The organism is Cryobacterium sp. TMT1-19, assembly GCF_004403055.1.
In the GTDB taxonomy this organism is placed as follows: Bacteria; Actinomycetota; Actinomycetes; order Actinomycetales; family Microbacteriaceae; genus Cryobacterium; species Cryobacterium sandaracinum.
This window is the reverse complement of the sequence record NZ_SOHB01000038.1, coordinates 1-55224: the sequence shown is the minus strand read 5'-3', so window position 1 is coordinate 55224 and position 55224 is coordinate 1. Positions and strand designations below refer to the sequence as shown.

The window sequence follows — 55224 nt, the reverse complement described above, 5'->3', positions numbered from 1 at the left end:
AGGCTGCCGAGTTCGCGCTGGCGGCGCTCGCGCGCCGCACGGGCGCCGGTCTCCCCGGCCGCATTTTGGCGCTCGACGTCGGTGAGATTGCGACGGATGGCGGAGTATTCGGTGAAGTCGCCCAGGTGGCAGACCATGGACTGTGCGAACCCGGTCAGTGACTCCTCCTGTTGGCGCACTTTGCGTGCCAGGTCGACGACCGCCCGATCGGCCTGGAACTGGGCAAACGAGGACTCGAGGACCTCACGCGTGCGTTCCCGACCGAACTGGTCGATCAGGTTGACGGCCATGTTGTAGGTCGGTTTAAAGCTGGAATTGAGCGGGTAGGTGCGTCGAGACGCGAGTGACGCCACCGTCTGAGGGTCGAGTCCGGAAGCCCACTGGATCACCGAGTGGCCCTCGATGTCGATGCCGCGCCGCCCGGCCCGACCGGTCAGCTGGGTGTACTCCCCCGGGGTGACCGGCACTCTCGCCTCGCCGTTGAACTTCTCGAGCTTGTCGAGCACCACCGTACGGGCCGGCATGTTGATGCCGAGCGCCAGGGTTTCCGTGGCGAAGACGGCCTTCAGGAGCTTCTTCTGGAACAGCTCCTCAACGACCTCCTTGAACGCCGGAAGCAGCCCGGCGTGGTGGGCGGCGACACCCCGCTCGAGGCCGTCGAGCCACTCGAAGTAGCCGAGCACGCCGAGGTCTTCGTCGAGCAGCGTACGGCAGCGCTCGTCGACGATCTGCCGGATCTCCTCGCGCTCCTGAGCGTCGGTCAAGCGCACGCCGGCCCGCAGTACCTGGCGGACCGCCTGGTCGCAGCCGACTCGGCTGAAGATGAAGAAGATCGCCGGGAGCAGGTGTTTGCCCTCGAGCAGCCGCACGATCTCGGAGCGGTCCATCCGCCCCGGTTCGAAACCGCCACGCGGCTGGGTCCCCCGGCCGCGGTCGCGGTCGCCGCCCCGGCGTCCGTTCGCCGAGCGGACGCCGGGTGCGCGCCCGCCCGCCTGGGCCAGCCGCACCAGCTCCGGGTTCACCCGGTGGGTCCCGGCCAGGCCGGCCGCGTCAAAGAGGTCGAGCATTTTGCTCTTGACCAGCACATGTTGTTCGAGCGGAACCGGTCGCTCTTCGGAGACGATGACATCCGTTTCGCCGCGGACGGCCTGCAGCCAGTCGCCGAATTCTTCGGCGTTTGAGACCGTGGCGCTGAGCGAGACCAGACGTACGTCCTGGGGCAGATGGATGATGACCTCTTCCCAGACGGCACCGCGGAACCGGTCGGCCAGGAAGTGGACCTCGTCCAACACGACGAAGGCAAGGTTTGTGAGGAGGTCCGAATCGGCATAGAGCATGTTGCGCAGCACTTCGGTCGTCATGACCACGATGCGGGCCTGGGGGTTCACGTTCGTGTCGCCGGTGAGCAGGCCCACGGCATCCGCCCCGTATTCCGCGACGAGTTCCTGAAACTTTTGATTGCTCAGCGCCTTCATCGGGGCGGTGTAGAAGACCTTCTTCCGAGAGCTCTGCATTGCTAGGTAGATCGCGAACTCGGCGATCAGGGTTTTGCCGGCACCCGTGGGCGCGGCGACGAGCACGCTGTTACCGTCCTCGAGAGACGCGCAAGCGGCCAGCTGGAAGGGATCCAGTCCGAAGCGGAGCCCGGCGCGGAATGACTCCAGGCGGGGCCGGCCGGCGCGGGCTCGGGAGGCGGCATAACGTTCCGCGGGCGATTCAAGGTTGGTCATCGGATGCGCTCAGAGCGCTAACTCCTGTTCGAGGGAACGGGCGCGGCGGGCGTGACGTCGATCGTGGAGGAACGCGATTCCATAGGCGGCGAAGTAAAGCACGACCATAGGGATGGCAAGAAGGAACATCGAGATCACGTCGGCAGCGGGGGTGGCGATCGCGGTAAACAGCGTGATCAGCAGCACGGCGATCCGCCAGGATTTGATGATCGACTGAGCACTGATCACTCCGGCCAGGTTGAGCAGAACGATGAAGACGGGGAGCACGAAAGCCACACCGATCGCGATCATGAGCTTCAACACGAAGTCGAGGTAACTTTGCGCGACGATGAGAGCGGCGTCTTCCTTGGGTGCGAAACTCGTCATCAGTCCGACGATGTTCGGCAGAACGAACCATCCCGCGGCGCAGCCCGCCAGGAACAGCGGAATGGCGGTGAAGAGGAAGCCGAAGGTGTACTGCTTTTCGATGCGGGTGAGGCCGGGAACCAGGAACGCGAAGATCTGGAAGAGCCAGACCGGGCTGGACACGACGAGCCCCACGTAGAAGGCGATCTTCAACTTCAGGTCAAAGGCACTAGTGATGTCTGGGTAGTTCAGCTGAGCCGTGCGGTCCTGCGCCTCGATGATGGCGTAGATCGGCTCGCGCAGGGCGTCCCACACGAAATCGGACAGGAACCAGCCGACGATCGCACCAACCAGGATTCCTGCCGCAGCGAGGAAGAGACGCTTGCGCAGCTCGAGCAGATGTTGCCCCAGCGACATTTTTCCATCAGTGGCCGTGCGCCGAGGGATTCGCCCCGCCACGGGACTTACGATTTCGTCGTCGGGTCGGCTGTGCCGGCGGCCTTCGAAGAGTCGTCAGCGCTGCCGGTGGTTTCGGCGTCTTCTTTATCGCTCTTGATCTCGTTCTTGAAAATCTTCATGGACTGCCCGAGGCTGCGGGCGAGGCCGGGAAGCTTGGGCGCACCGAACAGAAGCAGAACGATGACGAGGATGATCAGGAAGTGCCATCCGGTCAGGTTGTTAAGCATCAGTATCTGTCCTTTGGGTCAATGGTCGAGTTATAAACAGTTTACCTCTGGCGATCAAGGAATCCCGCCGCCGCTGTCGACGTTGCGCCCGGTCACGCTGAACCAGTTCGAGAGCGCGGTAGAGGTCGGCGGGCTTTGTGAAGACGGCCGGTTGGAACCGGACCTGCGGCGGCATCTCCTGCCTCCGGGTGACGTCAGCGACAAGATCGCCGAGTTCTTGAAGGGCCTCCAGTGTGGCCATGACCTTCTTGAACAGGGCGAACCCGAACCAGGCCAGCATCGCGAGCAGGCCGAGCACCAGGCCGATCCAGATCAGTGCCCACGACCACCACGGCATCGTCTACTCCCCCACGTCTGTCGGTTCGGACTCGTCGTAGCGGGCCACGCCGGCGGCCGCCCACTCGCGCACGACCGCGCGCGCCTCGGCCGGGTCAACCACTTCCACGACTCCGGCGAGGCCGGTGACGAGGCGTTTGAGGCCGTGATAGTGAGCCACTTTGAGTGTCCTCCGCACGCGGTCCCCGTGTGCGCCGGGGGCGCCGTATGGTGCGTAGTCTGCGAGCAGCGGAACGGCAGACGTCGGGAGTTCAACCGTCACATCCTGGTCGGACGCGGAGCCCTCGAAGAGGGTCTCGGTCGGCACAGCATCGGCGGACCGGGGGTTGGTCGGCACGTCGGTCACGTGCAGATCGCTCATTCGGTCGAGGCGAAAGGTGCGGGCCGCTTCGCGGAGGTGGCACCAGCCGCGCAGGTACCAGTCCCGGTCCACAGACTGGATGCGCCACGGGTCGACCCGGCGCAGTTCATTCTCGCCGCGGGCATTCAGGTAGTCGAACTCGATCTGTACTCCGCCGCGGACCGCGGCTTGCACGACCGCGATGCTGCTGCGGGCATCCGTGCCGGAGACGGCAACTTGGCTGGGAGCCGCTGAGGCGCTGCGGGTGAGTTTCGCCATCAGCGACGCGATCGCGTCGACGTCGGCATTCTCCGGTAGCGACGACAGGTATTGCAGGCCGGCGATCAGCGCGGCGGCTTCTCGGGCGGAGAAGCGCGGCGAGTCGTCGATGGCCACGAGGTGGGTGAGCACGATGAGGTCGTTCGTTTCGAACTCTTCCCAATGGATATCGAACAGGTCGCCGTGCAGGTACTGGCGGGTTTCCCCGGGGATGCCGGAAACCGCGATGAGGTTGACCGCGTCGCGCACCCGGTCAGGCGACACCCCGAAGTGCTCGGCGACGTCGGTCACGCTGATGCGGTCATGGTCCATCAGGAAGGGAACCAGCGCCAGGAGGAAGGTCAGCTTGTCGGATGCTCCGAGTGCCGGACCGCTGTTCATTCGTCTGCCGCCGTCGTGGTGTCCGGGTGCGCATTCAGATCGAAATCGGTGTGGGCATCCCGCACGGTGATCAGGCGGGACCGGACCGCCGTGCGCAGGGCCGCGGGCGAGTGCACCAGAACCTCCGGGCCGTAGCCGGCGAGCTCGTCGGCGAACACGTTGAGATCGGTGAAGTTCAGGTGGAGAGCGGATGCGTCCGCGTTCGTTCGAATCTCTCCCGGGGCGTCTCGCTTCGACAGCCTCACCGCGGCATCGCTGCCCGGCCGGGCGGCGATCACGGCGATGTTGGCGGTCCACAGCGCCTCGAGCTCGCTGAGCGCTTCCTGCCCCTGACCGTCACCGTGCGCCACGAACGAGGCTCCGGGGACCGTCACCACCGGGCCCACGATCCGGGAGAGCAGGTACGTGCGGGTTGCCACAGCATCCTGGTCGGTACCGAACAGGTGCCATCGTCCGTCGTGCAATACCACGGCGCGGGGCTCGACCTGACGGCGGCGCGCCGCCGCCTCGCCGGGCTTCAGATAGAGGAATGCGACAACCTGACCGCGATCCATTGCCTTGCTGAGCGGTTCGAAGGACGCCTCCCGCACGCGCAGGGACGGCGAGTAACCGAGCACGGGATCGCTCGAGTCGATGCCCAGCGCATGCAGTTTCGTCATCGCACGCCTGGACTCCGAAGACAGGGAGCCCTCCCGCCAGACCGTCGCGGCAAGCTTGAGCAGCATGAGCTCGTCCGGGCTGAAAGTCACGTCCACCGGAAGCTCGTAGAGTCCCTTGGGGATGCGGTAGCGCAAATGGTGGTTGCTCCCGGGATCGTCCGGCGGCTCAACCACCTCGAGCGGAATGCCCAGTTCGCGGATGTCGTCTTTGTCTCGCTCGAACTGCCGCTCCAGGCTCGCGTTGTCGCCGCCGGGGAGGTAGCGCTGGCGGTACCCCTGCACGGTGGACAGAATATCGGCCTTGGTCAACCCGACTTCCGTTGCGATGAGCGCAAGTACCAGGCTGAACAGGCGTTCTTCTACCGAAACACGGCTGTTCTTTTCAATGGTGGACGGCACCCTGCGAGTCTATCCGCCGCTTGCAGGCCGAGACTTAGTTCACGCCGAGGACATCGACGACGAACACGAGCGTTGAGCCTGCGGGGATCTTCTGCGAGGCCTCATCACCGTAAGCCTGATCCGCCGGGATGACGGCGATGACCTGCGAACCGACGGTCTGCCCGATGATGGCCTGGGCGAACCCGGGGATCAGCCCGCCCTCGGTCTTGGAACCGTCCACGATCAGGAACTCGGCCGGTTTCCCGGTCTGCCAGCTGGAATCGAAGACCGTGTTCTCGTTCCAGAGCACGCCCGTGTAGTGCAGGGTCGCGGTGTCGCCTTCCGCGACCTGCTCGCCATCGCCTTTCTTGAGGACGCCGATCTGCAGCTCGGTCGGCGGCTCACTCGACGGAATGGTTAGGCCGGGGGTTCCATCAGTCGCAAGGACAACGGACGGAAGCCCGCTCGCGACCGGCTGGTTGGCGCCGTTGGCCCGGAGCAGGTTGGCGCGCACGACGTCGATCACGAAGACCAGCGAGTCGTCGGCGCCGATGCCACTGTTGGGGTCTCCGCCGGCCGGGCCGAGCCCGTCGTCCGGGGAGACGATGAGAGCCAGCCGGGATCCGACCTGGGCGCACTCAAGGCCCGTCGCCAGGCCCGGGAGCGATTGCTCGTCGTCCAGGACGATGCTGGCCTGGTTGACCCCGTCGTACTCGCCCGCGCTGATCAACGCACCCGTCGTACCGTTGTAGAGGCTGAGGTCGAGCTTGACCAGCTGATCCGGGACGAGACCGTCACCCGTGCCGGCGATGATCTCACTGGCCTGGGTGGTGTCCGTCTTCAGCGGGGTCGGGAAGTCCACCGTCGGCGCGGAACCGAATTCGCCCGACACCGACACGAGCTTCGACGCTGCCCCCTTCGTGGCCGGCGCCTGGCAGTCTGCGGCGTCGGCGGGGGTGCTGCAGCCGGTGAGGACCGCGACCAGCAGGCCAGCGGAAGCGATGAGTGCAGGAGCTCTACGCACGGGATCTCATTTCAGTGTGGGGCAGGTGATTGTGCGGGACAGGGGCAAATTCGGGGCCGGATGGCAGGCCGACCCAATTCTAACGGGCGTTGGGTGCGAGGTCGTCGGGTTCGCCCGCGTCGAGCCCGCGAGCCTTAGAGATGGCCGCGCCTGTCTCGGCCATCCGCACGCGCTTGCGCATGACCTTCGAGCTGACACTGCGTTCGCCGAGAGCGCCCGGCGTCCAGGCCTCCACATCGGCATCGGAGAAGTCGGTCTTCGACGGACGGCGCTTCAATTCGGGAAGAATCGTGTCCGGGGCGAGACGGCGGGCCGTGATCAGGAAACCCGTGTGCCCGATCATCCGGTGATCGGGCCGCACGGCGAGACCCTCGACGTGCCACCCGCGAACCATGGTCTCGTTCGAGTCCGGGTTCGTGTAGAAACCGGTCGCACGGATGGCCTCGGCCACTCGCGAGAGCTGGGTCACCGTGGCCACGTAGCAGAGCAGCACTCCGCCTGGCTTGAGCGCGTCCGAAACAGAGCCCAGGCACTCCCAGGGCGCGAGCATGTCGAGCACGACCCGGTCCACGCTCTGGGCCGGCATCGTGTCGGGCAGGGTATCGGCGAGGTCGCCGAGCGTGATGCTCCAGTTGGCGGGATCAGACCCGAGAAAGGTCGCGATATTGTCACGGGCTACATCCGCGAACTCGCTGCGGCGTTCGAATGAGGCCAGCCTCCCGGCGGGGCCGATGGCGCGCAGTAGCCAGAGCGACAGGGCGCCGGAACCGACGCCGGCCTCCACCACAGTCGCCCCCGGGAAGATATCGGCCTGCGCGATGATCTGGGCGGCGTCCTTGGGATAGATGATGGCAGCACCGCGCGGCATCGACATCACGAAGTCGTTCAGCAACGGCCGCAAGGCGAGGTGCTCCACGCCGACGTTGTTCGTGACGACCGAGCCGTCCGGGACACCGATGACGTCATCGTGCGCCAGGATTCCCCGGTGGGTGTGGAAGACCTTGCCTGGTTCCAGGGTGATCGTGTTCAGTTTGTTCTTGGGTCCGGTTAGCTGTACCCGGTCGCCGATCCGGAAGGGTCCGCTGTTTTGGATGACCTGGTTGTCGCTCATGCGTGGGTTACGTCCTTGCTCTCGGGTCAGTGTGGGTCGGTCGGGGCCGGCTTGCGGCCGAGGGATCCGCGACGGGCGGTGTACAGCGAGGTGAAACCGTGCAGAGTGCGACCGGCGAGGGTCGGCCAGAGCTCGTAGTGCGCGCTCTCAGGCAGGGAGACCATGTGCGGGACGCCGACGACGACGGCCCCGGATGCCACGGCGGCCGCGATGCCCGGAATGGAATCCTCGACCGCGATGCAGTGCTCGGGGTCGACGCCGAGCAGCCCGGCGGCCGTCAGGTACGCCTCTGGATGCGGCTTGCTGTTCGTGACCATGTCGCCGGCGATAATGGTGTCGAAGGCGGTGAATCCGACAAGTTCAACGATCTGTCGTGCCATCCGCTGCTGTGACATGGTGACCAGCGCCATGGGGACGCCGGCGGTCTTGAGATCGGCGAGCAGTTCGAGCGCGCCGGGCCGCCACGGGGCACCGCAGGTTCTCAGGAGTTCCTGGACACGGCTGGTGAGCCGGTGCACGATGGCGTCGCCGTCCAGGTCGACGCCCCGATCCTGCAGGATGACCGCGGAACCCTCCAGGCCGGAGCCGACCAGCAGCATGGCGTCGCTGTGGGACCAGACGCCGCCGAAGGACTCGACCAGTTCCGTCTCGGCCCGCATCCAGTACGGCTCGGAGTCCACGATGGTGCCGTCCATGTCCCAGAGCACGGCCGCAGGCAGGGAGGAATTGATTCGGATCGCGTTCACGGAGTTCAAGTGTAGGGGGCACCGCCTATCCTTGATGGATGGTGCGCCGTGCGGGGCACCCCGTCGAAAGAGGTTTCGGACAGTGACAGAGGCTAATGGGTTCCTCAACGGTCGCCTCCTGGTGGTGGCGTTCGAGGGTTGGAACGACGCCGGCGAGGCGGCGACCGGCGCCGTGGGCACCCTGAAGGATCTGCTGGATGTCTCCCCGGTCGCGGAGATCGACCCAGAGATCTACTTCGACTATCAGTTCAACCGGCCCACCATTTCGGCCGGCGGCGAAGACGGCCGGCGCAAACTGGAGTGGCCGGGTGCGGTACTCTACGGACCGACGACCCCCGCCGAGGCCGGGGCTCCCCTGGCCGACGACGCGCAGCTGCGCGTCAGCGGCACGAACGCCGGAAACATCTATCTGCTCCTTGGAACGGAACCGTCCCGCAGCTGGAAGGGATTCGCCGCAGAGATCCTCGACGCCGCCCTCGCCGCGGATGTCGGCGGCATCGTCTTCCTCGGGGCGATGCTGGCCGATGTTCCCCACACCCGGCCTATCTCCATCTTCGTCTCCAGCGACAACCCGCAGGTACGGGCCGAACTTCAGGTTGAGCGCAGCACCTACGAAGGCCCCGTCGGCATCCTGAGCGTGCTCGCGATCGCCGCGGAGGAGGTCGGCATTCCGACCCTGTCGATCTGGGCGTCCGTCCCCCACTACGTGCACAATGCGCCGTCGCCGAAGGCGATGCTGGCACTGATCGACAAGCTTGAGGAGATCATCGATGTCGTCATCCCGCGCGGCGACCTGGTGAGCGAGGCCGATGAATGGCAGAGCGGCATCGACACGCTGGCGGCCGAGGACGACGAGATGGCGGCCTATATCGGGCAGCTCGAACAGGCTCGCGACACGGTCGATTCCCCGGAGGCCAGCGGCGAAGCGATCGCCCAGGAATTCGAGAAATATCTGCGCAAGCGCGGCGATGGCCGGGACGGCCCCGGCGAGGGGCGCCCGCCGCTCGACTCGCCCCGCCAGCCCTAAAGAGCCACGCCGAGCAGCGCGTCGACCGCGCGGGCCAGCAGTGCCGGCTCGTCGACTCTGTCGGAGTCGGCTGCGGCGGCGTCCACGACCGCCAGCGCGCCAGGGGTGTCGAGGTCGGCGGCGAGGGCGGCCCGCAGCCGTTCAATGACCGCGTGCGTGTCGAGGGTTCCGGCCGTGCCCGCTGTCCCGAAGGCCGCGGTCCAGGCCGTGAGGCGGGCCTCCGCTGCCCGAAGGTGCGCGTTCGTCCACTCCCAATCGGCGCGGTAGTGCTGGTCGAGCAGGGCCAGGCGGATTGCTCGCGGGTCGGTTCCCGCGGTGCGCAGTTTGGACACGAGCACCAGATTTCCGAGCGACTTGCTCATTTTCTCGCCCTGATAGGCCACCATGCCGGTGTGGCTGTAGACGCCGGCCAGCGGATGCCCGGATAGGGCTGCCGCGTGCCCCGCACTCATATCGTGGTGCGGGAAGATCAGATCGCTGCCGCCGCCCTGCACCGTGAAGTCCGTGCCGAGTTCCTTCAGTGCGATGACCGAACACTCAATGTGCCAGCCCGGACGGCCGGCGCCGACGCGCGACGCCCAGGACGGTTCCCCGGGGCGGGCCGAGCGCCAGAGCAGCGGGTCGAGGACGTCCCGTTTGCCGGGACGGGCCGGGTCTCCCCCGCGTTCGGAGAACAGGGTGAGCATGGCCTCGGAGTCGAGATTGCTCTCGTCGCCGAGCGTCCACGAGGTCGCGCGCTGCGCGGCCTCAATGTCGAAGTAGATGTCGGAACCGGCGGCCTCCGTCGGCTCGGGCGCGCCTGCGGCGGCCGCGTCCACGGGGACCGGGTACGCGAGGCCGGCATCCCAGAGCTGGGCAACGGCATCCGCAATCTCGTCGATGACCTCGGTGACGGCGACATAGTCGTTCGGCGGGATGATCCCCAGTGCCTCCATGTCGGTGCGGAAGAGGTTCACCTGCGACTCGGCGAGAACCTCCCAGTCGACGCCGGTGGCGGCCGCTCGCTCGAGGAGCGGGTCGTCGACATCCGTCACGTTCTGGGCGTAGTGCACCCGGTAGCCGCCGTCCAGCCAGACCCGCTGCAGAGTGTCGAAGGCCAGGTAGGTGGCCGCATGGCCGAGGTGCGTGGCGTCGTAGGGGGTGATCCCACACACGTACAGCCGGGCGACGTCATTGGGTTTGGCCTCGATCAGGGACGCGGTGGCGGTATCGTGCAGCCAGGGTGCGCCGGACTGACCGGGGAGTTGCGGAATTTCGGGTCGTCGCCAGGCACGCATTTTCCCAGCCTAACTAGGCGGAGATGGTGTTCGTCACCAGCAGACCGATCAGCACGAGGCCGAGCATGATGCGGTAGATCACGAACGGCAGGAAGCTACGTCTGGAGATGTAGCTCATGAAGAACTTGATCACGAACAGGGCGACGACGAAGCCGATGACCGTGGCCGCCAGGGTGTCCCACGGGCCGAAAATCTCCGGGGTGCAGTTTGTCGCACCCTCCAGGCAAGGCTTGACGATCGATTTGTACACCTGGAACAGCCCGCTGCCGAGAACGGCCGGGATGGCGAGCAGGAAAGCGTAGCGGGCGGCGGCGGCGCGCTCGTACCCCATGAACAGGCCGGCGGTGATCGTGCCTCCCGAGCGGGATACGCCGGGGATCAACGCGAGGGCTTGGGCGAAGCCGTAGACGATGCCATGGGGCACGGTGAGGTCGCCCAGCCGGCGGCGCTTGGCCCCGACGTAATCGGCGATTCCGAGCAGGACGCCGAAGCCGATCAGCACGCTGGCGGTAATCCACAGGTTGCGAAGCGAGGACTCGATCTGGTCCTGGAAGAGCAGGCCGAGCGCCACGATGGGCAGCGATCCGAGGATGATCAGCCAGCCCATCCGCGCGTCCGGGTCGGCGCGCGGAACCTTGCCGACGAGGGACTTGGACCACTGCCCGATGATGCGCACGATATCGCGCCAGAAGTAGATCGCCACGGCAGCCTCGGTACCGATCTGGATGATCGCGGTGAAGCGGGCTCCCGGGTCACCTCCGGTTCCCAGGAATTCCCCGACGATACGGATGTGGGCGCTGGAGGAGACCGGGAGGAATTCGGTCAGTCCCTGCACGAGTCCCAGGATGAGTGCGTCGATGAAGTTCACGAAATGCCCTTTTGCTGTTCAGTAGTTCGAGAGCAGGTCGGTCAGGACCTGCTTGCCAAACACTAACGCGTCGAGAGGCACCCGTTCGTCGACCCCGTGGAACATCGCCGGGAAATCGAGGTCGGCGGGGAGCTTGAGCGGGGCAAAACCGTAACCCTTGATCCCGAGGGTGCTGAGGGCCTTGTTGTCCGTGCCGGCGGAGAGCAGGTAGGGCAGCACCGGAGCGCCCGGATCGTGTCGGCCGAGGGTCTCGATGACCGCATCGACGAGGGGCCCGCCGAATTCTGTTTCGAGACCGATGTCGCGGTGCATGATCACGATCTCGATGTCGGGGCCGACCAGCGCGGCCACTTCGGCGAGTACGGAATCCTCGTCGCCGGGCAGGGTGCGGATGTCGATGAGCGCCTCGGCCCGGTCCGGGATGACGTTGTGCTTGTACCCGGCGTGCAGAACGGTGGGATTGGTCGTGGTGCGCAGACTCGCTTGGATGAAGCCCGAAGCCGTGCCAGTGGCGAGGGCCAGCTCGTCGGGACCGGCACGTTGGGGGTCGACGTCGAGCACCCGTGCCAGCTCCGCCAACAGCTGGGTGGTGGTCTCGGTCAGACGGATCGGCCACTCACGCCGGCCGACCTTGGCGACAGCCTCGGCGAGCCGGGTCACGGCGTTGCTACGGATCAGCCGGGACCCGTGGGCCGCCTCGCCCCGCGCCACAAGCTTGATCCAGATCAGCGCCTTCTCGCCCGTCTGGAGCAGGTAGGCACGCTGACCGCCGAGCGTGATCGAGTAGCCCCCGACCTCGCTGATGGCCTCGGTGGCGCCCTGGAAGAGCTCCGGACGGGTGTCGACGAGGTAGTGCGAGCCGAGCACTCCCCCGGCCTCCTCGTCGGCGAAGAACGCCACGATCAGTTCACGGGCCGGTTCCTGGCCGGAGCCGAGGATGTTTTGGAGCGACGCGAGCATCATGGCGTCCATGTTCTTCATGTCAACGGCTCCGCGGCCCCACAGGAGGCGGTCCTTGATCACGCCGGCGAACGGGTCCACCGACCAGGCCTCCGGGTCAGCGGGAACGACGTCGAGGTGGCCGTGGACCACCAGCGCCCCGCGGCTGCTGTCGCGACCCGGAACGCGCACGACGACACTCGTGCGGCCCGGTTCTGAATCGAACAGCTGCGGGGCGAGGCCGAGAGACCGCAGGTTCGCCTCGACGTACTCGGCGGCATCCGTTTCGCCGTTCGAACGGCCCTCGCCATAGTTGGTCGTGTCGAAACGGATGAGGTCGCGAGCGATCGTGGCCGTGAGGTCCAGTGCAGCGTCGGCCGGTGTGTTGTCAGCAGAGGAAAGCATGCGTGTCACGCTACCGGGCCTCGCCGCCGGCCGGCGACGGTGGGCGCGGCTGGAGGGCCTCGAAATCCGTGCTAGATTATCTATTCGGCGGCCGGGAACGGCCGCTGAAACACTCGGCCCGGGTGGCGGAATGGCAGACGCGCTAGCTTGAGGTGCTAGTGCCCTTATGGGCGTGGGGGTTCAAGTCCCCCCTCGGGCACAGAAATTAGATTTGGATCATTCCGAGTCCATGTGGAGATAGGTCGCGACAATCGATACCGGTTGCGCGGCCTATTTTTTTTCCATGGTCGAACGTGCCTCCGGCTGGAACGCAGTCTCCTCGCCATCACCCCGTATCGGAGGTCCGCCGGCGGCAGCTTCACCGCCGACATGCTCGGCGCCGCCCACTTTTCCCGCAGGCAGTCGCCAATGAAGAACTGATTCATGCCACCATCTGTCAACCGTTCATCGGCCCATCTCCCGTGCGCGCCTACATCGCACACCTCATGCCGGCGATCCTCGACGGGACCGCCAATCCCGGTAGAATCTTCGACCGCTCGGTGAACCTCGACGCAGTCCCCGTCGCCAAGCGTGACAGGAGCAACCGCGAAGCCCTCACGATCATGATCGCCCTCTGACCGGCCGCGTCGCGGCCAGAGGTCAGCGACCGAGGGAAGATCGTAGGGGCTGTGCTCGCAGTTGCCCGAGGTCGCGGCTTGGCAGCCTATTCCTCAAACGTCACGTTGCCGCGGCAGGCTTCGCCCGGGCTGGGCACCAGATCCTTGAAGCCGTGGCTGACGAACCGCCCGTAGCTCTGCACGCGCCCGTCCGTGACGAAGTCGTCGTTGAATTGGGGCGGCTGGTTTTCCTCAGCATCGGGGAGGTCCCGGCCCGAATAGGCGCACGCCGAACTCGCGTTCGTTGCGCCCGGGACCGGACTGCCATTGCCACTGGTCTCGCCAGCCTGGGCCGAAGTGGCGCCGACGAAAACAAGTCCGAGTGCGGCAACGCACCCCAGTGCCATGCGTTTCATGAGTAATCCTCTCAACAAGGGACGACCCGCCTGGCATCGGGTGAGCCAGCGTCCCGCCCCACCTTCGCGGACGATACTCCTCGGTGGCTATCTGGACAACGGGCGGAAGACACATTCGGAGAGCCATCCATGACCGCGCGAACCGCTCGTTCCCCCCAGGCAGGCCAAGAGCCGCATCCGCATCCGACTTCGAGGAGTCGGTCGCCGGGCTTCGGCCGCAATTTCTCGACCACGAGCCGGTATTTGTTCTCCTACACCTCGTCAGGGATGTACCGGGACGCGGAAAGCACGGGCGGAGGTAGATCATCGACGGCCCGAGCACCAACTCGTGGAAGGCATCCGCCACGTCGTCGTGGCGGTGGATCGCTTGGGCGTCGAACCGCCGCGCGGGGCTAGACCGCTTCGGTGAGGGCCCCGGAGAGAACCTCGTCCAAAGCCAGGACGGTGTCTTCCGGCGATGTGCCGAGCGCCAGCGCCAGCTCAGACTCCAGGAGTTGACGGGACTTGGCGAGCATCCGCTTCTCACCGGCGGACACGCCGCCGTCCTGTTCGCGGCGCCACAGGTCCCGGACGACTTCGGCGACGCGCGTCACGCTGTCACTCGCCATCTTCTCTTGATTCGCTTTGAATCGGCGGCTCCAGTTCGTTGCTTCCTCCGTGAACGGCTCGCGCAGAACCTTGTAGACCTCTTCCAGCCCAGCGGCATCGATGACGTCACGCACTCCAACAAGCCCCGCATTCGCGATGGGAAGTTGGATTGTGAGCTGCGACGAATGCACGCGCAGCGTCATCGCCGGCTGGGCGACGCCCTTCAGCGTTATGGTGGAGAGCTCGGTAAGGGTGACCGCACCGTGGTGCGGATAGACGAGGGTTTCCCCAACGATGAACTTCAAACTGACTCGATTCAGATCGTGCTGCATGCGGCGTCCCGGTGGCGCCGACTAGCCGAATTCCCGGTGGCCAACCTGTCAATCGTGCCACAGTCCCCTGAACGTTCACCTTGCGGCAGCAAGCGTGGCGCGGCGACTACCCGGCCGATGGCTGCTGCTGGGTGATGCAGTGGATGCCGCCGCCGCGCGCGAACAACGGCCGCGCCTCGACCGACACGACCGTTCGGCCCGGATACGCCGCGGCCAGGATCTCCCGGGCGACCTGGTCGGCCCGTTCCTCGCCGAAGCCGCAGGCGATCACGCCGCCGTTGACGACGAGGTGGTTGACGTAGTTGTAGTCCACGAAGCCGTCCTCGTCCGTGAGTGCGGCCGGTGCCGGCAGGTCGACGATGGTGAACGGCCGGCCCGCCGCATCCGTCTCCTCGGCGAGAACGGCGCGGAGCTGCCTGGTCACGGCATAGTCCGGGTGGGCCGGGTCGTTCTGCGCGTGCATCAACACCGTTCCGGGCGACGGGAGGGCGGCCACCATATCGACGTGGCCGCGGGTTCCGTAGCGCTGCTGGTCCCGGCTCAGGCCGCGCGGCAGCCAGACCAGGCGGGTGGCGCCGAGGGTACGGGCGAACTCGGCCTCGATCCTCGCCCTGTCGACGTAGGGGTTCCGGCCCGGATCCAGTTGAACGGTCTGCGTGGCCAGCACCGTTCCCGCGCCGTCGACGTGAATGCCGCCGCCCTCGTTCACGAGCACCGAGGAGATCGCACTCGCGCCAGAGGCGGCGGTGACGAGCCTGCCTACCTCCATGTCTTTGCCCCAGCGCGCCCAATCCTGGGCACCCCAACCGTTGAATGCCCAGTCCACCGCCCCCAGCTGCCCGTCATCACCCAGCACGAAGGACGGGCCGATGTCGCGCATCCAGGCGTCGTCAAGTGGTGCCTCGATGATTTCGATCTCCGCGGAGAGGTACCGCCGAGCGGTCGCCACCTCGGCCGGGTCGACGACCATGGTGACGGGTTCGAATTCGAGGACCGCGTGGGCAACCGCGGTCCAGGTGCCGCGCGCCTCGTCGGCGGAATACGCATCCGTGCCGAGCGTGTAGCCGTCCACCGGGAATGCCATCCAGACCCGGTCCTGCGGCGCGGTCTCCGCCGGCATCAGCCAGGTCACGACTCCCCCGACGTCACCATCGCACCGAACGGAAGAGCCGGGTCGACCGGCGTGGTCAGCCCCGCATAGCTGTCCGGCCGTCGGGTGGCCAGGAAGGGAAACAGTGTGAGCCACTCCTCCCGTTGTGCTAGGTCGAGGTCGGTAACCAGCACCGCGGACTCATCACGGGGAGCCTGCACGAGCACACGACCGTAGGGGTCAGAGATGAAAGAGGAGCCGTAAAAGGTCAGGTCGCCCTCGTCGCCGTGACGATTGGGCACCACCATGAAGAGGCCGCTGGTGATCCCGTTGGCCACGATCACCTGCCGCCAGAGCGGTTGGGTGTCGAACGTCGGGAAGCCGGGCTCCGAGCCGATCGCCGTGGGGTAGACCAGCAGCTGGGCGCCGCCGAGGCCGTACAGCCGCGACACCTCGGGGAACCATTCGTCCCAGCAGGTGGGCAGCCCGATCCGGGCACCGCCCAGTTCCTCCGGCGCATAGACGGGATACGCGTCCTCGGCTGGGCCCGGTCGGAACCAGGTGTCCTCGTAGTAGCCCTCGGTGACCGGGATGTGCAGTTTGCGCGTGCGACCGAGTAGCCGACCGGTCGGCGAGACCAGGATGGCCGTGTTGTAACCGCGCGGGTCCTCCGGTGCATCCTCTGCGTCCGGTTTCTCGTAGAGGGAGGCGTGCACGACGATGCCGTGCAATTTGGCCTGCTCAGCCGCGAAGGCGAAGGTCGGTCCAGTCAGCAGGTCCTCGGCCGTCAGCTTCGGCACACCCTGTGCCCGTGCGTTGCCGGGGTATTTGCGCAGCGTCAGCTCGGGCAGGAAGGCTACGCGGGCACCCTGGTCGGAGGCCAGACGGATGCCCTCGGCCAGCTCCGCGCGCAGCGCGTTTTCGTCGACGTGCCAGCGGTGCTGCACAAGCCCGACCCGGAGCGGCGGCCGGGCCTCGCTCGACGTTCGGGTCAGCGGTTCGGCGATGCCGGTCGCGTTGATCACGAGCATGACGAGACCTCCCTGCGGAATAATTGATCACTTGATCAATAACCGTTGGCTAAAGATATATAGACTCAGGTTTCATGTCAACCGATCCGAGCGCATCGCGGCGCAAAGCACCGATCGAGCGGGCGGCGGAAATCGCCCGCGCCGCCCGCGAGATCGCCCTTGACGAGGGCTTGTCGGCCCTCACACTGCGTGCGGTCGCCTCCCGGATCGGGGTGACCCCGGCCCTGGTCAGTCACTACCAGCCGAGCATGGACTCCCTGGTGGCTTACACTTTCGGGGCGATCGTAGCCGCCGAGATCGGCGAGGTGGCGGAGGAGCTGGCGCCCTGCGAAACAGCCGTGGCGGCCCTGCAAACGCTGATCGACACTCTGCTCGGACCCGAACGCAGCACCGTGACCGCGGTCTGGCTCGACGCCTGGAGCCTCGGCCGACGCCACCCTGCGCTCGCCGTGGAGGTGGGCGTTCAGATGGACGCCTGGCAGGCGTTCCTGGCCGTCCTGCTCAACACCGGCTGCGCGCGCGGCGAATTCCGGGCGATCGACCCGGACGCCGTCGCCTGGCAGCTTTTGGCGATCATCGACGGGCTGAACGCGCACGCCATCGTGCGCTACGGCCATGCACAGCGGCTGCGCGGTCTCGTGCGCACCGTCGCCGAACACGAGCTGGGGCTGCGCTCCGGGGCCCTCGGGCCCGGGGACGACTCCGGCCGCCGACCCGAACCTGACCATCCCCCGGCACCGATTACTGTGCCTGTATGCTGAGTACAGACTTCCGGTCATGGTTCTGCTGTGAACGGACGAGCGCTGGTTGAGACAGTGCATGAGGCCCCGGCGATTCGTCGCCGGGGCCTTTCCCGTTGCGGGACCGCCACTGAACCCTCGACGTTCTCCGCTGCGGGACGGTCGCTCCCAGCGGCCGACTCCCCGGCGGCCCGGAGCCGTCCCGATTCGCGTTGACAACCCGGCGGCCCCGGAGCACTATGTGACACGATTCCGTGCCTGTCGCTGCCGCCGGGCACCTTTTCGAGAAGGAGGCCCCTGTGCAGATTCCAGCTTCCTTCGACTATGTGCGCGCCAGCACGGTCGACGATGCGATCACCCTACTCGAGCGCCACGGTCCGGAGTCCCGGGTCATCGCGGGCGGGCACAGTCTTCTGCCGATGATGAAGCTCCGGCTGGCCAGACCCGAGTGGCTGATCGACATCAACGAGCTCTTCGAACTGGACTTTGTGGTGCGCGATCGCGGCGGACCAGGCGCCGCTGCCCCAGCCGCCGGTCCTGGCTCCGGGCGGGGACGATTCCGCGGACACAGACACGGATGCGCCGGAGCGGGAAACGATCCTGGTGACGGCGGCGGACGAGGAGCGCCTGCACCAGATGTCTTTCACCGACCTGGCTCCGGACGAGTTCGCCCAGATGCGTCGCCTGGTGCGCCGGATCGCCCTCGCCACGCCGGAACGCGTCAGCAGCCGCACCCGGAAGAGCTCCCGGAGCGCCCCGAGGCTGGACCTGCGCCGCACGGTCAGGGCGGCGCAGCACACCGGCGGGGAACCGGTGCGCCTGGTCTACCGGCGCCGGCGCACGCGACTGCGCCGTTTGATCCTGCTGTGCGATGTGTCCGGGTCGATGGAGCCGTACACGCGGGTTTTCCTGTCGCTCCTGCAGGGCGCGGTCGCGGGGGCCGAGGCCGAAGCCTTCATCTTCTCGACCGGATCAACCCGGCTGACCCGTCAGCTCGCGGTGCGCGACCCGGACCAGGCTCTGGCACGGGCTGCCGCCAGCACCCAGGACTGGGCAGGCGGCACCAGGCTGGCAGAAAGCATCCGCCATTTCACGGATGCCTGGGGTCGACGTAGGCCTCGCCCGCGGGGCCGTCGTCGTGATCATCTCGGACGGGTGGGCGCTGGACGACCCGGAATCGGTGCACACCCAGATGGCCCGCCTGCGGCGCCTGGCCTACCGCATCATCTGGGTCAACCCCAGGAAGATCGCTTTGGACTACCCGCCGGTGGTGGGCGGCATGGCGGCCGCGTTGCCCTTTCTCGACGCGTTCGTCAGCGGGCACAGCTATGCGGCCCTGGCAGAAGTGGCGGCGGCGATTCGCGCCGACCGTTCGGACCCACACGAGAATACGAGGACCCGTTGATGGACATCAACAGCACGTTCTCCGTCGTCGCACCGATCGACGAGGTGTGGAAGACTCTGATGGACTTCGAACGTGTCGCCGGCTGCGTTCCGGGGGCACAGGTGCTAAACAAGTCTTCGGATGACGCCTATCAGGTCGGAATGAAAGTGAAACTGGGTCCGGTGACCATTCAGTACAGAGGTCAGATGACCGTTCTCGAACGCGATGCGACCGCGCACCGCGCCGTGTTCGAGGGGCGCGCTCAGGAGGCCCGCGGTCAGGGCACGGCGCAGGGTACGGCCACCCTCACCCTCGTCGAGGCGGAGGGCGAGACCCAGGGCACGGTCAGTGCCGAGGTGGCGCTTTCCGGCAAGGTGGCCGCGATGGGGTGCAGCATCATCGGCAGCGTCACGGACCAGATGATGGCCCTCTTCGCCGAGAACCTGCAGGCCATGGTCACGGGTCCGGCTCCGGAACCGGCGGTGCCTGCTGCCGGGGCCACGACCGGGCAGACCGCCGAGACGGTCAGTGGGACGGGAACCGCGACGGCTCCGCCCGCCGCGCCGACGGCCCGGCCCCTCACGACGGCGCCTACCTCCCGGGCGCCGCAGCCGCCCGCCGAGACCAGCCTGAACGCCCTCGATCTGGCCAAGGGCATCGTGATGGATCAGCTCAGCAGCCTGCCCAGGCTACTCGGCGTGATCGCAGCGGTGGCGTTTGTCGCCTATTGGATCGGCCGCCGCGCCGGCGGTCGGTAGACCCGGATGAGCGAAACCGGAAGGGTCACCACCTGTGCGTGAGGTTCTGTACCCGCTGCTGACGGGATGGCAGGCCGGCGGCATTGCCGGCCTGGCCACCGTCGTGCGCACCTTCCAGTCCGCCCCCCGGCCGGCCGGCGCGTCGATGCTGGTCACCGCCGACGGGGAGGTGGTCGGCTCGGTCTCCGGCGGCTGTGTCGAAAGTGCCGTCTACGACCTCGCGACCCAGGTGATCGAGGATGGGCGGCCGGTGCTGGTGCGCTACGGCATCAGCGACGACGACGCCTTCTCCGTTGGTCTGACTTGCGGCGGCATCCTCGACGTCTTCGTCGAGCCAGTCAGCCAGGTGAGCTTCCCGGAGCTGGCCGCTGTGGAGCAGGACATCACCGGATCGGCTCCGGTAGGGGTCGCGACCGTGATCGCGCACCCCGATCCCAGCCGTCTGGGCCGACACCTGATCATCCGGCCGCACGGCTTCGACGGCGATCTGGGCTCCGAACGGGCGAACCGGGCCATCGGCGACGATGCTCGCGGGCTGCTGGCCGCCGGACGCAACAGCACCCTCACCTACGGTCCCGACGGTGAACGACGCGGTGAGGGCATGCGGGTCTTCGTCAACAGCTACGCCCCGCGCCCACGGATGCTGGTGTTCGGCGCCATCGATTTCGCGGCCGCCCTGGCCCGGCTGGCTTCCTTCCTCGGCTACCGTGTCACCGTCTGCGATGCCCGCGAGGTCTTCGCCACGCCGGCCCGGTTCCCGGAGGCCGACGAGGTCATCGTCGGCTGGCCGCACCGCTACCTGGCCGAGCAGGTCGCGGCCGGGCTCGTGGATGAGCGCACCGTCGTCTGCGTGCTCACCCACGACCCGAAATTCGACGTGCCGCTCCTCAAGGTGGCCCTGACCCGCGGCCCGTTCGCCTACATCGGTGCGATGGGGTCTCGGCGCACTCACGAGGACCGACTGACCCGGCTCCGCGAGGCAGGTGTGGGCGAGGCGGAGCTGGCAAGGTTGCACAGCCCCATCGGGCTGGATCTCGGCTCCCGAACCCCGGAAGAGACAGCCGTGTCCATCGCCGCGGAGATCATCGCCGAGCAGTGGGGCGGCACCGGAGAGCCGCTGGGCAGCCTGGCCGACCGGATCCACCACGACGACCTGGACGAGCCGACCTCGGTGTAGCCGCCGCCCTACTCCCGCATCCCGAAGCGGGCGTAGATCGGATGCAACCACCTCGGCGCCCACCAGAGGCCCTTCTCGAGCGAGGTCATCACAGCGGGAACCACGATGGTGCGCACGAGGGTCGCGTCCAGCAGCACGGCCACGGCGAGAGCGACGCCGATCTGTTTCATCTGCAGCAGATTGCCGGTCGCGAACCCGGCGAACACGATCACGATGATCAGGGCCGCGGAGGAGATGATCCGGCCCGAGCTCTGCAGACCCGTCTCGATAGCGAGCCGCGTGGCCTCACCCGCCTCGTAGTGCTCCTTGATCCGGGCGAGCAGGAACATCTCGTAGTCCATGGCCAGGCCGAAGCCGAAGGTGAGCACGAGGGTCAGGACCAGAGGGTCCACCCCGGCGATCTTATCGGCATCGAAATCGAGCAGGCCTGCGAGATTTCCCTCCTGGAAACCCCAGACCAGGATGCCCACGGAGGCGCCGAGCGAGATGACGCTGATCACGAGGGCGGTGAGCGGGATGACCACGGAACCGGTCATCAGGAAGAGCAGCAGGAACGTGGCCCCGGCGATGATCAGGGCAGCCCAGGGCGCGCCGGCGACCAATGAGTCGACATAGTCGACCGACGCGGCATCCGTGCCGCCGACCCAGTGGTCGAAGTCGGGCCGGTCGTCCCGGATCTCCCGCACAACGGCCGGGCCCGCGTTCTGGTCGACGCCGACGCGCGACACCCAATGCCCGTTCACCAGGGCCGGTGGTGTCGTGCCGGTGACGTTCGGCAGCGTCGCCACCTCCTCGGCCCAGGCCGCGGCGGACGCCTCATCGGTGTCCGAGACGAGCTGCACCAGCGGGGCCGTGGCGAGGGGGAAGAGGTCGTTCAGCGCCGTGACAAACCCGTACTGGGTCGAGGCCTTCGGGATGGCGTCGGCGCCGCCGCTGGACACATTGATGTTTAGCGCGGGGCTGCCGAGCAGGAGGAGCACGGCGATGCCCCCGAGCGCCACGAGCACGGGCGCCCGTTGCACGCGGCGAGTCAGCCGGGAGAAGACGCCCTCCCGGGGGGCGACGTCGCCGAAACGGGTCAGGAGGGGACCGAGGCCGGGGATGCGGGTCAGCAGGCCCGGCTTCAGCAGCCGTTCGCCGAAGTACCCGAGCAGAGCCGGCACAAGAACGAGCGCCGTCAGGATGGCGATCAGCACCACGGAGACCGCGCCGATGGCGATGGCACGGATGATCGTCGGTTCGAAGACCAGCAGGCCCACCGTGGCGATGGCGAAGGTCAGACCGGAGTAGAGCACCGTGCGGCCGGCCGTGTCCGCCGTGATGCCCACCGCCTGCAGCATCAGCTCGTGACGTTCCGTACGCGTCTCGCTGTCGCCGGCCCGCTCCACGAGTGCCCGGAACTCCTCGCGGAACCGGCTGACGATCAGGAGCCCGTAGTCGATGGAGAGCCCCAGCCCGATCACGGTGATGACGTTGAGCACCGTGGTGTCGATCTCCATCAGGTAGCTGAAGCCGAAGAGTGCCCCGAGAGCGCCGGCGATCGACGCCAGCGCCCCGATCAGCGGGATGCCGGCCGCCAGGAATCCGCCGAAGATGATCAGCATCACAAGGAGGGCGATCGGCAACGCGATCAGCTCGCCCTTCTGCAGGTCGGCCTCGGCGACCGCCACCAGGGATTCCACCAGGAGCGGGGTTCCGCCGACTTCCACGGTGGCGTCCGGCTCAAGCTGCCGGACCTCGTCGGCCGCCACGCCGAGCCGTTCTTCCACCTCGCCCAGCAGGTCATCACTGAGGTCACCGTCTGGTGCCACCATCTGGGCGTTCAGCAACAGTCCGGTGCCGTCGGGCACCAGGAGAGGCATCGCAGCCGGGTTCGGCGAGCCGTCAGGGAGCGGTGGGATGACGAGCGGGTTGATGACCTCAGTTACCCCGTCGACTTCCAACAGGTCGGTCGTGGCCGCGGTGAGGATCAGGCCCAGGTCCGGGGAGGACAGGTCGACGTCGTGGATCAGCAGAGAGAGAGATTCCATGTCTGCGCCCTCGGTGCCCTGCAGCAGATTGGCGGCCTGGCTGGCCTCGCCTTCAACGGTGGGTCCGGCGCTGGAGAGCCGCTGGAAGAGGTTCTCCCCCGTCACCCCGATCAGTGCCGTCGCCACGCACGCGGCGATCGTGAGCGCCCAGACCAGCAGTGAGGTGAACCGGTGACGGGCGATGAAAACGCCCAGTGTGCGCAGCATGGCAGAAGTCCTCCGGTCTCAGGCGGCTACCGCCAAATTACTCCACCCGGCGCCGACGGACCGACACCTGTCGGGTGCCGGGGCACACCGCGCGAGGTGTACGCTCGGAGTCATGCCCCGTATACCCATGGGGGTATCCTCCGGGTTGGCCTGTTCGCTGCCACTTGGGACGAACGTGCGCCGCAAGATCCTTGTCGGTCGAGTCCGGGGCTCTGCGACAACTTCATCCCGAACGAATTCGACGGAGATTCTGCTCTAAACAGCGCCTGTGGGCTAAAAAATGGGAGTTTGACCCAAAATCTCCGTCGAATTGGTTCGAGACCGGAGACGACTAGGACTCACACTCACCTAGGGTGCCTCATCGACGATGCCGATGAATGCGTTGCCGATGCCGTCGACCTCGGTGCGACTGAGGCCGGCGGCGGCATCTGGGAGTTCCTCGAATCCGTGGTAGTCACAGGTCAGATAGGTGAAGGCGGGCCACCACTTCTTGGGACGCGCGGCTTCGGAGAACCCGCAGACATCACAACGTAGTTCCACCCAGACCGGCTTCTTGCCGGTGCGGTTGGCCCGAGACTGCACGAGCCACGCCGGCGGATTGCGCTCGATCTCGGCCAGTTCAGCCTCCGACATCCGGGAGGGCAGTTCGTGGCGCTGCGCCATTTCGATCGGGATATCCAGGCGCAGGGCGGCGATTCGTCGGGTAATCATCTTGATCAAGGATAGGCGTTCCCGGGCGGGGTAGCCTCGTCGGCTACGGCACTCCCTGCGTCAAACTCGACTTTCTCGACCCGCCGACGTCGGCCGAGGCCCGGAGCACCAACGGTGCGATCACGGTGCGGCTGCCACCGGACGGGGTGACCTACCGGGTGGACGCCCGCACGACCAACCGCGAGAGTGACAGCGGGTCGGTCCCGAGCGACCCCTCCCCCACCGTTTCATCACCGCGGCGACCACCAACGGGAAGGTGACGGTGGAAGCCCGCTGACCGTTCAAGGGGCACGCCCATGAAACACTGGGGTATGCGCGATACCCTCTCCCCCCTCGGCCTGCTGCTCGACGTGGACGGGCCGATCGCCAGTCCGGTGTCCCGGACCATCGCCATACCGAGCATCATCACGGATCTGATCAGCCTGGCCGGAGCCAACGTTCCGATCGCATTCATCACCGGGCGGTCGTCGACATTCATCCGCGAGAAGGTTGTCGCGCCCCTCCGCGCAGCCGGACTGCCCGAGTCGATGCGCATGTACGGGGTCTGCGAGAAGGGAGCCGTCTGGTTCCCGATCACTGCCGCGGGGATGGGCGAGATCGTCGTCGATGACAGCGTGGCCCTGCCGGCCGCCGCCGTAGATATGCTGCGCAACCTCGTCGCCGACGGGTTCAGCGACACGATGTTCTTCGACGAGACCAAGCAGGCCATGGTCTCGGTCGAGCAGCGCACGGATGCCGACCGCGGCCGGTACCAGGCCGCCGCGGTGAGGTTCAACGAGGCCGCATTCGGGGTGATGGTTGAACTCGGGCTGGGCATCCGTTTCGGTGATCGAGTCGTTCCGGACCAGGCCGGCACCGTGGGATTCCGGATCGACCCGACGATCATCTCGACCGACATCGAGTCGGTCACCCTGGACAAGGACCGCGGCGCGGAGCGGGCGCTGGCCTTTTTCTCCGAATCGGGAACACTCCCCCGGGTCTGGCGCTCGGTCGGCGACTCGCGCAGCGACTACCTGATGGCCGACCACCTGCATGCCGCCGGCTATGACGTCTCGCATGTGGATGTGCGGCCGTCCGACGGCATCCTCGAGCGCCCCTACCCCGTGATCGTAGAGGGGTCCCTGATCCACGACGCGGCCGGCGCAGAATTCCTCCGGTACTGGGCCGACAAGCTGGGCCTGCGCGAAGCGGCTACTCCGAACTGAAGCGGATGCCGTCCTGCAGGCGGCTCCGCAACTCGAACACCTTCTCGAAGCTGCCGCGGTCCATTCCGGGCAGCCCGCTGCGCAGCACCCCCATCAGCCGTGACCTCGGCAGCGTGATCACGGTCGGGCGCCGGCCACGTCCGGGGACCGTCAGAGGGTCAGTCAGGGCCTCGTCGGGCAGCACGACCAGCACAGCGGTGAACCTCACCCGCAGCGACTTCGCCAGAGCCCGCACGACACCCTCGACGTCTTCGATCGGACGAACATCGGGGCCGAGGGCGTCACCGACGAGCTCCCCGCGCCGAAGCTGCACCGGCCCGCCCCAGTCCTCGGACAGGACCGCGAACAGTCCCGCCGGGCCGAGCACGACGTGATCGACCTTGCCGCCCCGCGTGCCGGCAGCCACATCATGCCAGGCCGTGAAGCCGATCCCGAGGGCGGAGACGAGTTGTGCCGTTGATTCCTCGGCCAGAGCCTTCGCCAGCCAATGCCGGATCTCCCGCGGCGCCGAACGGATCAGCGTCGGGGCATACGGGTCATCGATAGAGGTTCCGCGCCCGGCCCATTCCCGGAGCAGTTCGAGGTAACGCTGGCGCGCCTCGCCACCCGGATGGCCGTACATGCGCGCGCGCGGCCCAGCCTGCGTGGCCTGCCCACGGCCGGCTCCGGAGGCGTAGGCGGGGCGCTCCGGCTCGGGGAACGCGTCCGGGTATCGGCGGCGGTCATAGTCGGCGCGCCCCTCCGGGGTTCCCACCCGCTCCCACGCGATCTGAACGAGGTGGAAGGCGGCGGCGTCTCCGCCGACGTCCGGATGCGTGTGGCGCAGCAGGCGACGGTAGGCACGACGGAGTTCGTCGTCACTTGCCGACGGGCTGACGCCAAGTACCTCGTAGGGCGACGCCGCGGCCGGGCTATCTGACATCCAGCGTTCTCTTTCAGCGTTAGTGCGGCCGGCAATGGAACAGCCAGCCAATCGTTCCCTCACACTACCGACCCTGGCTGGCATAACACCGGATGCGCCCCGGGTCTCGGCCCGCAGAGACCCGATTTCATGGCACGATCAGCATATGACGACGCACGGCCAACGCCTCCACCGCTCGAGTACCCGACTTATCGGCATGTTCGCGGTGGGTGTCGTCGTCGCTGTTCTGGCCGGGGTGTGCGGGAGCTGGACCCTGGCTCCGATCGCGGGCTGGGCGGCCGCCTGCGTGACGTATGTCACCTGGGTGTGGATCACCATCGGCCCCATGGACATCCAGAACACGGCCAGCCATGCCACCCGGGAGGATTCGTCCCGAGGTGCCGCCGACATCCTGATTCTTTTCAGCAGCCTCGGCAGCCTCGGCGCTCTGGTGTTCCTGCTGGTGGGGACCGACACCAGCTCGGTCACCGCACGGGGAATCCTGGCGGCGGCGGCGGTGCTCAGCGTCGGACTCTCCTGGATTCTGGTGCACACCCTGTTCACGCTCCGCTATGCCTCGCTCTACTACTCCGGGCCCGACGGCGGGGTGGATTTCAACCAGGCGGTGCCACCGAGTTACGGGGATTTCGCCTACCTGGCCTTCACGATCGGGATGACTTTCCAAGTGTCAGACACCAGTCTGCAAACGCACGCAATTCGGATGACGGCGCTGCGTCACAGTCTGCTCTCGTACCTGTTCGGCTCGTTCATCTTGGCTACCCTGATCAACCTGGTGGCCGGCCTGTTGCGCTGACGAGGCCCGTCAGCCGGCGAACTCCCGGACCGGGCGCACGGCGCTCCCGCCGTAGACGGCCACCCACACGCCACCGTCGCTGTCCACGGTCAGCCCGTCGGGGTAGCCGGCCGCGGCCGGAAAGCCGGCAAAGGGAAATAGGCCAGGGAACCGGCCATCCGAGTCGCAACCGCCCTCGTTCATCCCCAGGCCGGGAACATTCCAGAGCACGTCCAGCTTGGTGACCGTTCCCGCGGCGTCCTCGAGCGCGAACCCTCGTTCGAGCGCGAACCCTCGTTCGAGCGCGAACCCTCGTTCGAGCGCGAGGACGGCTCCGCCGACACTTCGGGGCCGGAGGGCCGCCGCGATCGAGCCGACATGGTGCCGGGGGCTGCTACCTAGTCGCGGAGGATCTGCACCGGGATGGCCACGGCCAGGGAAACGCAGAGGATGCCGCTGAGGAAGATCGGCAACTGCCAGGCCGTCACCTCGAACGCGAACCCGAACAGCCAGAGACCGAAGACGAAGATGGCCATTGCGACGGTGAAGGCGACGGCGTTCATGGTGCGATCCTTTCGAGCGATGCCCGCACTGAACGCCGGGCCGATGAGTCGAGCGTACCCGGTCGAGCGTCAGACCGGCGACGGCGCCCCGACGGGCTCGATGAGTTCCGGACCGTCACCGCGCACCGGGGCGACCTCGTGATAGCTCAGGCTCTCGACGGTCTCCCGGGAGGCGGCCACCGCGGCGTCGACCAGCGCCTGGTCACCCGGAGTATGGGGGTCGAGCCACTGGTCCCACCATTCTTCCGCCAGGATCACGGGCATCCGGTCGTGGAGGGCGGCCAGGGGACCCTCGGCGTCCTGGGTGAGAATCGTCGCGGACAGTACCCACCGGGCCGGGTCGTCGTCGGCCAGGGCCGGATTGCGCCACCAGGAGTAGAGGCCGGCAAAGGCCAGTGGAAGACCGTCGTCTGAGTGGATGAAGTACGGAGTCTTCACGGTGCCGTCCGTGTGCCACTCGTAGTAGCCCGTGGCCGGGACCAGCGCGCGCCGAGAGGCGACCGAACTCTTGAAGGTGGGCTTCTCCGCCGCCGTTTCGGCACGGGCGTTGAAGGTGGCGAAGGACGACTGCAGCTCGGTCGCGAATGAGGGGACCAGGGACCAACGCGCGCCCTCGAGCCGGCGCACGACCGGCCCGGCCTTGGCTGACTCGAGCACGATCGGGATCTTTTCGGTGGGTTTGATGTTCCACGACGGTTCCGGCAGGTTCTCGCCCTCGTGCTCGACATCGAACATCGCGGCGAGATCGGACGCCGTGTCCGTGATGATGAATCGACCGCACATGGGGACAGGTTACTACCGGACGCCGACACCCCGGCCTGAGAGCGCAGACCGTGCGGGCCATCCGCTAGCGTCGATTCCGGCGTCGGCGAGGCGCAGGAGCGAGGAAGACCGTCAATGGACGAGCGGAACATGCAGGATCGGTACAGTGCGGATGTACTTTCCCCCGGCTGGCGGGACGCTGGCCGGAAGGTCATTCCGAAGCAGGAAGCCATGCCCGACCTGGTCGTCGAAGAGGTCGCGACCGGTTTTTGCGGTGCCGTGGTGCGGATCGAGAAGAAGATCGTCACTCTGGAGGACCGCCACGGTCAACTGCGCCTGTTTCCGCTCGGCGGCGGATTCTTGATTGACGGCGAGCCGGTGGTGCTCGTCGTCCCGGTCAGGGCGGCGCCGCAGGGCCGCGCCCGCACCGCCTCGGGATCGATGGCCGTGCGAGATGCCCCGGCACGGGTGGCCCGAGCCAGCCGCATCTTCGTCGAGGGCCGGCACGACGCCGAGCTTGTGGAAAAGGTCTGGGGAGCCGATCTACGGATCGAGGGGGTCGTCGTCGAGTACATCGAGGGCGTCGACAACCTCGAGGAGCTCCTGCAGGAGTTCCGCCCGGGACCCACCCGGCGGGTCGGGGTGCTGGTCGACCACCTGGTGCCCGGATCGAAGGAAAGCCGGATCGCCGACGCCGTGGCGCGCGGACCGCACGGCCGGAATGTGCTCGTGGTCGGGCATCCATATATCGACGTATGGCAGTCCGTGAAGCCGAACCGCCTGGGAATCACGACGTGGCCCGCGATTCCGCGCAGCATCGAATGGAAGCACGGGATCTGCGAGGCCCTCGGCTGGCCCCACGAGGACCAGGCCGATATCGCCCGGGCCTGGCAGCGGATCCTGGGTCGGGTGCGCACATTCGCCGATCTGGAGCCGCAACTGCTGGGCCGGGTGGAGCAGCTGATCGACTTCGTCACCACCGAGTAGTGCAGGGTGCGCCCTGATCGGGTCATAACCTGCAATCAACGTAACGCTTTGGAACCGAATTGGCACGGAATCTGGATGCACCGCGGCGATGTGGGCTAGGGTTATCTAAGTAGTTGTAGTGCTTGCACGTCTTAAAACGCGGTGACCCCGGTCGCCGCGGCGTATTCCTTTCGGAAGCGGACGACGAATACCGCGACGAACGGCCTCGAAAGTCGGGGCCTTTCTAACACTCCTGGAGGAGTCATAATGGCAACAGGTACCGTGAAATGGTTCAACGCTGAAAAGGGCTTCGGCTTCATCGCTCCCGACGACGGAAGCGCCGACGTGTTCGCGCACTACTCCGCGATCGCATCGAACGGCTACAAGTCGCTCGACGAGAACCAGAAGGTCGAGTTCGAGGTAACCCAGGGCCCGAAGGGTCCTCAGGCCGAGAACATCCGCGCCCTCTAAAGTGCGCAACTGCTCAACTAGCGAGGCGGCTTTCCGAGTCGCATAGCTCACGAGCTTCGACAACGCCCCTGCTTCGGCAGGGGCGTTGTCTGCGTTAAGCGAACTATTTGACGAGGTCCTGCCAGCCGTCACCGTCGACGTACTCGAAGATAAGGTTGGTCTCGGTGTGCGCAACCGCCGGATGCTCCGCCAGATGCTGCAGGACGAAGTCACGCAGGTCCGACGCGTCCGCCGCGGCCACGTGCAGCAGATAGTCGTCGGCGCCGGCGGTGTGGAACAGGCCGATCACCCCGGGCCAGTGCGGCGCCGCCGCCCGGAACGCGTCGATCTGCACGCGGGCGTGCTTGACCAGACGAACCGAGATCAACGCCTGTAGGGACGCGCCCAGCGCGGCCAGATCGATATTCGCGCGGTAGCCTCGGATGTGGCCCAGCTGCTGCAGCCGGCGCAGGCGCAGCGATACGGTCGACTCGGCGACGCCGATCTCCGCGGCCAGCGCCGCACCGGAGGCACGGGCGTTGACGGACAGCGCACGCAGGAGCGCCCGGTCGACCCGGTCGATTTCGGCTTTCTTCGGTTCCATCGGCCTACTCTTTCTTCCGTGAGCAGTTTATGCGAAAGCTTCCGCTGATTCGCAAGAGTCTGCAAGGATGATTGCGCCGTGCGGCAGAATCTGTTTGTGTCTGTGCATGACGCCAACGCTTCCGCTGCCGCCCCTGCCTCCCCGCGGACCTGCCCTGCGGCCATCGGCCCCGCACCCGGACACGGTTGCCGTGCACGGCGGGATGGCCGGGCTGACAGCGGCCGGTTCGCATGTGCCCGTGATCGACCTCTCCACGACCAATCCGCTGGCGGGAGTCGAGTGCGGCGGGGACTCCTACGAGAACCTCGCCACCGGAGGTACGATCCGCGAGGGCGATTCCGCGGTGTACCAGCGACTCTGGCAGCCCGGAGTCGCCCGGTTCGAAACGGCGCTGTCGGCCCTGGAGGGCACCGAGGGCACCGTCGCCTTCGCGAGCGGAATGGCCGCGCTGGCGGCCGTGCTGATCGCATCCGTGGCCGGCGGCACGCCCCACGTGGTGGCCCTCCGGCCGATCTACGGCGGTACCGACCATGTACTCGCCACCGGGCTGCTCGGTACGACTGTGTCGTGGGTCGATCCCGACGGGGTTGCCCAGGCAATCCGGCCGGACACCGGGCTGGTCATCCTGGAGTCCCCAGCGAACCCGACGCTGGCGCTGACCGACATCCGTGCCGTGGTCGCGGCGGCCGGCAGCGTGCCGGTGCTGGTCGACAACACGTTCGCCACCCCGGTGCTCCAGCGCCCGGTCGATTCGGGCGCCACGCTGGTGCTGCACAGTGCGACCAAATTCCTGGGCGGCCACGGAGACGTGATGGGCGGCACGGTCTCCGGCCCCGAGCACTGGATGGTGCGCCTGCGCCAGGTGCGGGCCCTGACCGGCGGTGTGCTGCATCCGTTCGCCGCGTATCTGCTGCACCGGGGGCTGCGCACGCTGCCGGTGCGTGTGCGCGCCCAGCAAGCAACCGCCGGCGCCGTCGCGGAGCGCCTCGCGGGTCACCCCGCACTGGCCCGGGTACTGTACCCAGGGCTGCCCGGGCAGGACCCGCTGGGGCTTTTGGGCCGTCAGGCGAACGGGGCCGGGTCTATCATCGCCCTCGACCTCGCGGGCGGCTTCGATGCGGCCGTGCGCTTCACCGAGGCTTGCACGCTGATCACGCACGCGGTCTCCCTCGGCGGCGTGGACTCGCTCGTGCAGCATCCGGCCTCCCTGACCCACCGCCCGGTCGAGGCCGGCGCCCGGCCCGGTGCCGGGATCGTGCGCCTTTCGATCGGCCTCGAGCACGTCGACGACCTGCTCGCCGACATCCTCGCCGCCTTGGACGTGGTGATGGACGTCACTCCCGACGTGGCGAAGGTCGTGGTGCCGAACTCCGCGGCCGCCGAACCCCAGGACGCCGTCGCCTGAGAGGCCGTTTCGGTCGAGAGTAGCCGTTCAGCGGGTCGCTCCCGCCCGGAACGGGCACCCGCGACGCTCAGATGCGGTTCCGCCGCGGGTCAGCTGCGGCCAAGGCGGCGGCGGAGCAGGTCGATCCGTTTTTGCAACTGGGTGACGCTGGCCTGTGCGACGGCGGGCCCGCCGCACTCGCGCCGGAGTTCGGCGTGCACCATGCCGTGAGGTTCACCGGCGAGCTTCGACCACATGCCCACCAGGCTCGCCAGCAGCGTGCGCTGCTCCTTGAGCGTGCGATAGAGCGGTGGCGGGTCCACCGGGGCGACCTCGCCGGTGACGGGATCCTTGCGTCGGTCGGTGGAGCGCTTGGCTTGCCGGTGCTGGCGCTGGCGCAGCAGCTCGGAGACCTGCTCAGGCTCGAGCAGACCGGGGATGCCGATGAAGTCGAACTCCTCGTCGGTGCCCGGTTCCGCCAGCTCGCCGAACTCGTCGCCGTTGAACATCACCATGTCGAAGGTGGCCTGGGAATCGATGGCCTGCCAGGTGAATTCCTCGCCGAGGTCGTCGGAGGCCTTCTCCGACTTGTTGGCGTCGGCGACCATGGCGTCTTCGGGGTTGTACATGCCGTCGTCGCCGTCGTCGCGGTTGCTGCGGTCGAGGGCGTGGTCGCGCTCCAGCTCGAGCGCGTTGGCCAGGCTGAGCAGGCTGGGCACATTGGGCAGGAAGATGGACGCCGTCTCACCGCGGCGCCGGGCCCGCACGAACCGGCCGATTGCCTGCGCGAAGAAAAGCGGTGTGGAGGCGCTGGTCGCGTAGACGCCCACGGCCAGGCGCGGCACGTCGACCCCCTCCGACACCATCCGCACGGCCACCATCCAGCGCGAGGTGTTGTGCGCGAACTCGTCGATCCGGTCGCTCGACTCCTTCTCATCGGAGAGTACGACGGTCACCGACTCCCCCGAGATCTCCTGCAGGATGGCCGCGTACGCGCGCGCCATGGTCTGGTCGGTGGCGATGACGAGGCCACCGGCATCCGGGATGCCGTGGCGCACCTGGGTGAGGCGCAAATCGGCGGCGCGCAGCACTGCGGGGATCCACTGCCCGGTGGGTTCCAGGGCGGTGCGCCAGGCCTGGGAGGTGATGTCCTTGGTGTTACCCTCGCCGAGTTTGGCTTCCATCTCGTCGCCGGCGCGGGTGCGCCACTTCATATGCCCGGCGTAGACCATGAACATGACCGGGCGCACGACGCCATCTTCGAGGGCCCGGCCATACCCGTAGTTGTAGTCGCTCTGGGACAGACGGATGCCGTGCTCGTCGGGCAGGTAACTCACGAACGGGATCGGCGAGGTGTCCGATCGGAACGGGGTGCCGGTGAGCGAGAGGCGGCGGGTGGCCGGCTCGAACGCCTCCCGGATTGCGTCACCCCAGCTCAGCGCGTCCCCGCCGTGGTGCACCTCGTCCAGGATTACAAGGGTGCGGTTGGACTGGGTCAGCTGCCGGTGCAGGGCCGCCCGGCTGGCCACCTGGGCGTAGGTGACGGCAATGCCGTGGTAGTGGTTGCCGTAGCGACCGTTGGCGTTCTTGAAGTTGGGGTCGAGCCGGATGCCCGCCCGCGCCGCGGCATCCGCCCACTGGCGCTTGAGGTGCTCGGTGGGCGCGACCACCGTGATGCTGTCGATCAGTCGGCGGGCCTTCAGCTCGGCGGCGAGCCGCAGGGCGAAGGTGGTCTTGCCGGCGCCCGGCGTCGCCGCGGCGAGGAAATCACGTGGCTGGTGCACGAAATACGCTTCCAGCGCTTCCGCCTGCCAGGCCCGCAATTTGCCGGCCGTGCCCCACGCGGCACGCTCCGGGAACGAAGGCGAGAGATGCTCGGCTGCACTCGTCCCCTGGGCAGGACCGAAAGGGGGTGGAGTATTCACGTCATACGAACTTACCCGGTGAACGGACCGCCGTGATGCGGGGGGAGAATGGAGCAATGACGACGCCGATGCATCCGTGGTCCCGCTATGTCGCCCTCGGCGACTCCTTCACCGAGGGGGTGGGTGATCCCGAGCCGACGAGTCCGGGTGGGAACCGGGGCTGGTCGGACCGGGTCGCCGAGGTGCTCAGCCAGGGCACACCGGACTTCGCCTACGCGAACCTCGCCGTGCGGGGCAAGCTGATCCGCCAGATCAGCGTGGAACAGGTGGAGACGGCGCTTGCGCTGCATCCGGATCTGATCACCTTCTCCGGGGGCGGCAACGACGTACTCCGGCCGGGATCCGACCCCGACCTCATCGCCGCCCGGGTCGAGGAGCAGGTGCGCCGGCTTAGTCGCGATAACGCCACCATCGTGCTGTTCACGGGCGCCGATGTGGGCTTCTCCCCCGTTTTCCGTGGTATTCGGGGCAAGATCGCGATCTATAACGAGAACCTGCGCGCGGTCGCGACGAAGTATGACTGTGTCGTCGCCGACCTCTGGTCGCTGACCGAGATTCAAGATGCCGGCATGTGGTCTGCGGACCGGCTGCACCTGAACGCCCTCGGCCACCATACCGTCGCCCGGATGGTGCTTTCCGATCTCAACGTGCCCAATGCCCTCGAACCCCTGAAGCCCGAGCCAATGCCAGGGCGCACCTTCCGGGAGGCCCGCACGGAGGACATGCAGTGGGCGCGGGAGTACCTGTTGCCGTGGGTTCTGCGCCGTATCCGGCACCAGTCCTCCGGCGACCACGTGCTGCCCAAGCGCCCAGATGCCCGGCCGTTCAGCCAGCCCCGGCACTAGACCGGCTCGGCGGCGGCGAGCCCGCGCCGTCCGGCGTCCGGCGTCCGGCGTCCGGCGTCCGGCCGACGGTGTCCGGTCACCAGCGTCCGGTGTCGAACCATTTCGAAGGAGATTCTGGGTAAAATGCGGGTTTCCGGTTGATTACGGCCGGGTTTGGGAAAAAACTCCGTCGAATTCGTTCGGGCGGCGGGGCTACGGCGGAGCGCGAGAGGTGGGCCCGAACCCGACAGGCGCTGCTTCGGATCCGGCCGGAGTTGTGGCTAACTCAGGAGATCCGACCGGCTGGGGCGGGCATCCTTACCGGTTCGGCACTGGTCCGCAGTGGCCGGTGAGTGCGGGCGACGGATGTCCTGAGTTGGCCACACGCTCGGGCTCGGCCCGGCCTCACGTGCGACTAGCCCGCGGCCAGCTCGGCCGGGTGGGTGAAGCGCCAGGCGGCACCCGGGTCGGTCAGCTCGCGCTCGAGCACCAGCGGCACGCTCACCGTGGTCTCCCCCACCTGGAAGTCGATCGCACCGGCCGAGTCGCCGACCTCCCCGAGGGTGACCGTGCGCGCCGCCGGAACGGCCGTGATGGGCGTGTCCGACCAGACCACGGCGGATGCCGCCTCCGCGGCGACCGCCCGACTCTTCTGCCCCCACTGGGTGGCGTAAGTCGCGTAGGCGGCACCCTTGTCGGCCAGGCTTACCGCGCGGAAACCGGGTTCGACGCTGTCGAGCAGGTCCACGATCGACGCATTCAGCTCGGGATGAGTGTCGCCGCCGAGCATGACGCCGACCAGGGTGATGGTCTCGCCGCCGACCGTGAAGTCGGCCGAGTACAGGAGGCAGGCGCCTGCCTCGTCCGTGGTTCCGGTCTTCATCCCGGTGACACCGTTGGAGCCGAGGAGCTTGTTGGTGTTGGTGACCGTGCCGATGGTCGGCAGGTCGGACGTTTCCATGGACACGATCTCGGCCAGGACGGAGTCGGCCAAAACAAGCTTGCCGATCTTGACCAGGTCGCCCGGGCTGCTCACGCTGGCCGGCGACAGCCCACTCGTGTCGGCCACCGCGGTGTCGGTCAGACCGTTCGCGGCCAGCCAGGTTTCGGCCTCTGCCAGGTAGGCATCCACGGAACCGAATGCCCAGATCGCCAGTGAAATGCTGTAGTTGTTCGCGGAGGGCAGGAGCATGGCCTCGAAGGCCTCACGCTGGCTGAGCACCATGCCGGCGGACACGGGCGCGACCGAGCCGTCCTCGGCCAGCACGTCGTAATAGATGTCGACGTCGTCGTCGGCGAACCGGATGTCCGGGCCGGGCTCGTTCAGGCTCAGGGGTTTCTCCTCGAGCAGCACGAGTGCGGTGACCATCTTCGTGATGCTCGCGATCGGCATCGACTCCTGGTCGCCGGTGGAACCGAGCAGCCCCGGGTAGCCGACGGCACCGATGGCGCCCGCACCGGCATCCGGCCAGATCAGCTCGGCGGCCGGCTGGGTGAGCGCGGCCGGTTCGATCAGTTCGACGGCCACGGCCGGAACCGGGGCCAGCCCCGTGCCGGCCAGGTAGCCGACCCCGCCCAGGGTGAGAACCAGGGCCGCCGCAAAGGCAACCCGACGGCGAAGGAACGTTTGGCGTCGGGTCAGTGGCATCCGTCGACTCTACCAAGCGCCCGCGTTCAGACGCGCAGAGCGTACAGCGCGACGGCGCTGGCCGAGGCCACATTGAGCGAGTCGACGCCGTGGAGCATGGGGATCGTCACGACGGTGTCGGCGGCCGAGAGAGCCTGGGTGCTGAGCCCATCGCCCTCGGCGCCGAGAATCAGGGCCAGCCGTTCCGGCGCGTTCCCGGCGAACTGCGGGAGGCTGACGGCGTCGTCGGACAGTGCCAGTGCCGCGAGGTGAAAACCGGCCCCGTGCAGCATCGGGGCGGCCTCGCTCCATTCCGGCAGTCGGGTCCACGGCACCTGAAGCACCGTGCCCATGCTCACCCGCACACTGCGCCGGTAGAGCGGGTCTGCGCAGCGCGGTGTGATCAGGACGGCGTCCGCGCCGAGACCGGCGACCGAGCGGAAAATGGCGCCCACGTTGGTGTGGTCCACGATGTCCTCGAGGATCACAATGCGCCGCGCGTCCCGGATCACCTCGTGCACCGGCGCTAGATCCGGACGGTGCATCGCCGCCAGCGCACCGCGGTGCAGGTTGTAGCCGGTGAGCCGTTCGAGAACGGATGCCGCGCCGACGTACACGGGCACGTCCGGCCAGTCCGCGAGCAGCGGCAGCACGTCGGGCAGCCACTGCTGCTGCAGTAGCACGGACCGCGGGCGGTGGCCGGCCGCGAGGGCGCGGGTGATGACTTTGCTGGACTCGGCGATGTACAGCCCGCCGGCCGGTTCGGAGACACGGCGGAGCGCGACATCTGTCAAGCGCGAGTAGTCGGAGAGACCGGGCAGGTCAAGGTTTTCGATGGGGACGATCTGCACAGCGGGACGCCTTTCACGGGGATGATCCGTCCAGCCTGCCAGTTCCCTCCCCCAGTCGAAAACCGGCGAGTTTAGACTCGGTGTACACAGGATGGAGTTCCATGACCACCGAAACGCTTCCGGTCGCCGTCGGCGCCGCTGCCGCCGCTCTGGATACCGTGGCCGAGGTGCTCCGCGGTCGCCACATCGCGGTGCTGACCGGAGCCGGTCTGAGCACCGATTCCGGCATTCCCGATTACCGTGGGAAGGGTGCCCCCGTGCGCACCCCGATGAACTTTCAGACCTTCGTCGGCGACGAGCGGGCGCGCAAGCGTTATTGGGCCGGCAGCCACCTCGGCTGGCACCGGTTCCGCTCTGCGGAGCCCAACCTCGGGCACCGGTCCCTCGCCCGGCTGGAGCAGAGCGGACTGATCAGCGGGGTCATCACGCAGAACGTGGACGGCCTGCACACCCGCGCCGGGTCGCGGCACGTCGTGGACCTGCACGGGTCGTTGGACCTCGTCGTCTGCCTGGACTGCGGTCAGGCATTCGGCCGCGACAGTGTGGCCGCGCGCCTCGAAGCGGCCAACCCGACACTGATGACACCGGGCGACGTGCGCACAGCCCCCGACGGCGATGCGGAGGTGTCCGACATCGACGGTTTCACCATTCCCGACTGCACGGTCTGCGGCGGTATGCTCAAGCCCAACGTCGTCTTCTTCGGCGAGCTGGTGCCGACGGTGAAGTTCACCGAGGCCACGGCGCTCGTCACCGGTGCGGAGGCCCTGGTCATCGCCGGCTCGTCCCTGTTTGTGAACTCGGGCATCCGTCTGCTGGAACAGGCCCGGCGCCGCAAGCTGCCGATCGTCGTGATCAACCGCGGCGAGACCAAGGGCGACGGCCGGGCACTGCTCAAGCTGGAGGCGGGCACGTCGGAGTCGCTGGCGGGGCTGGCCGACCGCCTCGCCGGCGCACCGGCGTGAAACAGGCCCGGTCCACCACCACCCCCACCCCCGCGACAACGGAAACGGCAGGATGACCAGACTTGCGATCGTGCGGCACGGACAGACCGAGTGGAACCTGCACACGCGGATCCAGGGCAGCACAGACATCCCCCTCAACTCGACCGGCCGGGCGCAGGCCGCCGAGGCAGGCCTGAGGTTGCGATCCCGGCGCTGGGACACCATCGTGACGAGCCCGCTGGACCGTGCCCACGAGACGGCCCGGATCATCGCCGGCGAGCTCGGCTTGCCGAGCCCGGAGGTCATCCCGGAGCTCACCGAGCGCCATCACGGCCAGATCGAGGGACTCACATTCGCCGAACGACAGCGTCGCTTTCCCGACGGCGTGCCCGTTCCCGGCCTCGAGACGCGCCAGGAGGTGCTCGACCGGGTGCTGCCGGCCTTCGGGCTGCTGGCCGCCGCGCGCCCCGGACAGTCTGTGCTGGTCGTCTGTCACGGCGGGGTGATCGGAACCCTGCTGCGCCATAGCACGGCCGGGGAACGGCCGCGCCAGAACGAGATCATCGCCAACGGCTCGGTGCACGACTTCGTCTGGCGGGACGGTCGGCTGGGGCTGACGCATTTCGACGCCACCCTGCGCGGCCGAGCCGAGAACACGCACTACACAGGCTGAACCGGCTGCTCCGCGTCGATGCCGGGGCCCGTAGCCGTCTCGGTCCGCGTACCGGAGTCATCCGCGGTGTCGGTGCCGGTGAGCAGTTCCAGGAGCCGCCGGGCCGAATCGCGCCAGGTGAAGCGTTCCGCCTCGATGACGGAGGCTGTAGAGCGGGCCGCCCACTCCCCCGCGCCCAGCCGCCGCACAGCCAGAGCGAGCGCGTCGGTGCTGGTCGGGTCGAAGTAGAGCGCAGCGTCGCCGCCGATCTCGCGAAAGATCGGGATGTCGCTCACCACGACGGGGATGCCGAGGCTCATCGCCTCGACGAGCGGGATGCCGAAGCCCTCGTCCAGAGACGCCGTGACCAGCGCGGTCGCGGAGCCCAGCACCCGCAGGTACTCCTCGTCGGTGACGCCGTTGTGGAACACCAGCGTCGCCTGCGGCGCCAGGGCGGTCAGGCGTTCCCGTTCCTGGTCGCTCACCTGGCTCATCAGGTGGAGCTCATGGCCCGGTAGTTCCGCGGCTGCGCGCACCAGGGTGTCCACGTTCTTGTACGGCATGAACGAGCCCATGTAGACCAGGCGACCCGTTTCCGCAGCGGCACGTCCGGCGGGCGGCGTCGACCGCGTGTCGGCGGCGTTGTGGATGACCGTGACCGGCCGCCGCGTCAGACGGTTGTCCCGGATCAGGTCCCGGGTAGTCTCGGAGACGGTGACGACGCCGTCGGCCCGGTTCAGGAGCATCCGCTGCGGCCACCACGATAGGTGATACAGCCGCCAGATCAGGCGCAGCAAACCGGGCAGGTCCCGCGGCGGGGTGCGATTGCGGTAGTAGATCAGGTCGTGCACGGTGAGGAGCAGCCGGTACTTCCGGCCCCAGGAGCCCATCGTCTGCATCGGGGAGAACACGACGTCGGGCTTGAGCTGGTTGATCTGGAGGGCGATGAACGGCTCCCGGATGCTGGTCGGGGCACTCACGAGCTGCCAGGGCAGATCCGGAAGCAGGTCGAGCTGCCGGTGGTCATTGATCAGCATGGTGACCGGGTGGAGCTTGCCCAGTTCCGTGACCAGCCCGGCCGTGTACCGGCTGACACCGTCGTGCCGGTCGAATCGGGTGTAACGGCAATCGAAGACGATTCTCACTTCGTCTCCGTTTCGCCGAGGAAGCGGCGCAGGGCGTCCGCCGCCTGCGCCGGCACCTCGTAGTGGATCAGGTGGCCGACGTCGGGGATCACCTGCAGGGTGGCATCGGGAAACAGCTTCTGCAGCCGGTACTGGGCTGCGACCGGCGTGATGTCGTCTTTCTCCGCCGCGATCAGCAGCGTGCGCTGCGGGATGCGACCGGCGAACTCGCTGACGTCGGAGCCGACCGATGCGGTGAAGGCTTCCAGCACAACCCGGCGATCCGCGAAGGCGGAGAAGTAGCGGTCGTGCTGGTTGTGGATCCAACGGCGCAGCCCGGGATCCCCCGTCTTCGCCATGGTCACGCTCATCACGCGGACGATGACGCGGTTGCGCAGCAGGGCAAAGCCGAGCCGTTCGGGCAGACGCGCGGCCACCCAGTAGTAGAACACCGCCAAGCGGGTGAGGATGCCGCGCGGCCCGGCCAGGGCAGGTGCGGCGATGGGGTTCACCAGAACCACGTCGTCGGCGTGCAGTCCCCCTGCGACGGATGCCGCGACGATGATCGACCCGAACGAGTGCCCGAGCACCACCCTGCGCCCGGTCAGACCCAGAGCTGCCACGAACTCGGCCAACCACCGGCCGTAGCCCGCGATGTCGTGCCGGCACCCCTGGAGCACGCCGGACTCGCCGAAACCGGGAAGGTCCGGTGAGATCATGCGGAATCCAGGAAGCTGGGCGACCACGGGCTCCAAGCCGTGGTGGTCGCCGCGGAAGCCGTGCACCATCACGATGGTGGTGTGCGCGGTTGGATCGCCGTACTCCCAATACCGCGTTTCGCTGCCCAGCACCGGGACGTCCCGGACCCTGACAGGGATCCGGACGAGCTGTGAATCGTAGGGCGAAGGAACATTCATCGTCCCAAGTTTAGGGCGGCCGACGGCTGTCGCCGGACGCCCTCGGGCGGGAGGGAACGCAATGAGCTTCACCGCCCCGGTCAAGCGTCACCCGGGACCCGCGCTGGTACCGCCGCGCCGTGTCCTCCGAGGTGATGGTGCGCTCCTTCGGAGACCGCGACGGCGACGGGACCGGTGACTACGCCGGACGCATCTCCACAGAGACACGGAGAACTCGAACTGGGCCCTCGACTCCGTGCGGCGCCGGTTCTACGACCGCCGCTTCTTCTTGAACCAGCCGGACCTCAACTGCTTTTCCCACAACCCGATCGCCTTTCGGATCGAAGACTCGGTGCTGGCCGGCCTGCCAGCGGGCCGACGCCCGAGGCGCCCGGGGATGACGGTGGTCGGCCCTAGGCTTTCCCCATGAGCAACTGGAGTGACACCCTCGCCGTTTTCGACCTTGAGACGACCGGCATCGACGTGGAGACGAGCCGCATTGTGTCGGCCACCGTCGCGATCATCGATGTGACCGGGGAGGTGCTCGAACGCGTGGACTGGCTCCTGGATCCCGGAATCGAGATCCCGGCCCAGGCCACCACCGTGCACGGCATCACGACCGAGCATGCCGTCGCGAACGGCCGGGTCGCCGCCGACGGGGTGGCCGAGATCGTCGCGACGATCCGGGAGCACCTCGCCCGGGGTCTTCCTCTGGTGGCGTACAACGCGCCCTACGACCTCACCCTGCTCAACCGCGAGTCGATTCGCTACGGGGTTGCCCCGCTGGTCTCACCGTCGCCGGTGGTCGACCCGCTCGTCATCGACAAGGCCCTCGACCGGTACCGCAAGGGCAAGCGCACCCTTGCAGTGACCAGTGCGTTCTACGGTGTGCCCCTCGATGACGCGCACGACTCCGGGGCGGATGCGATCGCGGCCGGCCGGGTAGCCCAGGCCATCGCCCGGGCGCATGTGAAGACCCTGCCGGTCACAGTCGGCGAGCTGCACCTGCTCCAGGCACAGTGGTCCGTGCAGCAGGCGGAAAGCTTCCAGGCCTACATGCGCCGCGAACGCGACCCCGCGTTCGTCGCGGCGGGCGGCTGGCCCGAACGCTGACCCGGCAGCACCCGAGCGACAGCGACACCAGACCCAGAGCAGCAACATCGAAAGGGCGGCCAGCCGAAGCTGGTCGCCCTTTCGATGTGCCGGATGCTGCGGTATGGCGCGGTTTTACTTGCCGAAGCCCTTGTAACGCGAGTTGAACTTCTCGACGCGGCCGGCGGAGTCCATGATGCGCTGCTTGCCGGTGTAGAACGGGTGCGACTCCGACGAGATCTCAACGTCGATGACCGGGTACGTGGTTCCGTCGGTCCACTCGATGGTCTTGGAGCTGGAGACCGTCGAACGGGTAAGGAACGTCGCACCCGACGCGAGGTCGCGGAAAACCACGGGAGCGTACGTGGGGTGAATGTCAGACTTCATGAAGACTTCCTTATTGCTGTTCGATTGGTGAGTTGCGCTTCGATTAGCGAGTACAGACTCGCCAGGTGCGGCAGAAAAAACCGTGCGGCCCAAGGACCGACTGTCGAGTTTAGCAGAATCCACTGGCTGTGACCGCCATCAGGTGGCGGTCAGATCGCGCGGGCGCTGAAACGTCCGTCGGTCTCGTGCAACTCGATGGACAGACCGAACGCCTCGGTCAGTGACTCCGCGGTCAGCGCGTCGGCGATGGGCCCGGCGCTGACGATGCGGCCGTTGGACAGGAGCAGGACGTGCGTGAAGCCGAGGGGGATTTCCTCGACGTGGTGGGTGACCATGATGATCGCCGGCGACCCCGACTCGCTCGCGTAGCCGCCGAGGAGCTGCAGCAGTTCCTCGCGCGCGCCGAGGTCGAGGCTGGCGGCCGGCTCATCCAGAAGCAGAACCTCGGGGTCGGTCATGATGGACCGCGCGATCTGCACCCGCTTCTGCTCGCCGTCGCTCAGCGTGCCGAACTTACGGTCGGACAGAGTATCGAGCTTCCACTCGCCCAGCACCCGCTGGGCGCGGCGCTCATCGATGGCTTCGTACTCTTCGGTCCAGCGCCCGGTGACGGAGTACGCGGCCGTCATCACCACATCGAGGACCTTCTCGTTCGCGGGGACCCGGCGGGCCATCGCCGTCGAGGCGAACCCGATCCGCGGCCGCAGCTCGAAGAGGTCGGTGCGTCCGATCGGTTCGTCAAGAACCACGGCACTTCCGCTCGACGGGTGGATGAGGGCTGCGGCGATCTGCAGCAGCGTGGTCTTGCCGGCGCCGTTCGGGCCCAGGATCACCCAGCGCTGGTCGTCATCAACACTCCAGTTCACTGAGTCGAGGATGGGTGTGCCATCCCGGACGACGGAGACGTCGGTGAAGTGGAGAACGTTGACCATAAGGCCATGTTATCTGCCGCCGCCGATGCCCAGACACGCGAAGCGGGTGCCGGGCATTCCTGCAGCACCCGTTTTAGCGGTTAGTCGGAGCCCGACTCAGAGTAGTGAGGCGTAGATCTCCCGGGTGCGGGTGGCGATTTGGGTCCAGCTGAACATCTGCTCGGCCCTGACCCGGCCGGCTCGGCCCATCGCGGCGGCGTTGGCCGGGTCGGCGAGGACCTCGATCAGGGTGCGCGACAGGTCTGAGACGAAAAGGTCGGCATCGATGGGAGTTCCGGTTCCGTCGGTGGCCTGGTCGATGGGCACGAGCCGGCCGGTCACGCCGTCGGCGACCACCTCGGGGATGCCCCCGGTGGCCGTCCCGACGACCGGCAGCCCGCAGGCCATAGCCTCCAGATTGACGATGCCGAGCGGTTCGTAGACCGACGGACAGACGAAGACGGTGCCGGCAGTGAGCACGGCGGCCAGGTCGTGCTGCGACAGGAGGCGATCGATCCAGACCACGCCGGAGCGTTCGCGCTGGAGGGCCTCGACCCCGGCCGTGACCTCGGCCAGGATGCCCGGGGTGTCGGGGGCGCCGGCGCAGAGCACCAGCTGCACCTCCGGTGGCAGCAGGGCTGCCGCGCGGAGCAGGTAGGGAAGCCCCTTCTGCCGGGTGATGCGGCCCACGAAGACCACGGCCGGTCGGTCCGGGTCAATGCCCAGTGCCCGCGCGGTGTCCCGGTCGTCCGTGGGCTTCCACCGTTCGAGGTCGATGCCGTTGTAGACGACGTGCACCCGAGCAGCGTCAAGTGCTGGGTAGCTGCGCAGGATGTCGCGGCGCATCCCACCGCTGACGGCGATGACGGCATCCGCGGCTTCGAAGGCGGTGCGTTCGATCCAGCTGGAGACCCGGTAGCCTCCGCCGAGCTGCTCGGCCTTCCACGGGCGGAGCGGCTCGAGGCTGTGCGCGGTCACAACGTGCGGAATCCCGTGCAGGAGCTTCGCGAGGTGACCGGCGCCGTTGGCGTACCAGGTGTGGGAGTGCACGATGTCGGCGCCCTGCACGTCCTGCGCCATCTGGAGGTCGACGCCGAGCGTGGCCAGCGTCGCATTCACGCCGGCCAGTTCCGCCGGCACCTCATACGCGTGGGTGTCGACGGCGTCGCGGGGCGCGCCGAAACATCGCACGGAGACGTTGATGTCGGTGCGAAGGGCCTTCACAAGCTCCGCCACATGCACGCCTGCTCCGCCGTAAATCTCCGGGGGGTATTCCTTGGTCAACAGATCCACTCGCATTAGGCAAAGCTAGCGCAGGCTGGCCGGAGGCACACCCGCTCGTGCTGGATCGACGTGACGAATGGCCCTACTGTAAAGACATGCAGTCAAAGAAGATCTTTGGAATCGTGCTCGCCGGCGGAGAAGGAAAACGGCTCATGCCGTTGACGGAGGACCGTGCGAAACCGGCCGTTCCTTTCGGGGGTCATTACCGGCTGATCGACTTCGCGCTGTCGAATTTGATCAATTCGGGCCTCACCCAGATCGTGGTTCTCACCCAGTACAAGTCCCACAGCCTTGACCGTCACGTCTCCCAGACCTGGCACGTTTCTGGTGGCCTGTTCAACTCTTATATCGCATCGGTGCCGGCGCAGCAGCGCCTCGGCAAGCGCTGGTTCAGCGGATCCGCGGACGCGATCCTGCAGAGCCTCAACCTGATCCATGACGAGAAGCCCGACATCGTCGTCGTCGTCGGAGCCGACCACGTCTACCGGATGGACTTCAGCCAGATGATCGAGGCTCACATCGCCTCCGGAGCCGCCGCAACCGTCGCGGCCATCCGTCAGCCGATCGGTCTGGCCGACCAGTTCGGCGTCATCGAGGTCGACGCGGCGACGCCGGACCGCATCCGTGATTTCCGCGAGAAGCCGAAGGATGCCGTCGGCCTCGCCGATGCCCCGCACGAGGTCTTCGCGTCCATGGGCAACTACGTTTTCAACACGGAGGCGCTGATCGAGGCCGTCCTGCGCGACGGCGAACGCGCCGACTCGAGCCACGACATGGGTGGCGACATCATTCCCGACTTCGTGTCCCGCGGTGAGGCCGGCGTCTACGACCTCAAGCTCAATGACGTCCCCGGATCCACCGACCGCGACTGCGACTACTGGCGCGACGTGGGTACCATCGACTCCTTCTTCGAGGCGCACCAGGACCTGATCAGCGCACTGCCCGTTTTCAACCTCTACAACCAGAAGTGGCCCATCTTCAGCCAGCAGCTCAACTCTCCGCCGGCGAAGTTCGTCCGGGACGGACGCGGCTTCCTCGGCACCATGATCGACTCGATCGTTTCCCTCGGCTGCGTCATTTCGGGAGCGCACATCGAACGCAGCGTTCTCGGCCCCTGGGCCGCCATCGATTCCGGCGCCCAGGTGGTGGACTCGATCGTTTTCGACCGGGTGCAGATCAAACCGGGTGCGACCGTGCGTCGGGCGATTCTGGACAAGGACGTGGTGGTCGCCGCCGGAGCGGAAGTCGGCATTGATCGTGAGCGGGACCGCGCACGGGGCTTCAGCGTCACCGAGTCCGGCATCACCGTCGTCGGCAAGGGAGTCCACGTCCACCCGTGACCGAGTTCGTTCGTTTCCTCGTCGTCCTGGACGCCGATTCCACCCTGATCGAAGACGAGGTCATTGAGCTGCTCGCGGATGCGGCCGGCTCGCTGGCCCTCGTCGCCGAGGTGACCGAGCAGGCCATGCGCGGCGAGATCGATTTCGCGCAGAGTCTACGGCTCCGGGTCAAGACTCTGGCCGGACTGTCCACGGATGTTTTCGCGGAGGTCGGGCGGCTCGTCCGTCCGACTCCCGGGGTGCAGGAACTCATCGACGGCCTGCACGCCCAGGGCAGCAGAATCGGGGTGGTATCGGGCGGCTTCCACGAGGTGCTCGACCCGCTCGCTGCCGCCTTCGGCCTCGATCACTGGCGGGCGAACCGGCTGGAGGTGGCCGACGGTCGCCTCACCGGCGGCCTGGTCGGACCCGTCATCGACGCCGCCGCCAAGGCCGCGGCCCTGCGGGAGTGGGCCGCCCTCGAGGGCGTAGCCCTGCCCCAGACCGTCGCCGTCGGCGACGGAGCAAACGACCTCACGATGATGCGGGCAGCCGGTCTGGGCATCGCTTTCAACGCGCAACCGATCGTGAGGGCGCAGGCGGACCTGGCCCTGGATACCCGCGACCTGAGCCAGGTCCTGCCGATACTCGGTCTGCGCGGTTAGTGCCCCATCCCCAGTCCGCCGTCGACGGGGATGACCGCGCCGGAGATGTACCCGGCGTCGTCCCCGGCAAGCCAGGTGACAACCCGAGCCACCTCGACCGGAGTCGCGAATCGTCCCGCCGGGATGCTGCGCTTGTAGTCGGCCTGCTGCGACTCGGAGAGTTTTGCGGTCATATCGGTTTCGATGAAACCCGGTGCGACGACGTTGGCCGTGATGCCCCTCCCGCCCAGTTCACGGGTCACCGAACGGGCGAGACCGATCAGACCGCTCTTCGAGGAGGAGTAGTTGACCTGTCCCGCGGAGCCGTACAGGCCGACCACGCTGGAAATCAGCACGATGCGGCCGAACCGGGCCTTGAGCATCCCCTTGGACGCACGCTTCACGACTCGGAAGGCGCCGCTCAGGTTGGTGTCGATGACCGAGGTGAAGTCGTCTTCGCTCATGCGCATCAGCAGCACGTCCTTGGTGATGCCCGCGTTGGCGACAACCACCTCGACGGGGCCGAGCGCCGCCTCGATCTCGGAGAACGCGGCGTCGATGGATGCGGCGTCCGTCACATCCGCGCGCACCGTCAGGCTGCCGCTGGGGCCGTCCCCGGAGCGGGCGGTGACCGCGACGCGGTGTCCCTGCCTGATGAACTCCTCCGCGATAGAGAATCCGATGCCGCGGTTTCCCCCGGTGACAAGGACAGTTCTGCCAGTCGTCATGCTGGGTCCAATCTCTTTTTCTCAGCGAACGAACAGCCGTACGCACGTATTTTCCAGTTTAGGGCGTCTACGTTTGAGTCCGACGAGACGTAGAATTTACAGGGAGAACTCCCCCGACTGACCGAATCGATGGCATCCATGAAGCAGCAGTCGATCACCTCGCTCCCCCCCTCACCCGAGGAGCTGCGTCGTGCCCGGATGATCAAATACTCGATCGCCATGGGCATCCGGATGGTCTGCATCGTGCTGATGCTCTTCGTCCAGGGCTGGTGGCTGCTCGTCTGCGCCATCGGCGCGATCGCCCTTCCCTACTTCGCGGTCGTCTTTGCGAATGTTCAGGGCAGCGCCGTGGCGTCCACGGTCGTCCGACCGGGAGCCGTGCAGGTGTTCCGGGCGCCGCCTCGCGGACCGGACAATGACGAGAGCGGAACGTGATCGGCCTCGGCGCCGATCTCGAAACGACGAACTGCTCGCGCGCCGGCTGTCGTGAGAACGCCGACTGGCGGTTGGACTGGCGCAATCCCCGTATACACGCTCGAGGCCGCGTGAAGACCTGGCTGGCCTGCGACCTGCACGTCGATTACCTCCGCGATTTCCTGGCCAGTCGAGACTTCCCATTAGCCGTCTCGCCTCTGCCGGTCTCCCTTGAGGCTGTAGAGCCGGAAGCCGGGCCGGCGTGATCGGCTGGAAGTTTGCGTTCACCCGGCGCTGGGCCGGATACCTCGCGCTGACCATCCTCTTTGCGGCCGTCTGCTCCGGGCTCGGTCTCTGGCAGCTCGCGCGCCGCTCCGACGCCCTCTCCGAAATGGACAAAGTGGAGACCAACTATGCGGCGGACCCGGTTCCCTTGGCCGAGGCTCTGCCTGGTCTGGACGCGTTCTCCGCGTCTCAGAAGTGGCTGCCCGTTGTCATGACCGGCACGTATTTGACGGACGACGAGCTGATCGTGCGCAACCGCCCGCTCAATATCAACCCGGGTTTCGAGGTTCTCACTCCCCTGCTACTCGCCGACGGCTCGGTCTTCATCGTGAACCGGGGCTGGTTACCGACCGGGCAGACCCCCGACGCCCCGGCATCCGTGCCAACCGCCCCCTCGGGGGTGGTCACCGTCATCGCCCGGCTCAAGGCCGGTGAGCCTTCGCTGGCCGGGCGGTCGGCCACGGGCGACCAGATCGCGACGATCAACCTCGACGAGGTGTCCACCCGGATGGACCTTCCGACGTACACCGGCGCGTACGGGCTGATGGCTTCCGAGGAACCGACGCCGGACGAACGTCCCGTGGCGGTCACCCGCCCGGTCAAAGACGAGGGGCCTCACCTGTCCTACGCATTCCAATGGTTCGTGTTCGCCCTGATGGGCTTCGTCGGTCTGGGCTGGGCCATCCGGCAGGAGTACCGAGCCGTGAACTTCGACGACCCGGACGAGCGCGTTCGCGCCGCCGAGCGTGTCCGCCGTCAGGCTGCCAAACCGCGCAGCGACTCGGAAATCGAGGACGAGCTCATCGACGGCAGATGATCGGCAGGTCAGAGGGACACGGAGACACGAATGCCCGGGCCAGTAGGCCCGGGAAGTGTGCTGAGCGCAGGAAGGGTGATCAGGCGAGCATGATCAGATCAAGGTAGTCCTTGTTCCAGTGATCCTCAGTGCCATCGGGCATGATCAACACGCGCTCGGGGTTCAGCGCCTCGACAGCGCCCTCGTCGTGGCTCACGAGGACGACAGCCCCTGCATAGTGCGCCAGGGCGTCGAGGATTTCCTCGCGGCTGGCCGGGTCGAGGTTGTTAGTCGGTTCATCGAGCAGCAGAACATTCGCGCCCGACACCACGATCATGGCCAGGGCCAGCCGGGTCTTCTCGCCACCGGACAGAACCCCGGCCGGCTTGTGCGAGTCGTCGCCGGTGAAAAGGAACGAGCCCAGAACCCGGCGCGCCTCCATCTCAGTGATGTTGGGCGAGGAGGACACCATATTCTCTAGCACGCTGCGCTTGACGTCGATCGTCTCGTGCTCTTGCGCGTAGTAGCCGATCCGCAGGCCGTGGCCGGGCACGATCTCTCCGGTGTCCGGCTTATCCACGCCCGCGAGCATGCGCAGCAGTGTGGTCTTGCCCGCACCATTGAGGCCGAGGATGACCACTTTCGAGCCGCGGTCGATGGCCAGATCCACAGCCGCGAAGATCTCCAGCGAGCCGTAGCTCTTGGAGAGGTCGGTGGCCATCAGCGGGGTGCGCCCACACGCGGCGGGCTCGGGGAAGCGCAGTTTGGCGACGCGGTCGACTGCCCGCACGGCGTCCAGTCCGGACAGGAGCTTCTCGGCGCGCGCCACCATCTGGTGGGCGGCGGCAGCCTTGCTCGCCTTGGCGCCGAACTTCGCGGCCTGCAGCTGGAGGGTCGACGCCTTCTTCTCGGCGTTGGCGCGTTCCTTCTTACGACGGTCCGCGTCGGCCACGCGCTGCCGCTGGTAGTTCCTCCAGTTCATGTTGTAGATGTCGATGACCATGCGGTTGGCGTCGAGGTAGAACACCCGGTTCACCGTGTCGCCGACCAGCTCGATGTCGTGGCTGATGATGATGCATCCGCCGCGATAGTTCTTGACGAACTCCCGCAGCCAGACCACGGAGTCGGCGTCGAGGTGGTTGGTGGGCTCGTCGAGGATCATCGTTTCCGCGGCCGAGAACAGGATACGGGCGAGTTCGATGCGGCGACGCTGTCCGCCGGACAGGGTTCGCAGCTGCTGGTCGAGAATGCGGTCGGGAAGGTTCAGGTTGCTGGCGATCGACGCGGCTTCCGCCTCGGCCGCATAGCCGCCGAGCGCGTTGAACTCATCCGTGAGGTTGCCGTAGGTGCGCATGGCCTTGGCGCTGGTCTTGGGGTCGTCGCTGCCCATGTCGATACCGGCCTGGGCAAGACCCAGGGAGATCGTGCCGAGGCCGCGGGCATCCAGGATTCGGGTCCGAGCGAGCATGTCCGGGTCGCCCGAGCGGGGGTCCTGGGGCAGATAGCCGATCTCACCGGTGCGGTCGATCGAGCCGTTGGTCGGAACTGTCTCACCCGCCAGAGTCTTCGTCAGTGTGGTCTTACCAGCCCCATTGCGGCCGACCAGGCCGATCTTGTCACCGGCGGAAACGCGGAAACTGACGTCTTCCATGAGCACGCGCGCCCCAACTCGGATTTCGAGATTTTGCACACTCAGCACAGCAACAGTCCGTTCAGGGGAGTCGTAGAATTTTCTGGCCGAAGCGGGCCAACTCTCCACTATATTTGATCGGTTGCGCCTCGGTGTGCGCCGGGAAGCGAAAGTGCCCCCTGGAGCGCCTTCGCCAGCCAGTCCCGGTAAGCGGCATCCGACCAGCCGAGGTCGAGGACCAGAGACCGGTAGGCCTGTGGATGCCCGAGCGCCCACACCGTTGCCGCCGCCTCGTGGTCGCTCACTCCCCCGCGCAGGCTGTGCCGTGAGCGCAGCGCGGTCGCGACCTCGCCGTACTGGAGAAGTCGCTGGGCGGAACGCCGCATCTCCAGCTCCGCGATGTCTGCATCGACTCCGGCCGCCTGGGCGATCACGCGGTGCACCCCGGACGTCTGGGCGTTCAGGTCGGCGATCCAGCCGGTCAGGATTCGGACGATCTCGGCGGCCGTGCGCGCTCCGGCGATCTGACTGCGCAGCGGTGGGGGGCCGGCTTCCGGTTCGTGTGCACGTGCGGCCGCGCGGTCGAGCACGGCGGAGAGAACGGCGGCTTTGCCACCGACCGAGTTGTAGATGGTCTGCACCGCGACGCCTGCCTCGGCGGCGATCGAGCCGAGAGTGGTGGAAATGTACCCTCGCTCAAGCATCAGTTGGAGCGCGGCCCGCACGATCAAGGTGCGGGTCTCGCTCGACTGGGCCTCCCGGCGGGATTTGATGCTCATCGGGACTTCACCCTTCTTCTTAGAATGTCATTCTACACACTGGAATAAGGTTCTAGCAGGGTGCATTTCGACCCGGGAACCATGCGGCAGCGCTCGGCCATGACGTTGTGTGACCGGGCGGGGTGCCCGGGCCAAACTGGCCTCCTATGGTTAGGCATGACACTCGTGCAGACGCCCGCCGCGCTTTCCCCCCGTGCCGAAGATCGTGCTGGCCGCCTCATCGCCGCCGGAACCGCTTGGAGTGAGCGCATCAGCGCTGAGACGTCGAAAGCGAAACTGACCTACCGGGTCACGGCCGCCGGCGAAGGCTCGGTCGCCACCCGCATCACGGCCGGCAAGCATGTCTTCCTCGTCGACGAGCCCGGAGCCCTGGCCGGAGACGATGTGGCAGCCAGCCCCGTCGAGATTGCGCTCGGCGCCCTGCTCTCGTGCCAGGTGGTCGTCTACCGCCTCTACGCCCAGGTGCTGGGCATCCAGGTCGACGAGATCGAGATTGCCGCGGAGGGCGACCTCGACGTGCGGAGGCTGTTCGGCATAAGCGAGGACGTGCGGGCCGGCTTCTCAGCGATCCGCCTGCACATCACCATCACCGGTCCCGAATCCGATGAGCGCTACCAGGAGCTGCGGGTAACCGTCGACGCGCACTGCCCGGTTCTCGACCTGTTCGCGAACCCCACTTCCGTGTCCGTCATCGTCACGAAGGCGTACCGCATCCGATGCCGACCGGTGGTCAGGCCTGTCGCGTCCCGCGGCGCACCGTGTGGAAGCTGGCGCACGATAGGCCATCCGCCGGCTTCCACGGCGTGCGCCGTGAAGCAGTCACCCACTCGTCTAGCGGCGAACAGGACGAAGGCCTACCGTCGGCTGCAGCCGCAGCGGTTGCTGCACGAATGCGAGGAGGTCGACGATGGGCCACGAATCAGCCGCACCACCCCCGCCGAACCCGGACGGGCCTCCCCCGTCCGGCTCAGATGGGGAACAGGAAACCATCAGCCCTGTGGGCGACATGTTCGAGGAGGGTGAGACCGACGTCTGGCCGCACCCGTCCCTGATCAATTTGGAGAATTGGGAGCCGTCTAAGTTGGCGTCGTCCGCTGAAACGGACGCTCGGGAAATGGGCACTGAGGAGAATACATCGGACGAGTGACCAGGATCGGATCACCGCTCAGGATACGTCGAAGGGGCGCCGGCCAGATGGCCGGTGCCCCTTCGACGTGAGTGGATCAGGAGTGGATCAGACGCGGATCAAATGCGGATCAAATGAAGAAGCCGAGGGCACGGATCGACTCCCCCGGGGGGTTAACCGGATTAATGCGGAATATATTCCGTTTAATAGGAGGATACTTGCAGGCAGCAAGCAGGAGATGGGCATAACCGTGCTGTATGTCGCACTCCCGACACGGTTGGGGAGGCGTCCTGCTTCTCAAATGGGGACGGTATGGATACAAACTCGATTGATCGAAATATTCCTGCAACAGACATTGGAGCAGGGGGGACGCGGAGAAGTTTTCGGGAGGAACTGGACACGAAGCGGTACCACGTGGTGGATGACCACTGGGCCGGCCGGGTCCCTGCCCAGTACGGCGTTGCCCCGCGGGTGCGGATCGGCACGGACAAGTGGTTCAATCTGCTGTGGTTGATTCCCATTGGACTGGTCCTGCTGATCGTGGGGATCGCCATTGCCAAGGGGCTGCGGGAGATGCCCGCGGTGCAGGACTTCATGAGCCAGTATCCGGGAGCGACTGCATTGCCCGACAACGCCCCGGTCGGGTTCCCGGCGTGGGTCGGTTGGCAACACTTCCTGAACCTCTTCATGATGATCTTCATCATCCGGTCCGGTGTCAGCATCATGGCGGACCATCCGCGGCTGTACTGGACCCGGCACTCGACACCGGGTAAGGACTGGTTTCGCATGCAGAAGCCGGTGCCGAGCAATCCGCTCTACACGGCGAAGGAGGACTCAATCACCTTGCCCGATGGTGTCGGCCTGCCGGGGCGCCGTCACTCCATCGGTCTCGCACGGTGGTGGCACCTCGGCGTCGATACGGTCTGGCTGCTCAACGGAATCATCTTCTGTGTACTCATCTTTGCGACGGGGCAGTGGATGCGCGTGGTCCCGCTGAGCTGGGACGTCGTCCCCAACGCCGCGTCGGCCGCCCTTCAGTACCTGTCCTTGGACTGGCCGGCCGAGAGCGGGTGGACCAACTACAACAGTCTGCAGCTGATCGCCTACTTCATCACCGTTTTCATTGCCGCGCCTCTCGCCCTGGTCACCGGCCTCGGCATGTCCCCCGCGCTGTCGACCCGCTTCCGTAAAATCAGCTCGGTGTTCAGCATCCAGGTGGCCCGTTCGCTGCACTTCTTCGTGCTCTGCTGGTTCGTCATGTTCATCGTTGTGCACGTCACCCTGGTGATGACCACAGGCGCCCTGCGCAACCTCAACCACATGTATGCGTCTCAGGACAGTGAATCGTGGGTCGGCATCGGGATCTTCGCGGCTTCGATGGTCGTCGTCATCGGAGGATGGCTCGCAGCCACGCCTTTCACCTATCGGCATCCTCGTGTGGTGCAGAAGGTCGGTTTCGCGCTGATCGGCCGCGCGCAGCGCCTATTTGAACACATCGACGCGAACCCCGGCCAGTACACGGAGAAGGACATTTCGCCGTACTTCTGGCACAACGGCAAATACCCGGACTCCGAGGAATACCAGGCGCTTCGAGCGGGCAACTTCGCGGACTACACACTGAGGATCAACGGGCTCATCGAGAACCCCGTTGATTTGAACCTTGCACAGTTGCAGGGTCTCCCCTATCACGATCAGATCACCCAGCACTTCTGTATTCAGGGGTGGTCAGGGGTGGCGAAGTGGGGCGGAATCTCAATGCAGACGATCCTGGATCTGGTGCAGCCGAAACCCGAGGCGAAGTGGGTCATTTTCTATTCCTTCGCGGCGGGTCCGGATGGTGGCACGTACTACGACGCCCAACCCATCGAGCAGATGAGCTACAAACTGACCATGCTCGCCTATGACCTCAACGGGCAGACCATATCTTTCGGGCACGGAGCACCGCTTCGGTTGCGCAACGAAACGCAGCTGGGTTTCAAGATGGTGAAGTGGATCAAGGGAATCGAGTTCGTTGAGGACTTCTCTGAGATCGGTGCGGGGTTTGGTGGTTACCACAACGACCATGAGTTCTTCGGCTATCGGCAGTCCATCTAACCCGAAAACCCCGATTCTCTCCGGAAATCGGGGTTTTCGCGTGCGTTCGGGGAAGATCAGATAGAAAAGCCGAGGGCCCGCATCATGTCGCGGCCGTCGTCCGTAATCTTCTCGGGACCCCACGGCGGCATCCAGACCCAATTGATGCGGAACTGGTCGACGACGCCGTCCAACGCCTCGGCGGTCTGCTCCTCGAGGACATCGGTCAGCGGGCAGCCGGCCGAGGTCAGGGTCATGTGGATGATCAGGGCATCGTTCTCATCGTCCCAGCCCAGATCGTAGATGAGCCCGAGGTCGACCACGTTGATACCGAGTTCCGGGTCCATGACGTCTTTGAGCGCCTCTTCGATTTCATCGAAGCGCGCCGGGGGCAGCGTTGAAACCATGTGCCTAACCCACGTTCGATTCGGTGAGAAAGCGATCGTAGCCCTCGTCTTCGAGGCGGTCGGCGAGCTCGGGGCCACCCTGCTCGGCGATGCGGCCGTCGACGAAGACGTGCACGAAGTCCGGCTTGATGTAGCGCAGGATGCGGGTGTAGTGCGTGATCAGCAGCAGACCCAGGCCGGTGTGCTCCTTGGCCCGGTTCACACCCTCCGACACGATCTTGAGCGCGTCGACGTCGAGGCCGGAGTCGGTCTCGTCGAGCACCGCGAAGCGGGGCTTCAGCAGTTCGAGCTGCAGGATCTCGTTGCGCTTCTTCTCACCGCCGGAGAAGCCCTCGTTCACGTTGCGTTCGGCGAAGGACTTGTCCATGCGGAGCTGCTTCATCGACTCGCGCACATCCTTGATCCAGCTGCGGATGGGCGGCGCGCTGCCGTCGATCGCGGTCTTCGCGGTGCGGAGGAAGTTCGTCACGGTGACGCCGGGAATCTCCACCGGGTACTGCATGGCCAGGAACAGGCCCGCGCGGGCGCGCTGGTCCACGGTCATCGTGGTGACCTCTTCGCCGTCGAGCAGGATCGAGCCACTGTCGACGGTGTATTTCGGGTGACCGGCGATCGTATAGGCGAGAGTGGACTTGCCGGAGCCGTTCGGGCCCATGATGGCGTGGATCTCGCCCTCGTTGATGGTCAGGTTCACCCCGTGCAGGATCTGCTTGGTGCCCTGGTCGGTCCAGACGCTGACGTGCAGGTCGATGATCTGTAGAACTGACATGGAATTCTCTTTCGTTCTCCGGCGCGTACGCCGACAAGTTGGGTGGCCGATCGGCCGGTGCGGGACTGGGCCCGCGTCAGACGGCTACGGTGACGGCTGGGTCGATGTAGACAACGCCGTCGACCAGGTCGACCTGGTAGACCGGGACCGGCTCATAGGCCGGGAGGTTGAGCGGCTTGCCGGTCTTCAGAGAGAACTTGGAGCCGTGGGCCCAGCATTCGACGGTGTCGCCCTCGACGAAACCTTCGGACAGAGAGATGTCCCCGTGGGTACAGGTGTCGCCGATGGCGAAGACGTCTCCGGCGGCGTCGCGGACGACAACGATGGGGACGCCATCGATTTCGACTTTGACTGCCTCGTTGACGCCGAGTTCGTCGAAGCCACAAATCTTGGTGGATGCCATGTCAGTTGTCCTTTGTTGCGGTGAGTTCTGCTTCGATGGCCGCCTGGAGGCGTTCTTCGAGCAGGGGGGAGCCGATTTGTTGCACGATCTCGCTGAGGAAGCCGCGCACGACGAGGCG

Annotated in this window: 59 protein-coding genes, 1 tRNA gene and 2 pseudogenes (1 of these 62 only partly in view); 25 read left to right on the top strand and 37 right to left on the bottom strand. The window is 66.8% G+C overall.

Going from position 1 to position 55224, the window contains the following annotated elements:
* From E3T40_RS10400 to E3T40_RS10360, 9 genes are all read right to left on the bottom strand, one after another.
* A protein-coding gene (locus E3T40_RS10400; RefSeq protein WP_104194061.1) for an RNA helicase crosses the window boundary here: on the bottom strand, positions 1-1730 show its 5' portion. Its footprint begins 724 nt before the window's first position; only the first 1730 of its 2454 coding nucleotides appear in the window; the start codon lies at positions 1728-1730; the stop codon falls past the left edge of the window.
* Positions 1731-1739: 9 nt separating this feature from the next.
* The gene (gene tatC, locus E3T40_RS10395; RefSeq protein WP_104194060.1) at positions 1740-2492 is read right to left on the bottom strand and encodes a twin-arginine translocase subunit TatC; all 753 of its coding nucleotides are present in this window, start codon (positions 2490-2492) and stop codon (positions 1740-1742) included.
* Between the two features lie 47 nt (positions 2493-2539).
* Positions 2540-2761 (bottom strand): twin-arginine translocase TatA/TatE family subunit, encoded by a 222-nt coding sequence (tatA, locus tag E3T40_RS10390; RefSeq protein WP_104102079.1) that lies wholly within the window; start codon positions 2759-2761, stop codon positions 2540-2542.
* Positions 2754-3098: a hypothetical protein gene (locus tag E3T40_RS10385; protein WP_104169906.1), complete on the bottom strand. Its 345-nt coding sequence runs from the start codon at positions 3096-3098 to the stop codon at positions 2754-2756. Before E3T40_RS10385 ends, tatA begins: the two co-directional genes overlap by 8 nt.
* Before the next feature lie 3 nt (positions 3099-3101).
* Positions 3102-4097, bottom strand: coding sequence for a YafY family protein (locus tag E3T40_RS10380; RefSeq protein ID WP_104194059.1), 996 nt, complete (start codon positions 4095-4097; stop codon positions 3102-3104).
* Positions 4094-5155: a YafY family protein gene (locus E3T40_RS10375; RefSeq protein WP_233199205.1), complete on the bottom strand. Its 1062-nt coding sequence runs from the start codon at positions 5153-5155 to the stop codon at positions 4094-4096. The genes E3T40_RS10380 and E3T40_RS10375 overlap by 4 nt, the downstream gene beginning before the upstream one ends.
* Positions 5156-5189: 34 nt before the next feature.
* The gene (locus E3T40_RS10370) at positions 5190-6158 is read right to left on the bottom strand and encodes an FKBP-type peptidyl-prolyl cis-trans isomerase (RefSeq protein ID WP_134543390.1); all 969 of its coding nucleotides are present in this window, start codon (positions 6156-6158) and stop codon (positions 5190-5192) included.
* 79 nt (positions 6159-6237) lie between these two features.
* Positions 6238-7269 carry a tRNA (adenine-N1)-methyltransferase gene (locus E3T40_RS10365; RefSeq protein WP_104169909.1) on the bottom strand — a complete coding sequence of 344 codons (1032 nt, stop codon included), beginning with the start codon at positions 7267-7269 and terminating at the stop codon, positions 6238-6240.
* A 26-nt stretch (positions 7270-7295) separates the two neighbouring features.
* Complete coding sequence (locus tag E3T40_RS10360; RefSeq protein ID WP_255453818.1) at positions 7296-8000, bottom strand: HAD family phosphatase; 705 nt, start codon at positions 7998-8000, stop codon at positions 7296-7298.
* Between the two features lie 97 nt (positions 8001-8097).
* On the opposite strand from E3T40_RS10360, the gene E3T40_RS10355 reads away from it, so the two are divergent.
* A complete protein-coding gene (locus E3T40_RS10355; RefSeq protein ID WP_233199206.1) occupies positions 8098-9042 on the top strand; it encodes a proteasome assembly chaperone family protein in 945 nt (314 codons plus the stop codon).
* Here E3T40_RS10355 and mshC read toward each other — a convergent pair.
* The 3 genes from mshC to E3T40_RS10340 are packed head-to-tail and all read right to left on the bottom strand — an operon-like array spanning position 9039 to position 12531.
* Positions 9039-10319: a cysteine--1-D-myo-inosityl 2-amino-2-deoxy-alpha-D-glucopyranoside ligase gene (gene mshC, locus E3T40_RS10350; protein ID WP_134543388.1), complete on the bottom strand. Its 1281-nt coding sequence runs from the start codon at positions 10317-10319 to the stop codon at positions 9039-9041. The genes E3T40_RS10355 and mshC overlap by 4 nt on opposite strands.
* Before the next feature lie 13 nt (positions 10320-10332).
* Entirely contained in the window at positions 10333-11187 is an 855-nt protein-coding gene (locus E3T40_RS10345; protein ID WP_134543387.1) for an undecaprenyl-diphosphate phosphatase, read from the bottom strand.
* An 18-nt stretch (positions 11188-11205) separates the two neighbouring features.
* Positions 11206-12531, bottom strand: coding sequence for a M20/M25/M40 family metallo-hydrolase (locus E3T40_RS10340; RefSeq protein WP_134543385.1), 1326 nt, complete (start codon positions 12529-12531; stop codon positions 11206-11208).
* 116 nt (positions 12532-12647) lie between these two features.
* Between E3T40_RS10340 and E3T40_RS10335 the strand changes: the two genes are divergently transcribed.
* Together E3T40_RS10335 and E3T40_RS16555 are read left to right on the top strand one after the other, a co-directional pair.
* A tRNA-Leu gene (locus tag E3T40_RS10335) sits at positions 12648-12730 on the top strand.
* 262 nt (positions 12731-12992) lie between these two features.
* A complete protein-coding gene (locus tag E3T40_RS16555) occupies positions 12993-13148 on the top strand; it encodes a hypothetical protein (RefSeq protein WP_174843662.1) in 156 nt (51 codons plus the stop codon).
* Positions 13149-13234: 86 nt separating this feature from the next.
* Here E3T40_RS16555 and E3T40_RS10325 read toward each other — a convergent pair whose 3' ends face one another.
* From E3T40_RS10325 to E3T40_RS10305, 4 genes are all read right to left on the bottom strand, one after another.
* Positions 13235-13543, bottom strand: coding sequence for a hypothetical protein (locus tag E3T40_RS10325; RefSeq protein WP_134543383.1), 309 nt, complete (start codon positions 13541-13543; stop codon positions 13235-13237).
* Between the two features lie 392 nt (positions 13544-13935).
* Positions 13936-14436, bottom strand: coding sequence for a CarD family transcriptional regulator (locus tag E3T40_RS10315; RefSeq protein WP_104102105.1), 501 nt, complete (start codon positions 14434-14436; stop codon positions 13936-13938).
* A 133-nt stretch (positions 14437-14569) separates the two neighbouring features.
* Positions 14570-15595, bottom strand: coding sequence for an agmatine/peptidylarginine deiminase (locus E3T40_RS10310; protein ID WP_104194055.1), 1026 nt, complete (start codon positions 15593-15595; stop codon positions 14570-14572).
* The gene (locus E3T40_RS10305) at positions 15592-16584 is read right to left on the bottom strand and encodes a nitrilase-related carbon-nitrogen hydrolase (protein WP_134543381.1); all 993 of its coding nucleotides are present in this window, start codon (positions 16582-16584) and stop codon (positions 15592-15594) included. Before E3T40_RS10305 ends, E3T40_RS10310 begins: the two co-directional genes overlap by 4 nt.
* A gap of 74 nt (positions 16585-16658) precedes the next feature.
* Between E3T40_RS10305 and E3T40_RS10300 the strand changes: the two genes are divergently transcribed.
* From E3T40_RS10300 to E3T40_RS10280, 6 genes and pseudogenes are all read left to right on the top strand, one after another.
* Complete coding sequence (locus E3T40_RS10300) at positions 16659-17345, top strand: TetR/AcrR family transcriptional regulator (RefSeq protein WP_104169916.1); 687 nt, start codon at positions 16659-16661, stop codon at positions 17343-17345.
* 233 nt (positions 17346-17578) lie between these two features.
* Positions 17579-17767 (top strand): annotated as a pseudogene (locus E3T40_RS17615) (FAD binding domain-containing protein); the annotation flags it as partial.
* A gap of 193 nt (positions 17768-17960) precedes the next feature.
* A pseudogene (locus E3T40_RS17350) lies at positions 17961-18377 on the top strand (VWA domain-containing protein); the annotation flags it as partial.
* 43 nt (positions 18378-18420) lie between these two features.
* Complete coding sequence (locus E3T40_RS17345) at positions 18421-18729, top strand: VWA domain-containing protein (protein WP_255453817.1); 309 nt, start codon at positions 18421-18423, stop codon at positions 18727-18729.
* Positions 18729-19466: an SRPBCC family protein gene (locus E3T40_RS10285; RefSeq protein WP_134543396.1), complete on the top strand. Its 738-nt coding sequence runs from the start codon at positions 18729-18731 to the stop codon at positions 19464-19466. The genes E3T40_RS17345 and E3T40_RS10285 overlap by 1 nt, the downstream gene beginning before the upstream one ends.
* 34 nt (positions 19467-19500) lie before the next feature.
* Positions 19501-20643, top strand: coding sequence for an XdhC family protein (locus tag E3T40_RS10280; protein WP_134543379.1), 1143 nt, complete (start codon positions 19501-19503; stop codon positions 20641-20643).
* 8 nt (positions 20644-20651) lie between these two features.
* On the opposite strand, the gene E3T40_RS10275 is transcribed toward E3T40_RS10280, so the two are convergent.
* Both E3T40_RS10275 and E3T40_RS10270 read right to left on the bottom strand, forming a co-directional pair.
* Positions 20652-22880: an MMPL family transporter gene (locus E3T40_RS10275; protein ID WP_134543377.1), complete on the bottom strand. Its 2229-nt coding sequence runs from the start codon at positions 22878-22880 to the stop codon at positions 20652-20654.
* Positions 22881-23228: 348 nt separating this feature from the next.
* Complete coding sequence (locus tag E3T40_RS10270) at positions 23229-23591, bottom strand: hypothetical protein (RefSeq protein ID WP_134543376.1); 363 nt, start codon at positions 23589-23591, stop codon at positions 23229-23231.
* Between the two features lie 296 nt (positions 23592-23887).
* Between E3T40_RS10270 and E3T40_RS10265 the strand changes: the two genes are divergently transcribed.
* Complete coding sequence (locus E3T40_RS10265) at positions 23888-24796, top strand: hypothetical protein (RefSeq protein ID WP_174843661.1); 909 nt, start codon at positions 23888-23890, stop codon at positions 24794-24796.
* Here E3T40_RS10265 and E3T40_RS10260 read toward each other — a convergent pair.
* Positions 24783-25718 carry a DnaJ domain-containing protein gene (locus E3T40_RS10260; RefSeq protein WP_104194049.1) on the bottom strand — a complete coding sequence of 312 codons (936 nt, stop codon included), beginning with the start codon at positions 25716-25718 and terminating at the stop codon, positions 24783-24785. The two genes, E3T40_RS10265 and E3T40_RS10260, sit on opposite strands and share 14 nt — an antisense overlap.
* Before the next feature lie 145 nt (positions 25719-25863).
* Between E3T40_RS10260 and E3T40_RS10255 the strand changes: the two genes are divergently transcribed.
* Positions 25864-26511: a DUF1345 domain-containing protein gene (locus E3T40_RS10255; RefSeq protein ID WP_233193972.1), complete on the top strand. Its 648-nt coding sequence runs from the start codon at positions 25864-25866 to the stop codon at positions 26509-26511.
* A gap of 9 nt (positions 26512-26520) precedes the next feature.
* Here the strand turns inward: E3T40_RS10255 and E3T40_RS16715 are convergent, their stop codons facing one another.
* The 3 genes from E3T40_RS16715 to E3T40_RS10245 all read right to left on the bottom strand — a co-directional run bounded on the left by E3T40_RS16715 (position 26521) and on the right by E3T40_RS10245 (position 27836).
* The gene (locus E3T40_RS16715; RefSeq protein WP_198411978.1) at positions 26521-26721 is read right to left on the bottom strand and encodes an SMP-30/gluconolactonase/LRE family protein; all 201 of its coding nucleotides are present in this window, start codon (positions 26719-26721) and stop codon (positions 26521-26523) included.
* Positions 26722-26888: 167 nt separating this feature from the next.
* Entirely contained in the window at positions 26889-27053 is a 165-nt protein-coding gene (locus tag E3T40_RS16710; RefSeq protein WP_158250294.1) for a hypothetical protein, read from the bottom strand.
* Between the two features lie 69 nt (positions 27054-27122).
* Positions 27123-27836 carry an SOS response-associated peptidase gene (locus E3T40_RS10245; protein WP_104169923.1) on the bottom strand — a complete coding sequence of 238 codons (714 nt, stop codon included), beginning with the start codon at positions 27834-27836 and terminating at the stop codon, positions 27123-27125.
* Between the two features lie 129 nt (positions 27837-27965).
* Here E3T40_RS10245 and E3T40_RS10240 point away from each other — a divergent pair, with 129 nt between their 5' ends.
* Both E3T40_RS10240 and E3T40_RS10235 read left to right on the top strand, forming a co-directional pair.
* Positions 27966-28802, top strand: coding sequence for a DUF3097 domain-containing protein (locus tag E3T40_RS10240; protein WP_134543392.1), 837 nt, complete (start codon positions 27966-27968; stop codon positions 28800-28802).
* Between the two features lie 246 nt (positions 28803-29048).
* On the top strand, positions 29049-29252 hold the full coding sequence (locus E3T40_RS10235; protein WP_035840308.1) for a cold-shock protein: 204 nt from the start codon (positions 29049-29051) through the stop codon (positions 29250-29252).
* 103 nt (positions 29253-29355) lie between these two features.
* On the opposite strand, the gene E3T40_RS10230 is transcribed toward E3T40_RS10235, so the two are convergent.
* Entirely contained in the window at positions 29356-29835 is a 480-nt protein-coding gene (locus tag E3T40_RS10230) for an Lrp/AsnC family transcriptional regulator (protein WP_104102139.1), read from the bottom strand.
* A gap of 106 nt (positions 29836-29941) precedes the next feature.
* Here E3T40_RS10230 and E3T40_RS10225 point away from each other — a divergent pair, with 106 nt between their 5' ends.
* Complete coding sequence (locus E3T40_RS10225; RefSeq protein ID WP_134543372.1) at positions 29942-31240, top strand: PLP-dependent aspartate aminotransferase family protein; 1299 nt, start codon at positions 29942-29944, stop codon at positions 31238-31240.
* An 89-nt stretch (positions 31241-31329) separates the two neighbouring features.
* Here the strand turns inward: E3T40_RS10225 and E3T40_RS10220 are convergent, their stop codons facing one another.
* The gene (locus tag E3T40_RS10220; RefSeq protein WP_134543371.1) at positions 31330-33144 is read right to left on the bottom strand and encodes a DEAD/DEAH box helicase; all 1815 of its coding nucleotides are present in this window, start codon (positions 33142-33144) and stop codon (positions 31330-31332) included.
* Positions 33145-33200: 56 nt separating this feature from the next.
* Between E3T40_RS10220 and E3T40_RS10215 the strand changes: the two genes are divergently transcribed.
* On the top strand, positions 33201-33989 hold the full coding sequence (locus E3T40_RS10215) for an SGNH/GDSL hydrolase family protein (protein WP_104169926.1): 789 nt from the start codon (positions 33201-33203) through the stop codon (positions 33987-33989).
* 394 nt (positions 33990-34383) lie between these two features.
* Here E3T40_RS10215 and E3T40_RS10210 read toward each other — a convergent pair whose 3' ends face one another.
* On the bottom strand, positions 34384-35616 hold the full coding sequence (locus E3T40_RS10210) for a D-alanyl-D-alanine carboxypeptidase family protein (RefSeq protein ID WP_134543369.1): 1233 nt from the start codon (positions 35614-35616) through the stop codon (positions 34384-34386).
* Between the two features lie 26 nt (positions 35617-35642).
* Positions 35643-36446, bottom strand: a complete 804-nt coding sequence (locus E3T40_RS10205) for an RNA methyltransferase (protein WP_134543367.1) — start codon at positions 36444-36446, stop codon at positions 35643-35645.
* A gap of 101 nt (positions 36447-36547) precedes the next feature.
* On the opposite strand from E3T40_RS10205, the gene E3T40_RS10200 reads away from it, so the two are divergent.
* Together E3T40_RS10200 and E3T40_RS10195 are read left to right on the top strand one after the other, a co-directional pair.
* A complete protein-coding gene (locus tag E3T40_RS10200; protein ID WP_134543365.1) occupies positions 36548-37408 on the top strand; it encodes a Sir2 family NAD-dependent protein deacetylase in 861 nt (286 codons plus the stop codon).
* 52 nt (positions 37409-37460) lie between these two features.
* On the top strand, positions 37461-38060 hold the full coding sequence (locus E3T40_RS10195) for a histidine phosphatase family protein (RefSeq protein ID WP_104169929.1): 600 nt from the start codon (positions 37461-37463) through the stop codon (positions 38058-38060).
* On the opposite strand, the gene E3T40_RS10190 is transcribed toward E3T40_RS10195, so the two are convergent.
* Both E3T40_RS10190 and E3T40_RS10185 read right to left on the bottom strand, forming a co-directional pair.
* A complete protein-coding gene (locus tag E3T40_RS10190; protein WP_104169930.1) occupies positions 38048-39184 on the bottom strand; it encodes a glycosyltransferase family 1 protein in 1137 nt (378 codons plus the stop codon). The genes E3T40_RS10195 and E3T40_RS10190 overlap by 13 nt on opposite strands.
* Positions 39181-40080, bottom strand: a complete 900-nt coding sequence (locus tag E3T40_RS10185) for an alpha/beta fold hydrolase (RefSeq protein ID WP_104194040.1) — start codon at positions 40078-40080, stop codon at positions 39181-39183. Before E3T40_RS10185 ends, E3T40_RS10190 begins: the two co-directional genes overlap by 4 nt.
* Before the next feature lie 405 nt (positions 40081-40485).
* On the opposite strand from E3T40_RS10185, the gene E3T40_RS10180 reads away from it, so the two are divergent.
* Entirely contained in the window at positions 40486-41172 is a 687-nt protein-coding gene (locus tag E3T40_RS10180; RefSeq protein ID WP_104169932.1) for a 3'-5' exonuclease, read from the top strand.
* A 114-nt stretch (positions 41173-41286) separates the two neighbouring features.
* On the opposite strand, the gene E3T40_RS10175 is transcribed toward E3T40_RS10180, so the two are convergent.
* The 3 genes from E3T40_RS10175 to glgA form a co-directional block, all read right to left on the bottom strand.
* The gene (locus E3T40_RS10175) at positions 41287-41538 is read right to left on the bottom strand and encodes a type B 50S ribosomal protein L31 (RefSeq protein WP_104102169.1); all 252 of its coding nucleotides are present in this window, start codon (positions 41536-41538) and stop codon (positions 41287-41289) included.
* 149 nt (positions 41539-41687) lie between these two features.
* On the bottom strand, positions 41688-42470 hold the full coding sequence (locus E3T40_RS10170; protein WP_104102172.1) for an ABC transporter ATP-binding protein: 783 nt from the start codon (positions 42468-42470) through the stop codon (positions 41688-41690).
* 96 nt (positions 42471-42566) lie between these two features.
* Positions 42567-43748 carry a glycogen synthase gene (glgA, locus tag E3T40_RS10165; protein ID WP_134543363.1) on the bottom strand — a complete coding sequence of 394 codons (1182 nt, stop codon included), beginning with the start codon at positions 43746-43748 and terminating at the stop codon, positions 42567-42569.
* An 80-nt stretch (positions 43749-43828) separates the two neighbouring features.
* On the opposite strand from glgA, the gene glgC reads away from it, so the two are divergent.
* A complete protein-coding gene (gene glgC, locus E3T40_RS10160; protein WP_104102176.1) occupies positions 43829-45073 on the top strand; it encodes a glucose-1-phosphate adenylyltransferase in 1245 nt (414 codons plus the stop codon).
* Complete coding sequence (gene serB, locus E3T40_RS10155) at positions 45070-45717, top strand: phosphoserine phosphatase SerB (protein ID WP_134543361.1); 648 nt, start codon at positions 45070-45072, stop codon at positions 45715-45717. The genes glgC and serB overlap by 4 nt, the downstream gene beginning before the upstream one ends.
* Here the strand turns inward: serB and fabG are convergent.
* A complete protein-coding gene (gene fabG, locus E3T40_RS10150; protein ID WP_134543359.1) occupies positions 45714-46424 on the bottom strand; it encodes a 3-oxoacyl-ACP reductase FabG in 711 nt (236 codons plus the stop codon). The two genes, serB and fabG, sit on opposite strands and share 4 nt — an antisense overlap.
* Positions 46425-46562: 138 nt before the next feature.
* On the opposite strand from fabG, the gene E3T40_RS10145 reads away from it, so the two are divergent.
* Genes E3T40_RS10145 through E3T40_RS10135 form a run of 3 tightly spaced genes read left to right on the top strand, consistent with a single transcriptional unit; the run spans position 46563 to position 47940 of the window.
* Positions 46563-46859 (top strand): DUF3099 domain-containing protein, encoded by a 297-nt coding sequence (locus E3T40_RS10145; protein WP_104169946.1) that lies wholly within the window; start codon positions 46563-46565, stop codon positions 46857-46859.
* A complete protein-coding gene (locus E3T40_RS10140) occupies positions 46856-47104 on the top strand; it encodes a hypothetical protein (protein WP_134543357.1) in 249 nt (82 codons plus the stop codon). Before E3T40_RS10145 ends, E3T40_RS10140 begins: the two co-directional genes overlap by 4 nt.
* Positions 47101-47940, top strand: coding sequence for an SURF1 family protein (locus E3T40_RS10135; protein ID WP_134543355.1), 840 nt, complete (start codon positions 47101-47103; stop codon positions 47938-47940). The genes E3T40_RS10140 and E3T40_RS10135 overlap by 4 nt, the downstream gene beginning before the upstream one ends.
* Positions 47941-48019: 79 nt before the next feature.
* Here the strand turns inward: E3T40_RS10135 and E3T40_RS10130 are convergent, their stop codons facing one another.
* Together E3T40_RS10130 and E3T40_RS10125 are read right to left on the bottom strand one after the other, a co-directional pair.
* Positions 48020-49618, bottom strand: a complete 1599-nt coding sequence (locus tag E3T40_RS10130; RefSeq protein ID WP_134543353.1) for an ABC-F family ATP-binding cassette domain-containing protein — start codon at positions 49616-49618, stop codon at positions 48020-48022.
* 59 nt (positions 49619-49677) lie between these two features.
* Entirely contained in the window at positions 49678-50328 is a 651-nt protein-coding gene (locus tag E3T40_RS10125) for a TetR/AcrR family transcriptional regulator (protein WP_134543351.1), read from the bottom strand.
* Between the two features lie 156 nt (positions 50329-50484).
* Here E3T40_RS10125 and E3T40_RS10120 point away from each other — a divergent pair, with 156 nt between their 5' ends.
* Both E3T40_RS10120 and E3T40_RS10115 read left to right on the top strand, forming a co-directional pair.
* Positions 50485-51351: an OsmC family protein gene (locus E3T40_RS10120; protein WP_134543349.1), complete on the top strand. Its 867-nt coding sequence runs from the start codon at positions 50485-50487 to the stop codon at positions 51349-51351.
* A gap of 517 nt (positions 51352-51868) precedes the next feature.
* Positions 51869-53548: a molybdopterin-dependent oxidoreductase gene (locus E3T40_RS10115; protein ID WP_241981740.1), complete on the top strand. Its 1680-nt coding sequence runs from the start codon at positions 51869-51871 to the stop codon at positions 53546-53548.
* Positions 53549-53604: 56 nt separating this feature from the next.
* Here E3T40_RS10115 and E3T40_RS10110 read toward each other — a convergent pair whose 3' ends face one another.
* From E3T40_RS10110 to E3T40_RS10100, 3 genes are all read right to left on the bottom strand, one after another.
* On the bottom strand, positions 53605-53934 hold the full coding sequence (locus E3T40_RS10110; RefSeq protein ID WP_104102197.1) for a metal-sulfur cluster assembly factor: 330 nt from the start codon (positions 53932-53934) through the stop codon (positions 53605-53607).
* A gap of 4 nt (positions 53935-53938) precedes the next feature.
* Positions 53939-54703 (bottom strand): Fe-S cluster assembly ATPase SufC, encoded by a 765-nt coding sequence (gene sufC / locus E3T40_RS10105; RefSeq protein ID WP_134543345.1) that lies wholly within the window; start codon positions 54701-54703, stop codon positions 53939-53941.
* 76 nt (positions 54704-54779) lie between these two features.
* Positions 54780-55106 (bottom strand): non-heme iron oxygenase ferredoxin subunit, encoded by a 327-nt coding sequence (locus E3T40_RS10100; RefSeq protein ID WP_134373658.1) that lies wholly within the window; start codon positions 55104-55106, stop codon positions 54780-54782.
* Positions 55107-55224 lie beyond the last annotated feature (118 nt).

Bases quoted from the DNA above. Each gene is read 5' to 3' on its own strand.
- E3T40_RS10380 (WP_104194059.1), bottom strand. From the start codon at position 4,097: ATGAACAGCGGTCCGGCACTCGGAGCATCCGACAAGCTGACCTTCCTC.
- E3T40_RS10305 (WP_134543381.1), bottom strand. From the start codon at position 16,584: ATGCTCGTGATCAACGCGACCGGCATCGCCGAACCGCTGACCCGAACG.
- glgA (WP_134543363.1), bottom strand. From the start codon at position 43,748: ATGCGAGTGGATCTGTTGACCAAGGAATACCCCCCGGAGATTTACGGC.
- E3T40_RS10240 (WP_134543392.1), top strand. From the start codon at position 27,966: ATGCAGGATCGGTACAGTGCGGATGTACTTTCCCCCGGCTGGCGGGAC.
- E3T40_RS10260 (WP_104194049.1), bottom strand. From the start codon at position 25,718: ATGTCAGATAGCCCGGCCGCGGCGTCGCCCTACGAGGTACTTGGCGTC.
- E3T40_RS10245 (WP_104169923.1), bottom strand. From the start codon at position 27,836: ATGTGCGGTCGATTCATCATCACGGACACGGCGTCCGATCTCGCCGCG.
- tatC (WP_104194060.1), bottom strand. From the start codon at position 2,492: ATGTCGCTGGGGCAACATCTGCTCGAGCTGCGCAAGCGTCTCTTCCTC.
- E3T40_RS17345 (WP_255453817.1), top strand. From the start codon at position 18,421: ATGCCTGGGGTCGACGTAGGCCTCGCCCGCGGGGCCGTCGTCGTGATC.
- E3T40_RS10255 (WP_233193972.1), top strand. From the start codon at position 25,864: ATGACGACGCACGGCCAACGCCTCCACCGCTCGAGTACCCGACTTATC.
- E3T40_RS10270 (WP_134543376.1), bottom strand. From the start codon at position 23,591: ATGATTACCCGACGAATCGCCGCCCTGCGCCTGGATATCCCGATCGAA.
- E3T40_RS10170 (WP_104102172.1), bottom strand. From the start codon at position 42,470: ATGGTCAACGTTCTCCACTTCACCGACGTCTCCGTCGTCCGGGATGGC.
- E3T40_RS10125 (WP_134543351.1), bottom strand. From the start codon at position 50,328: ATGAGCATCAAATCCCGCCGGGAGGCCCAGTCGAGCGAGACCCGCACC.
- tatA (WP_104102079.1), bottom strand. From the start codon at position 2,761: ATGCTTAACAACCTGACCGGATGGCACTTCCTGATCATCCTCGTCATC.
- fabG (WP_134543359.1), bottom strand. From the start codon at position 46,424: ATGACGACTGGCAGAACTGTCCTTGTCACCGGGGGAAACCGCGGCATC.
- E3T40_RS10340 (WP_134543385.1), bottom strand. From the start codon at position 12,531: ATGCTTTCCTCTGCTGACAACACACCGGCCGACGCTGCACTGGACCTC.
- E3T40_RS10200 (WP_134543365.1), top strand. From the start codon at position 36,548: ATGACCACCGAAACGCTTCCGGTCGCCGTCGGCGCCGCTGCCGCCGCT.
- E3T40_RS10300 (WP_104169916.1), top strand. From the start codon at position 16,659: ATGTCAACCGATCCGAGCGCATCGCGGCGCAAAGCACCGATCGAGCGG.
- glgC (WP_104102176.1), top strand. From the start codon at position 43,829: ATGCAGTCAAAGAAGATCTTTGGAATCGTGCTCGCCGGCGGAGAAGGA.
- E3T40_RS10195 (WP_104169929.1), top strand. From the start codon at position 37,461: ATGACCAGACTTGCGATCGTGCGGCACGGACAGACCGAGTGGAACCTG.
- sufC (WP_134543345.1), bottom strand. From the start codon at position 54,703: ATGTCAGTTCTACAGATCATCGACCTGCACGTCAGCGTCTGGACCGAC.
- E3T40_RS10110 (WP_104102197.1), bottom strand. From the start codon at position 53,934: ATGGTTTCAACGCTGCCCCCGGCGCGCTTCGATGAAATCGAAGAGGCG.
- E3T40_RS10285 (WP_134543396.1), top strand. From the start codon at position 18,729: ATGGACATCAACAGCACGTTCTCCGTCGTCGCACCGATCGACGAGGTG.
- E3T40_RS10325 (WP_134543383.1), bottom strand. From the start codon at position 13,543: ATGAAACGCATGGCACTGGGGTGCGTTGCCGCACTCGGACTTGTTTTC.
- mshC (WP_134543388.1), bottom strand. From the start codon at position 10,319: ATGCGTGCCTGGCGACGACCCGAAATTCCGCAACTCCCCGGTCAGTCC.
- E3T40_RS10365 (WP_104169909.1), bottom strand. From the start codon at position 7,269: ATGAGCGACAACCAGGTCATCCAAAACAGCGGACCCTTCCGGATCGGC.
- E3T40_RS10120 (WP_134543349.1), top strand. From the start codon at position 50,485: ATGACACTCGTGCAGACGCCCGCCGCGCTTTCCCCCCGTGCCGAAGAT.
- E3T40_RS10225 (WP_134543372.1), top strand. From the start codon at position 29,942: ATGACGCCAACGCTTCCGCTGCCGCCCCTGCCTCCCCGCGGACCTGCC.
- E3T40_RS10275 (WP_134543377.1), bottom strand. From the start codon at position 22,880: ATGCTGCGCACACTGGGCGTTTTCATCGCCCGTCACCGGTTCACCTCA.
- E3T40_RS10145 (WP_104169946.1), top strand. From the start codon at position 46,563: ATGAAGCAGCAGTCGATCACCTCGCTCCCCCCCTCACCCGAGGAGCTG.
- E3T40_RS10230 (WP_104102139.1), bottom strand. From the start codon at position 29,835: ATGGAACCGAAGAAAGCCGAAATCGACCGGGTCGACCGGGCGCTCCTG.
- E3T40_RS10180 (WP_104169932.1), top strand. From the start codon at position 40,486: ATGAGCAACTGGAGTGACACCCTCGCCGTTTTCGACCTTGAGACGACC.
- E3T40_RS10385 (WP_104169906.1), bottom strand. From the start codon at position 3,098: ATGCCGTGGTGGTCGTGGGCACTGATCTGGATCGGCCTGGTGCTCGGC.
- E3T40_RS10185 (WP_104194040.1), bottom strand. From the start codon at position 40,080: ATGAATGTTCCTTCGCCCTACGATTCACAGCTCGTCCGGATCCCTGTC.
- E3T40_RS10215 (WP_104169926.1), top strand. From the start codon at position 33,201: ATGACGACGCCGATGCATCCGTGGTCCCGCTATGTCGCCCTCGGCGAC.
- E3T40_RS10175 (WP_104102169.1), bottom strand. From the start codon at position 41,538: ATGAAGTCTGACATTCACCCCACGTACGCTCCCGTGGTTTTCCGCGAC.
- E3T40_RS10100 (WP_134373658.1), bottom strand. From the start codon at position 55,106: ATGGCATCCACCAAGATTTGTGGCTTCGACGAACTCGGCGTCAACGAG.
- E3T40_RS10235 (WP_035840308.1), top strand. From the start codon at position 29,049: ATGGCAACAGGTACCGTGAAATGGTTCAACGCTGAAAAGGGCTTCGGC.
- E3T40_RS10265 (WP_174843661.1), top strand. From the start codon at position 23,888: ATGAAACACTGGGGTATGCGCGATACCCTCTCCCCCCTCGGCCTGCTG.
- E3T40_RS16710 (WP_158250294.1), bottom strand. From the start codon at position 27,053: ATGAACGCCGTCGCCTTCACCGTCGCAATGGCCATCTTCGTCTTCGGT.
- E3T40_RS10210 (WP_134543369.1), bottom strand. From the start codon at position 35,616: ATGCCACTGACCCGACGCCAAACGTTCCTTCGCCGTCGGGTTGCCTTT.